Source organism: Klebsiella sp. LY, assembly GCF_004010915.1.
In the GTDB taxonomy this organism is placed as follows: domain Bacteria; phylum Pseudomonadota; class Gammaproteobacteria; order Enterobacterales; family Enterobacteriaceae; genus Klebsiella; species Klebsiella quasipneumoniae.
In genome coordinates this window covers 4156011-4213681 of record NZ_CP022444.1, presented here as the reverse complement: position 1 = coordinate 4213681, position 57671 = coordinate 4156011, and the positions used below count along the sequence as shown (strand labels likewise).

Below are 57671 nucleotides of genomic sequence, written 5' to 3'. Positions count from 1 at the left end.
TGGATGGCTTCCGTACCGCGCTCACTGAGCATCTGGATACCATGGCGGAGCGCGCCGTACAGCTGGGCGGCGTCGCCCTGGGCACCACTCAGGTGATCAACAGCAAAACCCCGCTGCAGAGCTATCCGCTGGATATCCATCATGTTCAGGATCACCTGAAAGCGCTGGCGGACCGTTACGCGGTAGTGGCGAACGATGTGCGCAAAGCGATCGGTGAAGCCAAAGACGAAGATACCGCAGATATCTTCACCGCCGCTTCCCGCGACCTGGATAAATTCCTGTGGTTTATTGAAGCGAACATCGAGTAAGGCTTTGCCGTCGGCCGCAGCGCGGTCGACGGCGCCTTTGCTTTCCCATCCCAACCCTTGCTGTTTTTCCCCTCCGCCTTTCCCTCACCCGCTGCCCTTGCACCATTTCAGGGCGTCAAATTGATGAAAATGCGCACAAAAGTAAAACAATTGTAATAATCACCTCACACAATCGTTACACCGAGATTGTTTTCCCATCAGGGTTTGCGCTAAAAATGGGCTCGTTATTCAGCGACCACAGGATGCACCAAAATAACGCCCCGTTATGGTGCACTCTTTGCCTGAAATGATCGATATTGTGCAGCGGCTACCGCTTCGTTTGTTTAAAAACAACAGGTTGTAAAAGTGGCACGATTTTTTCATTAGGCTAGTCGTTCTCGCAGGGGATCGTCCCGTGGATATAAAAGGAAATGCTATGAAGTCTGTATTTAAAGTTTCACTGGCTGCACTGACCCTGGCTTTTGCGGTTTCTTCCCATGCCGCCAATAAGACCCTGGTTGTCGCCACCGATACGGCGTTCGTCCCGTTCGAATTTAAGCAAGGCGATAAGTATGTGGGTTTTGACGTTGACCTGTGGGCGGCCATCGCCAAAGAGCTGAAGCTCGACTACACCCTGAAGCCGATGGACTTCAGCGGCATTATCCCGGCGCTGCAAACCAAAAATATCGATCTGGCGTTGGCGGGGATCACCATTACCGACGAGCGTAAAAAAGCCATCGACTTCTCTGACGGCTACTACAAAAGCGGCCTGCTGGTGATGGTCAACGCCAATAATAACGACATCAAAGATGTGAAAGATCTGAACGGCAAAGTGGTCGCGGTGAAGAGCGGCACCGGCTCCGTTGACTACGCGAAAGCTAATATCAAAACCAAAGATCTGCGTCAGTTCCCGAACATCGATAACGCCTATATGGAGCTGGGTACCGGCCGCGCGGATGCCGTCCTGCACGATACGCCGAACATCCTCTACTTCATCAAAACTGCGGGCAACGGCAAATTCAAAGCGGTAGGTGAATCACTGGAAGCGCAAAACTACGGTATCGCCTTCCCGAAAGGCAGCGACGAGCTGCGTGAGAAAGTGAACGGTGCGCTGAAAACGCTGCGCGAGAACGGCACCTACAACGAAATTTATAAAAAATGGTTCGGCACTGAACCAAAATAATAAAAATGTCCTTCGCCGGGCGCAGGCCCGGCGACATCACAACGGTCTTCCGGCACAGACGCTGCGGAAGACCGTATTTTGGCGGAGGCTTTCCTCTGCTCTCGACACGGTAACAGGAACGTATTATGCAGTTTGACTGGAGTGCCATCTGGCCCGCCATTCCGATTTTGCTGGAAGGCGCCAAAATGACGCTGTGGATTTCCGTCCTCGGCCTGGCCGGCGGCCTGATCATCGGTCTGGTGGCCGGTTTCGCCCGCTGCTTCGGCGGCTGGATCGCCAACCACATCGCGCTGGTGTTTATTGAAATCATTCGCGGCACCCCGATTGTGGTGCAGGTTATGTTCATCTACTTTGCGCTGCCGATGGCCTTTAGCGATCTGCGCATTGACCCCTTCTCCGCGGCGGTAGTGACCATCATGATTAACTCGGGCGCCTATATCGCGGAAATTACCCGCGGCGCGGTGCTCTCCATTCATAAAGGCTTCCGCGAAGCGGGCCTGGCGCTCGGCCTGTCGCGTCGCGAAACCATTCGCCACGTGATCCTGCCGCTGGCGCTGCGCCGCATGCTGCCGCCGCTGGGCAACCAGTGGATCATCAGCATCAAGGATACCTCGCTGTTCATCGTCATCGGCGTCGCCGAACTGACCCGTCAGGGACAGGAGATCATCGCCGGCAACTTCCGCGCGCTGGAAATCTGGAGCGCCGTTGCCGTGATCTACCTGATCATCACCCTGGTCCTGAGCTTTATTCTGCGTCGTCTTGAAAGAAGGATGAAAATCCTGTGATTGAATTTAAAAACGTCTCCAAGCACTTTGGCCCAACCCAGGTGCTGCACGATATCTCTCTGAAAATCAATCAGGGTGAAGTGGTGGTCATCATCGGCCCGTCCGGCTCCGGTAAATCGACGATGCTGCGCTGTATCAATAAACTGGAAGAGATCACCAGCGGCGATCTGATTGTCGATGGCCTGAAGGTCAACGATCCAAAGGTGGACGAACGTCTGATTCGTCAGGAAGCAGGAATGGTGTTCCAGCAGTTTTACCTGTTCCCGCACCTGACGGCGCTGGAAAACGTGATGTTTGGCCCGCTGCGGGTACGCGGCGCCAGCAAACAGGCAGCGGAGAAGCTGGCGAAAGATCTGCTGGCGAAAGTCGGTCTGGCTGAGCGCGCGCATCACTATCCGTCTGAACTCTCCGGCGGCCAGCAGCAGCGTGTGGCCATCGCCCGCGCGCTGGCGGTGAAGCCGAAGATGATGCTGTTTGATGAGCCCACCTCCGCGCTCGACCCGGAACTGCGCCATGAAGTGCTCAAGGTGATGCAGGATCTGGCGGAAGAGGGTATGACGATGGTGATTGTGACCCACGAAATCGGCTTTGCCGAAAAAGTGGCCTCGCGACTGATCTTTATCGACAAAGGACGAATTGCCGAAGACGGCAATCCACAGGAGTTGGTGAACAACCCGCCAAGCCCGCGTCTGCGCGAATTCCTGCAGCACGTCGCCTGACCCACAACGGCTCTCTCCCTCGCGGAGAGAGCCGCTTTCCAGATTCCTCTTCCCTCCCCTTCCGCCAGCGGCTTCTATACTTACCCGTTTACGTTGCAACGGAGGTGCCCATGCCGTGGATCCTGCTTTTGCTCGCTGCGCTGTTTACTGCCCCGCTTTCCGCCGCCGCCCTGCCCGGCGTGCCGACCGCTAACGCCGATAAAACCAGCGCCAGCGAACCCGATGTAGAACAGAAAAGAGCGGCCTATGCCGCGCTGGCCGACGTGCTGGCCAACGACGCCGCCCGCCAGGAGCTCATTGACCAGCTGCGTAAAGCGGCCGCCACGCCGCCGCCCGACAGCACCCCGACGCTGACGCCGCCAGCGGTGAAAGAAGAGACCACCGTGCTGGAGAACGTCACGCAGATCAGCCGGGAATATGGCGATGAGCTCTCATCGCGCTTTTCCCAGCTGTGGCGCAATATTACCGGCTCGCCGCATAAGCCCTTTAATCCACAAACCTTTACCAGCGCCGCCTGGCATTTTTTACTGCTGGCCGGGCTGGTGTTTGCCTTCTGGTGGCTGGTACGCCTCGCGGCGCTGCCGCTGTATCGTAAAATGGGCGAATGGGGACGGCATAAAAACCGCGATCGCGGAAACTGGCTCCAGCTGCCGTTGACCATCGCCGGGGCGTTTATTATCGATCTGCTGCTGCTGGCGCTGACCCTGTTTGTCGGTCAGCTGTTGAGCGATCGTCTGGATGGCAACAACCCCACTATCGCCTTTCAGCAGAGCCTTTTCCTCAACGCCTTCGCGCTGATCGAGTTCTTTAAAGCTATCCTGCGGCTCATTTTCTGCCCGCGCATTCCAGCGCTCAGGCCCTTTAACCTCAGCGACGAGGCCGCCTCCTACTGGAGTCTGCGCCTGAGCGCCCTCAGCAGCCTGATCGGCTACGGCCTGATCGTCGCGGTGCCGATTATCTCTAACCAGGTGAATGTTCAGGTCGGCGCGCTGGCTAACGTCATCATCATGCTGTGCATTACGCTGTGGGCGCTGTATCTGATTTTTCATAACAAAGCGGTGATTACGCAGGGGCTGATCCATCTGGCTGACCGCTCGCTCTCCTTTTTTAGCCTGTTTATCCGCGCCTTCGCCCTGATCTGGCACTGGCTGGCCTGCGCCTACTTTGTGGTGCTCTTCTTCTTTTCCCTGTTCGACCCAGGCAACAGCCTGAAATTTATGATGGGCGCCACCCTGCGCAGCCTGGCGATTATCGGCGGCGCGGCGCTGGTGTCCGGCATCCTGTCGCGCTGGATAGCCAAAACCATCACTCTCTCCCCTGCCACCCAGCGCAACTATCCTGAGCTGCAAAAGCGGCTGAACGGCTGGATCTCCGCCTCGCTGAAGGCAGCGCGCATTCTCACCGTCTGTGTCGCCATTATGCTGCTCCTGAGCGCCTGGGGGCTGTTTGACTTCCGCGAATGGCTGCACAACGATGCCGGGCAAAAAACGGTGGATGTGCTGATCCGTATCGCTCTTATCCTCTTCTTCTCCGCTATCGGCTGGACGGTGTTGGCCAGCCTGATCGAAAACCGTCTGGCCTCGGATATCCATGGCCGTCCGCTGCCCAGCGCGCGGGCCCGTACGCTGCTAACCCTGTTTCGCAACGCGCTGGCGGTGGTGATCAGCACCATCACGGTGATGATTTTGCTCTCGGAGATTGGGGTTAATATCGCGCCGCTGCTAGCGGGCGCCGGGGCGTTAGGGCTGGCCATCTCGTTCGGCGCGCAAACCCTGGTTAAAGACATTATCACCGGCATTTTTATCCAGTTTGAGAACGGGATGAATACCGGCGACCTGGTCACCATCGGGCCTTTGACCGGCACGGTGGAACGGATGTCGATTCGCTCAGTGGGGGTGCGCCAGGATACCGGCGCCTATCACATTATTCCCTGGTCCTCGATCACCACCTTTGCCAACTTCGTGCGCGGCATTGGCTCGGTGGTGGCTAACTATGACGTCGATCGCCATGAGGATCTGGATAAAGCCAGCCAGGCGCTGAAGGCGGCAGTGGACGATCTGCTGGCCCAGGAGGAGATCCGCGGCCTGATCATTGGCGAACCGTCGTTCGCCGGGCTGGTGGGGTTGAGCAATACCGCCTTTACGCTGCGCGTCAGCTTCACCACCTTGCCGCTGAAGCAGTGGACGGTGCGCTTTGCCCTTGATACCCAGGTGAAAAAGCACTTCGACCGCGCCGGGGTTCGCGCCCCGGTACAGACCTGGCAGCAATTGCCGATGCCGGGCGCCGACAGCCCGGCCGTGGAGTAGTTAGAACGGACGGCGGCGTTTGGCGTCGTCCATAAAGCTCCAGGCGATAAAGCGGCTCTGCTTTTGCCCCTGGGCCATCTCTTTTTTCACCACTTTCACTGCCCCGACCTCGGTCAGCAGGCGGTAGAGCGGCGGCAGATTGTCGCCGCGCGACACCAGCGAGGTAAACCATTTCACCTGGCGGGCGAAGGCCTGACTTTCGCGGATCATCTGCGAGATAAAGGCCACTTCGCCCCCCTCGCACCACAGCTCCTGCTGCTGACCGCCAAAGTTAAGCCCGCTGTCGGCGCCGAGTCCGAGATTGCGGCGCTTGCGCTCGCCGCCCGCCCGGGCGCTCTCTGCGGAGTCATGGAACGGCGGATTGCACAGGGTGGCGTCATAGGTCTCGTTTTTGTGGATCACGCCGTGGAAGATGGCCTGGCTCTCTTTTTGCCGACGCAGACGGATCTGCCGGGTCAATCCCGGGTTGCCATTAACAATCGCCTGCGCGCTGGCGAAGGCTTCCGGGCTGATTTCGCTGCCGGTAAAGCGCCAGCCATATTCGTGAACGCCGATCAGGGGATAGATGAGGTTGGCGCCGGTGCCAATATCGAGGATCGTGGCTTGCTTCGGCACTTCGCCGCTGTCCCCGGCCAGCAGATCCGCCAGATGATGAATATAATCGGCCCGCCCGGGCACCGGCGGACAGAGAAAACCGTCAGGAATGTCCCAGTGTTTGACCGCGTAGAAATGCGCCAGCAGCGCTTTATTCAACGCCTTAACCGCCTGCGGATTGGCAAAATCAATGGTCTGCTCACCCCGCGGATTGAGCGTAATGTATCCCTGCAGGTCAGGATGAGCCTGGCAGAGCGCGGGCAGGTCGTAGCGTTGATGGTGGCGGTTACGCGGGTGTAACCCCGGTTTCTGGGCTTTCATGACAATCTCCTTTGAACAGCCGCGTAAGATACCCGTTGACGGCGGCGCGGTAAATAAGGGAGTCTGGATATCTCCTTTATCCGTGACAGGTGCAGCATGTACTTTTATCAACCTTCGCAGGGCCACGGCCTGCCGCATGACCCGCTGAACGCGATAATCGGGCCTCGCCCGATAGGCTGGATCGCCTCGCAGGACGCCGAGGGCCAGCATAATCTGGCGCCATACAGCTTTTTTAACTGCTTTAACTATCGTCCGCCGATCATTGGTTTCGCCAGCAGCGGCTGGAAAGACAGCGTGCGAAATATCGTCGAAACGAAGGAGTTCGTCTGGAACCTGGCGACGCGCCCGCTGGCCGAAGCGATGAACGAAACCTCCGCCTCGATCCCGCACCATGAGGATGAATTCGTGCGCGCCGGGCTCACCGCCGCCGCCAGCCGCCTGGTCAAGGCCCCCCGGGTGGCGGAGAGCCCGGTGAACTTTGAGTGCCGCCTGTCGCAATGTATTCAGCTCGCCACCGCCGACGGCAATCTTGTCGATACATGGCTGGTGCTCGGCGAAGTGGTCGCCGTGCATATCGATGAATCACTGCTGGATAACGGCATCTATCAAACCGCCCGCGCTCAGCCGATCCTGCGCGCCGGAGGTCCGAGCGCCTATTACAGTATTGATGACAGCCTGCGTTTTGACATGATCCGCCCGGACGCCCGCTAAATAATTTACCGGCCAGAGTATCGCTACCCTGCGCCGGTAGCATGCAAAACGCCTTGTTTTTGCATAAAAAATTCCCTGCTGCGCGGTCTGGAAAGGCCTACACTTAAGCTATGTCCCATGCTGTTTATGAGGATATGCTGATGAAAATCACCTCGCTGCTGTTTGCCGCTGCGCTTGCCGCTCAGGCCAATGCGGCCTCTTCCCTGCCGCTGACACCTGAACTGCCCTATGACGGGCCACTGCGCCCTGTCGGCACCGTCTCCGCCTCCGGCGCCCCTACCCTTGACGACCTGGTTGCTGCCCTCGCGGATAAGGCCCACCGCCGTGGGGCGATAGCCTGGCGGGTCAATGCCGCCAGCAGCGGTAACCGGCTGTACGGTTCAGCTATAATTTATCAATAACCTTTTACAGGAGGCAGACGATGGCATCAGGTTGGGCAGGCGACGGCGCCGTTCAGGATCAGATCGACAGCACCATTGACGATGCGGTGGCTCGCGCCCGCCGCGAGCTTCCACGCGGCGAAAGCAACAAATTTTGTGATGAATGCGGAGAACCGATTCCGGAGGCTCGCCGACAGGCTATTCCTGGCGTCAGATACTGCGTGAAGTGCCAACAGGAGAAAGATTTACATAACAATACATTTTCAGGATATAATCGCCGTGGTTCCAAGGATAGCCAGCTACGCTGACTTTCCTTTACCGTTCATGACAGCTTTTCGCATTATCTTTTCGCGCACACTTTTTGGCGATAAATGTCGCAATATGTGCCCTTAAGCGTGCCGGTCTCCCTCGCTCCGCCATCAGACGAAAAGAATCAGAAATAATTTATTAATAATCAGTAAATTATTAGTCATTCAAAAAAATCGATGAAGACTGTGAATTTCCTTCGATTTTATCTCCCGCAAAAAAGCGTGATACTTATCACATCGACGGAACATCGTCCCCTGAACAGAACAACCTGCGAGAGATTAACTATGAAAAACATCAAATATGCTGCCGCTGCCATCGCACTGACCGCCCTTTCCTTCGGCGCCTTTGCCGCCGAGCCGGTTACCCCCGCTCAGGCTGAAAACATGAATAAGATCGGTGTGGTGTCTGCGCAAGGCGCAACCACGTTAGATGGTCTGGAAGCGAAACTGGCTGCTAAAGCCGAAGCCGCTGGCGCAACCGGCTATAGCATCACTTCCGCTAACACCAACAACAAACTGAGCGGTACCGCGGTTATCTATAAATAATCGCAACTCAACCCTGTAAGCCACTGAATTAACCCTGAAAAGACCTTTAATACCCTTGCCTTGCCCGTCCGAGCCACCGGACGGGCTTTTTTTTATCCTGCCGATCCGCTCACCAGCAGTCGTTGACGCGGCTGAGACCCTGCTCCAGGGTTGAGACCTCGCCGCAGGCCAGCAGACAGCAGGCGAGCTGGATCTTCAGCGAGTGGGGTACCGGTTCGACGCCGGCGACGCAGCGCTCGATCCAGCGCGCGGTCACTTCGGGATCTTTCGAGGCCGGCAGAATAACTTCCGCCGCCGCCTCGGTCTGGCGGTCGCACAGCACCCGCACGCCCTGGTCATCAATCAGGCTGATCTGCGGGCAGCGCTGCGGGTTGGCGTACACTTCGCCTTCGGTACCGTGCATCAGCAGCGCGCGGCCACCGGTCTCGCGAAAGAAGCCCGCCACCCGGGGAACATATTCCGGATGCGACACGCTGGAGAGGCGTAGCGCCTCCCCTTCGCCAAACGGCGTGGCCAGTTTGGCCAGCGTATGGGCGCTGTTGCGTACGCCCATCCGCCAGCGCATCGCCAGCTGTTTCTCCAGCGGCGGGCAGAAGGCGCCCACCGGGATATACACCGGTTCATGCCCCTCCAGCTGCGCCTGCGCCTGACCGGCATGCCGGGTAGCCGGAATGTCCAGCAGGGTAAAAATGGTCTCGGTCAGCACCCGGGTCGGATCGTGACTGACGCCGTGAACCACGACCGGAAACCCCAGCTTATGCAGGAGCATCGCCAGCAGCGGCGTCAGGTTCGCCTGCTTGCGCGCGCCATTGTAGCTGGGGATAACGATCGGCATCGGCTTGCCTGCCGGCGGGGTCAGGCGCAGCGTATGCTGCTGCATCGCGGCGTAAAAGCCTTTCATCTCCGCTTCGCCTTCGCCTTTGATGCGCAGGGCGATTAATATTCCTCCCAGCTCCAGCTCCGGCACCTCGCCGTTCAGCATCCGCGCGTAGAGCGCACGGGCGGTCTCTTCATCCAGGTCGCGGGCATGATTCTTACCGCGGCCCACCTCTTTTATAATTTTGCTGTACTCCATGGCTCCCCCTGGTGCAACGCGCCGTCGTCAGCGACGTTTGCGGCCTGTCTGTTTTGCTGTCTGTTTTGCTTTCCGTTTTACTATAACCTCCGGAACGCCCGGCTGCTCAATGGGAAAAACAGGTAACGCGTTCAGTAGACGCGCGCCGTAGTTTTTGGTCAACAGACGCTTATCGTAAATCACCACCTCTCCCCAGCAGTGATGGCTACGGATCAAACGCCCCACCTGCTGAATAAGATTAAAGGAGGCGCTGGGCAAACTCTGTACCTCGAAGGGATAACGATTGAGGCTTTTCAGCCATTCGCCTTCGGTGATCACTACCGGGCTGTCGATGGGCGGAAAGGCGATTTTATGGATATGTACCTGGCTTAACAGATCGCCTTTTAAATCGAGACCTTCGGCAAAGGACTGCAGGCCCACCAGCACGCTGCGCTCGCCGCTTTCCACCCGTTTGCGATGCAGCTCCACCAGCCGGTAGCGCGGCTGGTCGCCCTGCACCAGCAGCATCAGACGCAGGTCGGTCACATGCTCCAGGAAGCGATTCATCGCTCGCCCACTGGCAAACAGCACCAGCATCCCGAGATGCTTCTTGCTCTCCACCTGCTGGCGAAAATAGGCCGCCATCTCGGCAATGTGCTGCTCTTCGTTATCTATCAACGGTTCATAGCGCATTTGAGGAATAATAATTTTCCCCTGCTCCACGTGGTTGAACGGCGAATCCAGCGCCACGAAGCGGTCACCCGCTTTTTCCTTCAGGCCGCTCATCTCCTGCAGGCGCGAGAAGCTGTTAAGAGAGCGCAGCGTCGCTGACGTCACCACGATATGCGGCACGCTGCGCCACAGCAGCCGCTCAAGCTGATCGCTGACGCGGATGCCGACGCAGTGGAACCAGACGTGGATCTGGCCGTCTCGCACTACCCGCGTCGCCCATTTGGTCACCGGCGCGCCAGAGGACTGCGCCAGCGACGCCAGACGCCACAGCTTGCTTTGGCTTTCAAACATGCCGAGGGCGCGGTTCATCTGCAGCAGTACCCGATGCAGACGCACCACGTCATGGCTGCCGGTCTTTTCGCTGAGATCGTTAAGAAACAGCTCCGCCAGCCCGCGCAGCGTCTCGGTGAGCTTCGCCAGCCGCTGGCAGATCTCCATCACCTCCTGCGGCAGTTCGCCCATCGGGAAGCGATGCTCCGCTTCCTGACCGGCGGGCATGTAGAGATTGAGAATATTATTCAACGACGCAATCAGCTCGAACAGCTCTTCGCAATGGCCGGCGAGCCGCTCCGGATTGGCCAGCGGCGGCGTGGTTTTCGGGCGGAACTGCTCCATGCAGGTAGCCACCAGCTTGCAAAACAGATCCAGCTGCAGGCGAAACCAGGGGGCGGTGATCTCGGCGCTCATCTCCAACGCGTCGCGGGCGACGTCCGGCAGATGATGGCCTTCATCAAGGACCAGCAGCAGGTTTTTCGGCTCCGGCAGCACCGCCTCGCTCTCCATCGCCGCCATCACCAGCGCATGGTTGGCTACCACCACTTCCGCCTCCTGAATTTCCCGCCGCGCCACAAAGAACGGACACTCGCGATAATAGTGGCAGTTGCGGTTCAGGCAGCTGGCCTTATCGGTGCTCAGCCGGCTCCATAGTCCATCGTCGATGGGTTTGTCGGTATGGTCGCGCAGGCCGTCCCAGCGATAGCTGTCAAGGTCCTGCTTCAGCGTCGCGCACAGTTTCTGCTCCGCCTGGTTGTTCGGGGTGAGATCGTCGTCGAGGAAAGCCAGCAGATCCTGCTGCGTCGGCTCGGTGCTGGCCAGCGCCGCCAGGTTGCGCGGGCAGACGTAGCGTCCGCGACCAAAGGCGGCGGTGAAGCGCAGGTCGGGGATAATCTTGCGCAGCAGCGGCAGGTCTTTACTGTAGATTTGATCCTGCAGGGCGACGTTGGCGGTGCTGACCACCAGCGTTTTTTGTTCCTCACGGGCGATGGCAATGCCAGGGATAAGGTATGACAGCGTTTTACCGACGCCGGTCGGCGCTTCGATAGCCAGATGCCTGCCCTCATCCCCGGCGAGGGTTTTCGCCACATCAGCGATCATCTGCCGCTGCGGGGGGCGGGGAATAAAGTCTGGGATCTGTTCCTGAAGCGCCTTATACCAGGCGGCGATTTGCGCTTTCAGCGCAGCGGTCAAAGCCATGAGAAAACCTGAATACTGTATAAACAGCCACTATTGTGCCATTTTTACCCGTCCGGAGGTATTGCTTTCTGCTGTGTGTGGAAGCGTGCTCGACAAATAGTGTAATGGAAAGAAAAAGGCCCGCCGCCGCGTAGCGGACAGACGGGCCTGAGCCGTGCTTAACCGCGTTATCGCGGCCCGGGCATCAGCCTGTTATTCGCCAGCCGGCTTACGCGGGCGACGGCGGCGCGGCGGTTTGCCGTCCTGAGTGCGCGCTTTCGGCGCCTCGCCGTCCTGGCGACGCGGGGCGCTGCTCTGGCTGCGCGGCTGTCCGCTGCGCCCCTGCCCCTGGCCGCCGCGTCCCTGCCCCTGACCACGACCGCCGCCGCGCTGCTGGCGACCGTTCTGGATAGGTTCGGCTTTAATCGACGGGTCCGGCTCATAGCCGGCAATCGCGATGCGCGGAATCTCTTTTTTCAGCAGGCGCTCGATATCGCGCAGCAGCTTGTGCTCATCGACGCACACCAGCGACAAGGCTTCGCCGGTGGCCGCCGCGCGACCGGTACGCCCAATACGGTGGACATAATCTTCCGGCACGTTCGGCAGCTCGTAGTTCACCACGTGCGGCAGCTCTTCGATATCCAGTCCGCGGGCGGCGATATCGGTCGCCACCAGCACGCGAATGCCGCCGGATTTAAAGTCGGCCAGCGCGCGGGTACGCGCCCCCTGGCTCTTGTTGCCATGGATCGCCGCGCTGCGGATGCCGTCTTTGTTGAGCTGCTCCGCGAGGTGGTTGGCGCCATGCTTGGTGCGGGTAAAGACCAGCACCTGCTGCCAGTTGCCTTCGCCGATAAGCTGCGACAGCAGTTCGCGCTTGCGGTTCTTATCAACAAAATGGACGTGCTGGGTGATCTGCTCGGAGGCGGTGTTGCGACGCGCCACTTCCACTTCCAGCGGGTTGTGCAGCAGTTTCTCCGCCAGGCCTTTGATCTCGTCGGAGAAGGTCGCCGAGAACAGCAGGTTCTGCCGACGCGGCGGCAGTTTAGCCAGTACGCGGCGGATGTCATGGATAAAGCCCATATCCAGCATGCGGTCCGCCTCATCCAGTACGAGGATTTCCACTTTATCGAGGCTGACGGCGTTCTGATGTTCGAGGTCCAGCAGACGGCCCGGGGTGGCGACGAGGATATCGACGCCGCCGCGCAGCTTCATCATCTGCGGGTTGATACTCACGCCGCCGAACACCACCAGCGAGCGAATATTCAGATATTTGCTGTAATCCCGCACGTTCTCGCCCACCTGCGCCGCCAGCTCGCGGGTCGGGGTCAGGATCAGCGCGCGCACCGGACGACGGCCCTTCGCGTGCGGCTCGTTCTGGATCAGGCGCTGCAGCAGCGGCAGAGTAAAGCCCGCCGTTTTACCGGTGCCGGTCTGGGCGCTGGCCATCAGGTCGCGGCCCTGCAGTACCGCCGGGATCGCCTGCTGCTGGATAGGGGTCGGATCAACGTAGCCCTGCTCAGCGACAGCGCGCAGGATATCGGGATTCAGGCCAAGGGAATCAAAAGACATAACAACTCCGAACCGCCCCGGCCCGGTGAAGGGCGTAGTTTTCAGGGAGATTATTGCGATAAGAGATGGCAAAAACCACAATGCCATGAAGGGGCGCAGTCTAGCAGATTTTGTGACAGGCCGCATAAAATCTGTAAAAGAATGCCGCGCCTGGCTGGCGGGAGGAAGAAGGCCGCTGAGAGCGCTCAGCGGCCAGGCGCGTCGCCGCAGCGCGGTTAACGCAGACGATACTTAATCTTTTCGACGATCTTCGCGGTGGAGATGCCGTAGCGATCGTGGAGGGTCGGCAGCGCGCCGGCCAACAGAAACGCGTCAGGCAGACCAACGGTATCCATCTCGCAGCGAACCCCCTTGCGCATCAGCAGGGCGGCCACAGCCTCCCCTAACCCGCCGACAGCGGTGTGGTTTTCGGCGGTGACCACCAGCCGACCCGGCTTCGACGCCTGTTCAATAATCGCTTTTTCATCCAGCGGTTTGATGGTCGGCACGTGCAGGACCGCCACGCTGATATTATCGGCCCGCAGCTTTTCAACCGCCTCCAGGGCGCGCATGGTCATCAGCCCGGAGGAGATAATCAGCACGTCGTTGCCGTCCTCCAGCAGCTTCGCTTTGCCCAGTTCGAACTGATAGTCGTATTTATCCAGCACCAGCGGCACCTTCCCGCGCAGCAGACGCATATACACCGGCCCCTGGTGATCGGCAATGGCCGGTACCGCCTGCTCAATCTCCAGCGCATCGCAGGGATCGACGATGACCATGCCGGGGATACCGCGCATGATCGCCAGATCTTCGGTGGCCTGATGGCTGGGGCCATAGCCGGTCGTCAGGCCCGGCAGCGCCGCGCAGATCTTGACGTTCAGATGTTCTTCAGCGATCACCTGATGAATAAAATCATAGGCGCGACGGGTCGCAAAGGCGGCATAGGTGGTGGCGAAGGGAATAAATCCCTCCTTCGCCATGCCTCCCGCCGCCGCCATCAGCAGCTGCTCCGCCATTCCCATCTGGAAAAAACGATCCGGGAAGGCCTGGGCGAAAATATGCAGGTCAGTATATTTTGACAGGTCCGCGGTCATACCGACGATTTCAGGGCGCTGCGCCGCCAGTTTCGACAGCGCGACGCCAAAGGGCGCAGAGACGGTCGCCTGGCCTTCATCGGCAATCGAAGCAATCATCGCCGACGTTTTTAAACGGGGTTTACTCTGGCTCATTACAGCACTCCTTCCGGTTTGTTAGCGTCCAGCACCGCAATCGCTTTTTGCCATTCGTCGGCATCGACGCGAATAAAATGGTTCTTATCGCGGGTTTCGAGGAACGGCACCCCTTTGCCCATCAGCGTGTCGCATAAAATGACCCGCGGCTGGTTGCCGGAATAACTTTTCGCGTTGTCAAAGGCGGCCATCACCGCCGGCAGATCGTTACCGTCTACGCGCTGTACGTACCAGCCGAAGGCGGCCCATTTATCCTGCAGCGGCTCAAAGCCGAGGATCTTGCGTGAATCGCCGTCGGCCTGCTGTTTGTTGACGTCGACAAGGTTAATCAGATTGGTCAGGCCATAGTGAGCCGCCGACATCGCCGCTTCCCAGGTCGAACCTTCGTCCAGCTCCCCATCGGACATCGAGTTGTAGACCCAGGCTGTGCTCTGTTTCTGCCGCAGCCCGAGCGCCATGCCGACGGCGATAGACAGCCCCTGCCCCAGCGAGCCGCCGGACATCTCCATCCCCGGCGTGTAGGTCGCCATGCCGGACATCGGCAGGCGGCTGTCGTCGGAGCCGTAGGTTTCCAGTTCCGCTTCCGGAATAATGCCCGCCTCCAACAGCGCGGCATAATAAGCGATAGCGTAATGGCCATGAGAAAGCAGGAACCGATCGCGCCCCTCCCACTCAGGATCTTCCGGGCGATAGGTCATGGCGTGGCTGAAGGCGGTAGCCAGCACATCGGCATACCCCAGCGCCTGGCCAATATAGCCCTGCCCCTGCACTTCCCCCATTTGCAGGGCGTAGCGGCGGATACGCCACGCCGCCGCAGCGACTTTTTGTGATTCGGTGATCTTCATCTCTGTGCCTCGCTTAGTGAATTAACATGCCGCCGTTAACATCCAGGGTGATACCGGTGGAGTAGGAAGAGAGGTCGCTGCCGAGGAACAGCGCGGCGCGGGCGATGTCCACCGCGTCGCCGAGGCGGTTCATCGGAATGCCGGCAAGAATATTGGCCGTCATCTCGTCCGTCAGCTTGCCGGCGGTGATGTCGGTCTGAATCAGCCCTGGGGTAATGCAGTTAACGCGGACGTTATCCGGGCCAAGTTCGCGCGCCATCGCTCGCGCCAGGCCGAGCACGCCGGCTTTTGCCGCGCTATAGTGCGGACCGCCGAAGATACCGCCGCCGCGCTGGGCGGAAACGGACGAGATGCAGACGATGCTGCCGGATTTTTGCGCCCGCATCGTGGGGATCACCGCCTGCGACATCAGCAGCGTGCCGCGCAGGCTGACATCGAGCACCGCGTCATAGTTGGCGCGCTTGATGTCCATCAGCTTCAGCGGCTGGGTGATCCCGGCGTTATTGACCAGCACATCGACCCGGCCGTATTTCGCCAAAATCTGTTCGATGGCCGCCTGCACCTGCACTTCGTCGGCGACGTTCGCCGCCAGGCCGAGATGGCCTTCGCCCAGTGCCGCCGCGGCGGTTTTACTGGCTTCGCCATTGAGGTCGATAATGACCACTTTCGCGCCGTTTTCGGCGAATAATTTCGCAGTCGCAAAACCCAAACCGCGTGCGGAGGCCGCGCCAGTAATAATGGCGACTTTATCTTTTAATAACATAGTTTTACTCCATGACATTACGTCATATTAATTAACAGGATCTATTTTCGTTATTGTGGCTCATCGAGGAAAAGAATCACCACCAAACCCAATGCGGCGCAGATACCAAAATAGGTAAATACAGAATTAAAGCTCCCCGTCTTATCCAGTAAGAAACCGGCCACCATCGGCGCTACAAATCCGCCGAGGTTACCGCCGCTATTTATAATAGAAGAGGCAATGGGATAAGTTTTCGTATCCGAAACCGCCATACCGTAGGCGGTAAAAGCCGGCCAGCCGATATTCAAACAGAAACCGACAAAGAATAAACCAATACAGACCGCCAGGGTGCTTGCCGGTATATTTAGCATAATTAACATCATGACTACGGTTGATACCGCTGTGAATATCATGGTTGGTTTACGCCGGCGGCCTAATAATTTATCCGAAATCCATCCGCCGCCAATCGCGCCAATAAAGCCGCCAATGCACGGCATACTGGCCACGAAGCCCATACTCATCACATCGAAACCGCGCTCTTTCACTAAATACAGCGGAATCCAGGTTAATAACCCATATAACACGCTGACCATCATAAAATAGGCCAGGCAGTCTCCGAGAATATTTTTTGAGGTAAATAAGCCCTTCGCCGTATTCACAGGCGCCATTTTTTTCACCCGAATAATTTTATCCAGCCAGGTGAAGCGATCGGCGATTAATATATTTTCGCGTACACCGTCGTTATGATGGCTGTCGCGCCCGGCGTTGATCTCTGCCAGTTCGCTTTGAGATACAAATCCGCTCTCCGCGGGCTTTGACTTGACCAACAGGTACCACGCTATCGCCGCCACGATCCCGGGAATGGCAAAGGAGAAAAAGACCCACCGCCAGCCCCAGGTCACCGCAATCCACACCGCCAGCGGCGGCACGATAATCGGCGCAAACATGGTCGCCGCGATGTAAACGCCGGTTGCTGTGGCTTTCTCTTTCGGCGGAAACCAGTTATTTATCGTCGACGCCAGCCCCACCGGGCAGGGACCTTCGCTCAGCCCCAAGCCCAGCCGCACCAGCTTCAGGCCAAACACGGAGCTCACCGTGCCCATCAGCCAGGTAAAGGCGGAGAAGCCGAAAATGGATAGTGAAACCAGCCCCCGGGTGCCGCGTCTGGCGATGAAAAAGCCGGCCGGGATCTGGCTGACCGCATAGCCGAGGAAAAACATACTGGCAATCGCTCCGGCCTCAAAATTATTGATATGAAATTCATCAATGATGAAAGGCAGTACCGCGCCGATATTCGTTCTGTCGGCGTAATTGATGGCATACACCAGGAAAATCATCGTCAAAACCACAAAACGATATTTTGTTTTCCTGGCGTCAGTACAGACCAGCGTATCTATACGTGACATAGGGTTTCCTCATCTTATACCTCATCCACTTCGCCGTAGGTTGCCGTCTGGGTCGCCGCGTTTCACGCGCCCCGGCGCAACAAGAGAGACATGTCTTTTTGCACAGCGAAACAGGTGGTTAGGTGTTTTATTATTGCGATCCAAGCGCATCGCAGTTTGTGATCAGGCCTGTGAGGGGAATATAACAACCCAAAAATGAAACGGTATTCAAAAAAGCTCAATTATGATTGAGAAAAATTGAGTTAGTGACTCCCCGCAAATTTTTAGCGTTTACTGAGAGGCGTGCTTTTAACGAGATAAATTGTTAAGCCCATCACAAATTAAAATGGTTTTTTCGCTTTTCCCTGGGCTGTTCATCACGGCTGCGCCACGCTGTTCGCCATTTTCTTTTATTCGCGCCCCGCGCAGGATGCCGCCATGAGTCAACCACTGCCCAATAAAAATCTGCCGATGCCCTCTTTACGCAATATCCAGGCTTTTATTGAAGTCGCCGCGACCGGCAGCCTCAACCTGGCGGCAGAGAATCTCAACATTACCGCCTCGGCGGTCAGCCATCAGATAGCCAGTCTGGAGCACTTGCTGGGAAAAAAACTGTTCTCCCGCAGCAGCAAAGGCGTGATGTTAACCGCGGTGGGAGAAAAATATCTCAAAGAGGTCTCCGGAGCGCTGAATATGATTGGCCAGGCCACCAGCCAGGTGATCAACGATATTCATCAGGATTATTTACGCATTCACTCGGCGCCGAGCTTCGGCCTGCTGTGGCTAATGCCGCGGCTGGATAAATTCCGTCAGGCCTGGCCGGAGCTGAAAATCAGCCTCACCTGCTCTTACGAAAGCATTCAGTTTTCCCGGGATAATATTGATATCGATATTCGCCACGGGCTGTCGCAGTGGCCGACGCTGCTGGTCAGAACCATTAAAAATGAGTGCGTCCTGCCCTACAGCGCCGCCTCTTATTTAACCCGCCATGCGGTTCGCGCCCCGGAAGATCTGCTGGCCTGCGATCTGATCCATTCCGACAGCACCTTAATTAACTGGAGCAACTGGCTGTCGTGGCACAAGGTCCGCGGCTGGCACAAAAACTTTATCTTTAATTTCGACCGGTCGTACATGAGCATCGAGGCGGCCCGGATGGGGATGGGGGTGATCCTGGAAAGCAATCTGCTGGCCGGCGGCCATGTGCGCCAGGGGCAGCTGACGCCGGTGTTTGCCGACAAGCGGAGCATGCCGGTCGGCGCGCACCACTTCGTCCTTCCCCACGCTAATGAACAGAAGGAGAAGGTCCAGCGCTTCTTCGCCTGGGTCGCCGGGGAGCTAGAGGAAGACGGCTTTCATATTTAGCCCTGGCGGGTGGACAAAGCGCCAGTCGACGCCTAAAGTTAATCAATCGATTGATTAATTTTTAAGAGCGCGATGACCAGTAAAGGCGAACAGGCAAAAAGTCAGCTTATCGCGGCCGCTATCGCCCAGTTTGGCGAGTACGGCCAGCACGCCACCACCCGCGACATCGCCGCCCAGGCCGGGCAGAATATCGCCGCTATCACCTACTATTTTGGCTCGAAAGACGACCTGTATCTCGCCTGCGGCCAGTGGATCGCCGATTTTATCGGTGACAATTTTCGCCCGCACGCCGAAGCGGCGGAGGCCCTGCTCGCCGGAGAGTCGCCGGATCGCCAGGCGATCCGCGCCCTTATCCTCAGCGCCTGCCATAACATGATCCTGCTGCTGACCCAGGAGGATACGGTCAACTTGAGCAAATTTATTTCCCGGGAACAGTTGGCGCCCACCGCCGCGTACCATCTGATCCACCAGCAGGTGATCGCCCCCCTGCACCACTATCTCACCCGGCTAATCGCCGCCTGGACCGGCCGCGATGCCGGTGATACGCAAATGATCCTTCATACCCACGCCCTGCTGGGCGAGGTGCTCGCTTTCCGTCTCGGGCGTGAAACTATCCTGCTGCGCACCGGCTGGACGCAGTTTGACGCGCAAAAAACCGCACAGATTTTTGAGGTCATTACCTGTCATATCGATTTCATCCTGCATGGGTTATCGCAAAGGAGTTTGGGCTGATGAAAAAACCCGTCGTCGTCATTCTGCTGATCGTGATTCTTCTCGCCGCGCTGGGCGGCGGCTGGTGGTGGTACCAGAGCAGCCGGCAGCAGCCGCTGACCCTGTATGGCAATGTCGATATCCGCACCGTCAATATGAGCTTCCGCGTCGGCGGCAGGCTGGCCTCGCTGACCGTCGACGAAGGCGACAGCATCCGCGCCGGGCAAACCCTCGGCGCGCTTGACCGAGCTCCCTATGAAAACGCCCTGCTGCAGGCGCAGGCCAACGTCTCCACCGCCCAGGCGCAGTATGACCTGATGATGGCCGGCTACCGCTCGGAAGAGATTGCCCAGGCCGCGGCGGCGGTAAATCAGGCGCAGGCCGCTTACGACTACGCGCAAAACTTTTATCAGCGCCAGCTGGGTTTACGCGCCAGCAGCGCCATTTCCGCCAACGATCTGGAGAACGCCCGCTCCTCGCGCGACCAAGCGCAGGCAACGCTGAAGTCAGCGCAGGATAAACTGCGTCAATACCGCGCCGGCAACCGTCCGCAGGAGATAGCCCAGGCCAAAGCCAGCCTCGAACAGGCGCAGGCGGCGCTGGCGCAGGCCAAACTGGACCTGCACGATACGGTGCTGACCGCCCCTTCCGACGGCACGCTGATGACCCGCGCCGTCGAGCCCGGCACCATGCTCAACGCCGGCAGCACGGTGCTGACGCTGTCATTAACTCATCCGGTATGGGTCCGGGCCTACGTTGATGAGAAAAACCTCGGCCAGGCGCAGCCGGGACAAGAGGTGCTGCTCTATACCGACAGCCGGCCGGATAAGCCCTATCACGGCAAAATCGGCTTTGTCTCGCCAAGCGCTGAGTTCACGCCGAAGACCGTTGAAACGCCGGATCTGCGTACCGACCTCGTTTATCGTCTGCGTATTGTGGTGACCGATGCCGACGGCGCCCTGCGCCAGGGGATGCCGGTGACCGTCTCCTTTAACCACGGGAACGGACATGAGTGAGGCCGTCATCGCCTTAAACGGCCTGAGCCGCCGTTTCTCCGGGATGGACAGGCCAGCGGTGGCGCCGCTGACCTGTACGATCCGCGCCGGCTACGTCACCGGGCTGGTAGGCCCCGACGGCGCAGGGAAAACCACCCTGATGCGGATGCTCGCCGGGTTGCTCAAGCCTGATGAGGGCAGCGCCAGGGTGATCGGCTTTGATCCGCTAAAAGACGACAGCGCTCTGCACGCGGTGCTCGGCTATATGCCGCAGAAGTTCGGCCTGTATGAAGATCTGACGGTGATGGAAAACCTGACCCTGTACGCCGACCTGCGCAGCGTCACCGGCGAGGCACGGAAGAAAATTTTCGACCGCCTGCTGGATTTTACCGCCCTTGGCCCGTTCACCGAACGGCTGGCGGGCAAGCTCTCCGGCGGTATGAAGCAAAAACTGGGGCTCGCCTGTACCCTTGTGGGTGACCCGAAGGTGCTGCTGCTGGATGAACCCGGCGTCGGCGTCGACCCGATCTCCCGCCGCGAGCTATGGCAGATGGTGCACGAGCTGGCCGGCGACGGCATGTTGATCCTGTGGAGCACCTCTTATCTCGATGAAGCCGAGCAGTGTCGCGATGTGCTGCTGATGAACGAAGGCAAATTGCTTTATCAAGGAGAGCCGACGGCCCTGACGCAAACCATGGCCGGGCGCAGCTTTCTGGTCTCCAGCCCGCAGGAGAACAACCGCCGCCTGCTGCAGCGGGCGCTGAAGCTGCCGCAGGTTAGCGACGGCGTGATTCAGGGCAAATCGGTGCGTCTGATCCTGAAAAAGGAGGCCCGCATCGATGAGGTTCAGGAACATGACGATATGCCGCCGCTGCAGGTGGCCGACACCGCGCCGCGCTTTGAAGACGCCTTTATCGACCTGCTTGGCGGCGCCGGCACCGCCGAATCGCCGCTGGGGGCGATTATCCATCGCGTTGACGGCAGTAAAGACGAAACGGTGATTGAGGCGCAGTCGCTGACGAAAAAATTTGGCGATTTCGCCGCCACCGACCACGTCGATTTCCAGGTCAAGCGCGGCGAGATCTTCGGCCTGCTCGGCCCCAACGGCGCCGGTAAATCCACCACCTTCAAAATGATGTGCGGCCTGCTGGTGCCCACCTCCGGCAAAGCGCTGGTGCTGGGGATGGATCTTAAGGTCAGCTCCGGCAAGGCGCGTCAGCATCTGGGCTATATGGCGCAAAAATTTTCGCTGTACGGCAACCTCAGCGTCGAGCAGAACCTGCGCTTTTTCTCCGGCGTCTACGGCCTGCGCGGTCGGGCGCAAAATGACAAAATCGCCCGCATGAGCGATGCCTTCGGTCTGAACAGCATTGCCCGCCACGCCGCCGACGAGCTGCCGCTCGGCTATAAGCAGCGGCTGGCGTTGGCCTGCTCGCTGATGCATGAGCCAGACATTCTGTTTCTCGACGAACCCACCTCCGGGGTCGATCCCCTCACTCGTCGCGAATTCTGGTTGCATATCAACAGCATGGTGGATAAAGGGGTGACGGTGATGGTCACCACTCACTTTATGGATGAGGCGGAGTATTGCGACCGCATTGGGCTGGTCTATCACGGCAAGCTTATCGCCAGCGGCACCCCGGACGCGCTGAAGGCCCAGGCGGCGGATGACAACCAGACGGACCCGACCATGGAGCAGGCGTTTATTACCCTGATTAACCGTTGGGATAAGGAGAATGGCCATGAGCAGTAACCTTCTCTCCTGGCGACGGGTCCGCGCCCTGTGCATGAAAGAGACCCGGCAGATCGTCCGCGATCCCAGCAGCTGGCTGATTGCGGTGGTGATCCCGCTATTGCTGCTGTTTATCTTCGGCTACGGCATTAACCTCGACTCCAGCAAGCTGCGGGTGGGGGTTCTGCTGGAGCAGCAGAGCGAAGAGGCGCTGGATTTCGTCCATACCATGACCGGCTCACCCTACATCGACGCCACCGTCAGCGATAATCGCCAGCAGTTAATTCAGCTGATGCAGGCCGGTCGCATCCGCGCCATGGTGGTCATTCCGGTGGACTTCGACCGCCAGATGGCCCGCCCCGGCGCCAGCGCGCCGCTCCAGCTCATCACCGACGGCAGCGAGCCCAATACCGCTAACTTCGCCCAGGGCTACGTGGAGGGGATCTGGCAGATCTGGCAGCAGCAGCGGGCGGAAGATCGCGGCGAGACCTTTGAACCGCTGATCGACGTGCAGATGCGCTACTGGTTTAACCCGGCGGCTATCAGCCAGCACTTTATTATCCCCGGGGCGATCACCATTATCATGACCGTAGTCGGCGCGATACTGACCTCGCTGGTGGTGGCGCGGGAATGGGAGCGCGGCACCATGGAGGCGCTACTGTCGACGGAGATCACCCGCGCCGAACTGCTGCTGTGCAAGCTCATTCCCTACTACTTCCTCGGCATGCTGGCGATGCTGCTGTGTATGCTGGTGTCAGTATTTATTCTCGGCGTGCCCTATCGCGGTTCGCTGCCGATCCTGTTTGTCATCACCAGTCTGTTTTTGCTCAGCACCCTGGGGATGGGGCTGCTTATCTCAACCATTACCCGCAACCAGTTTAACGCCGCGCAGGTGGCGCTGAACGCCGCGTTTTTACCGTCGATTATGCTGTCCGGGTTTATTTTCCAGATAGATAGTATGCCGGCGGTGATCCGCGCCGTGACCTACGTGATCCCGGCGCGCTATTTCGTCAACACCCTGCAAAGCCTGTTTCTGGCGGGCAATATTCCGGTGGTACTGCTGGTGAATGTGCTGTTTTTGATTGCTTCGGCGGTGATGTTTATCGGTCTGACATGGTTGAAAACCAAGCGGCGTCTGGATTAGGTTTTGCCCGGTGGCGCTGTGCTGACCGGGCCTACGGTTTAACCAACATCGATTATACGGTTCGCCGATCCTCCCAGGCCGGGCAAACGCAGTGCCGCCCGGCGTTGTTGAATGGGCCAAAGGAGCTATTATGTTTCACCGTTTATGGACATTGATTCGCAAAGAGCTGCAGTCGCTGCTGCGCGAACCACAGACGCGGGCAATTTTAATCATGCCGGTGCTGATTCAGGTGCTGCTGTTTCCCTTTGCCGCGACGCTGGAGGTGACCAACGCCACCATCGCCATCTACAACGAAGACAGCGGTCGCCACGCGGTGGAACTCACTCAGCGCTTCGCCCGCGCCAAAGCCTTTACCCACGTTCTGCTGCTGAAAAGCCCGCAGGCGATCCAGCCGACCATCGATGAACAAAAAGCCCTGCTGGTGGTGCGCTTCCCGGCGGATTTCTCTCGCAACCTCGACAACTATCAAACCGCCCCGCTGCAGCTCCTGCTCGACGGGCGCAACTCCAACAGCGCGCAAATCGCCGCCAACTATCTGCAACAGGTCGTGAAAAATTATCAGCAGGAACTGCTGGAGGACAAAGCGAAGCCGAACAACAGCGAACTGGTGGTGCGCAACTGGTATAACCCGAATCTCGACTACAAATGGTTCGTGGTGCCGTCGCTCATCGCCATGATCACCACCATCGGAGTGATGATCGTCACCTCGCTGTCGGTGGCCCGCGAGCGCGAGCAGGGCACCCTCGATCAGCTGCTGGTCTCGCCCCTCGCCACCTGGCAAATCTTTGTCGGTAAAGCGGTACCGGCGCTGATCGTCGCCACCCTGCAGGCGACTATCGTGCTGGCGATTGGTATCTGGGCCTATCAGATCCCTTTTGCCGGCTCGCTGCTGCTGTTCTATTTCACCATGGTGATTTACGGTCTGTCGCTGGTGGGATTTGGCTTATTGATCTCATCGCTATGTTCAACGCAACAGCAGGCGTTTATTGGCGTGTTCGTCTTTATGATGCCGGCGATTCTTCTCTCCGGCTATGTTTCACCGGTGGAAAACATGCCGCAGTGGCTGCAGGATCTGACGTGGATAAACCCGATCCGCCACTTTACCGATATCACCAAGCAAATTTATTTGAAGGATGCGAGTCTGGAGATTGTGTGGGGAAGTTTGTGGCCGCTACTGGTCATAGCGGCCACCACCGGCTCAGCGGCGTATGCGATGTTCCGAAGAAAGATTGCGTAATTTTTTATCTTTCGCCAGCAGCGAGACCACCGCCGGGCCTGCCAGTATCACCAGCCCGGCGAGGGCCAGCAGCAGGTTGTTGTGCAGCACGCGCGACAGCAACCACAGCGCTATCATGGCGGCGCCGAAGTACCAGGTGGTGGTGAGCTCCTCAAGGAAGTCTCCCACATCGCGCCAGCGCGCCTCATGGTGACGCTGCAGAAACAGCATCGCCAGCAGCGTGACGCTGTAGAGGACGCACAGCCCTAATCCGACGCGCACCAGCGCGCCGCTCATCCATCCCATCACCAGCACTGCCACGACCAGTAGATGCAACATAATCTGCCAGCAACTAAGACCTGTTGCGACGCGTACACGTTGTTGCCACTTCATGGCTTCTCTCCTGAAGGATTTTTCTCTGCTACTCAGAGTACCGCACTTTACGGAAAATTCCGTATCACCGCATCTTTTTGTGACGTCTACTACACTATTTTATTCAGGAAAGTGACATTTACTGGAGAATTATGGCTGAGCCAACGTCGGGATTTTCGTTGAACGTGCTGACAATTAACACCCATAAAGGCTTTACGGCGTTTAATCGGCGTTTTATTTTGCCCGAGCTGCGCGAAGCCGTTCGCAGCGTCAGCGCTGACATAGTTTGCCTGCAGGAAGTGATGGGCGCTCACGAAGTTCACCCGCTGCATATCGAAAACTGGCCAGATAAGACCCATTACGAATTTCTTGCCGACACTATGTGGAGCGACTACGCCTATGGGCGCAACGCGGTCTATCCGGAAGGTCACCACGGGAATGCCGTGCTGTCGCGCTTCCCGATTGAATACTATGAAAATCGCGATATCTCGGTCGGCAACGGGGAGAAACGCGGCCTGCTGTACTGCCGCATCGTACCGCCGCAGAGCGGCGTTACGATTCACGTCATTTGCGTCCATCTCGGACTGCGTGCCGACCAGCGGCAGGCGCAGCTGGCGATGCTGGCGGAGTGGGTCAATACCCTGCCCGCCGGCGAGCCGGTGGTGGTGGCCGGAGATTTTAACGACTGGCGTCAGCAGGCTAACCAGCCGTTAAAGGTCCAGGCAGGGCTGGAAGAGATCTTTACCCGCGCCCGCGGACGGCCGGCGCGCACCTTTCCGGTCAGTTTTCCGCTGCTGCGCCTCGATCGCATTTACGTCAAGAACGCCCACGCCAGCCGCCCGAAGGCGCTGGCCCTCAAACAGTGGCGGCATCTGTCCGATCATGCACCCCTTAGCGTGGAGATTCATTTGTGAAATGTCGTTGGCAGGAAGGCAACCGCATTACGCTACTGGAGAACGGCGACCAGTATTACCCGGCGCTGTTTGCGGCCATCGGTCGCGCCAGCCGGCGGGTGATCCTCGAATCCTTTATCTGGTTTGAAGATGAGGTCGGCTGGCGGCTGCACGCGGTTCTGCTGAAGGCAGCCCGCCGCGGCATCCAGGTGGAAGTGCTGCTTGACGGCTACGGCTCGCCGGATCTTAGCGATGAGTTTGTCGGTGAACTGACCGCCGCGGGGGTGATTTTCCGCTATTACGACCCGCGCCCTAAGCTGATGGGAATGCGTACCAACCTGTTCCGTCGCATGCACCGTAAAATCGTGGTGATCGACGACACCACCGCCTTTGTCGGCGGCATCAACTACTCCGCCGAACATATGAGCGACTATGGCCCGGAGGCCAAACAGGATTACACGGTGCAGGTCGAAGGGCCGGTGGTGCTCGATATTCTGCAGTTCGAACTGGAGAATCTGCCCAACAGCGAAACCGCCCGCCGCTGGTGGCGCCGTCGTCGCCATCAGCCGGAGATCAACCAGACCCCCGGCGAGGCGCAGGCGCTGTTCGTCTGGCGCGATAACCAGGATCACCGCGACGATATCGAACGCCACTACCTGAAGATGCTGACCAGCGCCCGCCGGGAGGTGATAATCGCGAACGCCTATTTTTTCCCCGGCTACCGTCTGTTGCATGCGATGCGCAATGCCGCGCGGCGCGGGGTGCGGGTGAAGCTGATCGTCCAGGGCGAACCGGATATTCCGATTGTGAAGTTCGGCGCCCACCTGCTCTACCACTACCTCGTCAAAGGCGGCGTGCAGATCTACGAATATCGCCGCCGTCCGCTGCATGGCAAAGTCGCCCTCGCGGACGACCACTGGGCCACCGTCGGGTCGAGCAACCTCGATCCGCTCAGCCTGTCGTTGAATCTGGAAGCCAATCTGATCATCCACGACCGGGTGTTTAACCAGACGCTGCGCGATAATCTTAACGGGCTTATCGCCCGGGATTGTCAGCGGATCGATAAAACGATGCTGCCGAAACGCAACTGGTGGCGGCTGGGGGTGAGCGTGATGGCCTTCCACTTTCTGCGCCACTTTCCGGCGTGGGTCGGCTGGCTGCCGGCCCATACTCCGCGGCTGGCCAGGGTCAGCCCGCCGGTGCAGCCGGAGATTGAAACTCAGGATCGCGTCGAGTCACCTACCAGGGATAATCCACTATGAGCAAATCGCACCCTCGCTGGCGGATGGCAAAAAGAGTGCTGACCGTACTCTTTTTTATCGCCGTGATCGTCCTGCTGGTGATTTACGCGCAGAAGGTCGACTGGCAGGAAGTATGGAAGGTGATCCGCGGCTATGATCGGCTGGCCTTGTTCAGCGCCATTGCGCTGGTCATCGTCAGCTATCTGATCTACGGCTGCTACGATCTGCTTGGCCGGGCCTATTGTGGGCATAAGCTGGCGAAACGCCAGGTGATGCTGGTGTCGTTTATCTGCTATGCCTTCAACCTGACCCTCAGCACCTGGGTCGGCGGCATCGGCATGCGCTACCGGTTGTACTCGCGGCTGGGGCTCAACGGCGGCACCATCACCCGTATTTTTTCATTAAGCATCACCACCAACTGGCTGGGCTATATCCTGCTCGGTGGGGTGATATTTACAGCGGATCTGGTGAAGCTGCCGCCGCACTGGTACATCAGTCAGACCACTCTGCGCATTATCGGCGGAGTGATGCTGTTTCTCACGCTGTGCTATCTGTTTGGCTGCGCCTTCGCCAAACGCCGTCATCTGACGATCAAAGGTCAGCGGCTGGTGCTGCCCTCCTGGCGATTCGCGCTGCTGCAGATGGGGGTCTCGGCGGCGAACTGGATGGCGATGGGGGCGATCATCTGGCTGCTGTTGGGCAGCGAGATTAACTATTTCCTTGTATTGGGGGTACTGCTGGTGAGCAGTATCGCCGGGGTGATTATCCACATTCCGGCCGGGATTGGCGTGCTGGAGGCGGTGTTCATCGCCATGCTCTCCGGGGAAGAGATTTCGAAGGGAGCGATCATCGCCGCTCTCCTCGCCTGGCGCGCGCTCTATTATTTCCTGCCGCTGCTGCTAGCGACGGTGGCCTATTTGCTGCTGGAGAGTCGGGCGAAAAAGTTGCGGCAAAAGAACCAGCGCAAGCTGGCCCGCGAATGAAATCGCCCGGCGGCGCTGCGCTTGCGCGGACCTACTGGGTCTGAGCCTGTGAAAGGATCCTGTAGGCCGGGTAAGGCGCAGCCGCCACCCGGCAATATCACGGGTACCGTGCCTGACGTCTCGCCCGGCGGCGCTGCGCTTGCGCGGACCAACGGGGTCTGAGCCTGCGAGAGGAGCCTGTAGGCCGGGTAAGGCGCAGCCGCCACCCGGCAATACCACGGGTACCGCGCCTGACGTCTCGCCCGGCGGCGCTGCGCTTGCCGGGCGGTAGGGGATGCAACCTTTTGATATAAAGAGGTTAGCGGCGGTTGCCCATAATACGCAACAGCATCAGGAACAGGTTGATGAAATCCAGATACAGCGTTAAGGCGCCGAGGATCGAGTATTTACGCAGATTGGCACTGTCGCGGGTATCAATCTGCTCGCCGATGTTTTTCAGCTTCTGGGTGTCGTAGGCGGTCAGGCCGACAAACAGCACCACCCCGATGTAGGTCACGGCCCACATCAGCGCCTCGCTCTTCAGCCACAGGTTAACCAGCGACGCCAACACGATGCCAATCAGCCCCATAAACAGCATGCTGCCGAAGCCGCTCAGATCGCGCTTGGTGGTGTAGCCGTACAGACTCATCGCCCCGAACATCCCGCCGGTGACCACAAAGGTGCTGGCAATGGAGGAGTAGGTGTAGGCGATAAAAATGCTCGACAGCGTCAATCCGGTGAGCGCCGAATAGAGCATAAACAGGGTGGTCGCCATCCCGGCGCTCAGCCGCTGCACCATCCCCGACAGCACAAACACCAGCGCCAGCTGGGCGATGATCAGCCCGAAAAAGGTGATTTTGCTCGAAAAGACGAACATCATCACCGCCGGAGTATTCGCCGCAAACCACGCGATAAACGCCGTCAGCAGCAGGCCGACCGTCATCCAGCCGTACACCTGCGCCATATAAGTCTGCAGGCCGCTGCGGCCCTGCACTATTGAATCGGAACGCGGATATCTGTCCATGACTCTCTCCTGATTAACAAAGTTTCACTCTGTAAGCGTATCACACTACCAGCGCTCTGCCGCCTGACGATCGCTGTCGCGGGCATCGACCCAGCGCTCGCCCTCCGGTGTCGCCTCGCGTTTCCAGAACGGCGCGCGGGTTTTCAGGTAGTCCATCATAAACTCGCCGGCGGCGAAGGCGCTGCCGCGGTGGGCGCTGGTGACGCCGACAAACACAATCTCTTCCCCCGGCCACATTTCGCCGATGCGATGGATAATGGTCACCCGGCCCAGCGGCCAGCGCTCGCGCGCCTGGTCGACAATCTCCGCCAGCGATTTCTCGGTCATCCCCGGATAGTGCTCGAGAGTCAGCGCTTTCACGCTGTCGCCGAGGTTGTGATTACGCACTTTGCCGGTGAAGGTAACCACCGCGCCGTCTTCGTCGCGTTCGGCCAGCCAGAGATACTCCTCGCCAACGCTAAAGCGCGCCGGGCTAACGACGATACGAGTTTGCGTCATGTCAGCCTCCGGTGACCGGTGGGAAGAACGCCACTTCATCCCCGCTGGCGACAGAATGGTCAAAGGCGGTCAGCGTCTGGTTAACCGCCGCCAGCAGCTTGCCCTCCTCCAGGGCCAGCGCCCAGCGATCGCCGCGAGCGGCAAGCTGCTGACGCACAGCCTCAACGGTGGCCAGCTCGCTGGCGTCGAGAGTCAGCGAATCAGTCCCCACCAGCTCGCGCACCTGGGCAAAAAACAGAACCTTAATCATGGCGTTCGTCCACCTTAAAATCGCCGGACTTGCCGCCGCTTTTCGCCAGCAGGCGCACCGGGCCTATCACCATATCCTTCTGCACCGCCTTGCACATATCGTAAATGGTCAGCGCGGCAACCGAGGCGGCGGTAAGGGCTTCCATCTCGACGCCGGTTTTGCCGGTCAGGCGGCAGAGCGATTCGATGCGCACCCGGTTATGTTCCGGCTGCGCCTGCAAATTGACTTCCACTTTGCTGAGCATCAGCGGATGGCACAGCGGGATCAGCTCCCAGGTGCGCTTGGCCGCCTGGATCCCGGCGATCCTCGCCGTGGCGAAAACGTCGCCTTTATGATGGCTGCCGTCGATAATCATCGCCAGGGTTGTCGCCTGCATCTCGACATAAGCCTCGGCGCGCGCTTCGCGTACCGTTTCCGCTTTGCCGGAGACATCCACCATATGGGCTTCGCCCGCGGCGTTAATATGGGTCAGTTGTGACATACATTATTTCTTCAGGTGAGGAATAAAATTACAAGGACGGGTGCGGGCATCCAGCTGCGGGGCAATGATGTTGTCCCACGCCGTGCGGCAGGCTTTCGTCGAGCCCGGCATAGCGAAGATCAGCGTGTGGTTAGCGACGCCGGCCACGGCCCGGGACTGCAGCGTCGAGGTGCCGATCTCTTCGAACGACAGCATGCGGAACACTTCGCCAAAACCTTCCACCTCACGGTCAAACAGCGGCAGCAGCGCTTCCGGCGCCTGGTCCCCTTCGGTGAACCCGGTCCCGCCGGTGATCAGCACCACCTGTACCTCATCGCTGGCGATCCACACCGATACCTGGGCGCGGATGGCGTAGCGGTTCTCTTTGACTATCGCCTTATCGACGACATGGTGCCCCGCCTCCTGCGCCGCCTCACGCAGCAAGTGGCCGGAAGTGTCGTCCGCTTCGCCGCGACGACTGGAAACGGTAAGAATAGCAATACGGGTCGGAATAAACTCAGCGCTAGCCTGGCTCATCTGAATGCTCCTTTCGAAAACGATTATCCGCCAATATAGGACAGGTTCTGCGTAATACCGGTGTTGCCCTGATGCAGGAAATGGGTCTGCTTTTTATGGGTTAAGGCTTCGGCGATCCGCGCTTCCAGCGCGGCCTGCTGCCGATCATCGGCCATCAGGTCGCGCAGGTCGACGCCGCCTTCGCCAAACAGGCACAGGTGCAATTTGCCGACGGAGGAGACGCGCAGACGGTTGCAGGTGGCGCAGAAGTCTTTTTCGTACGGCATGATGAGGCCGATCTCGCCGGCGTAGTCCGGATGACAAAAGACCTGCGCCGGACCATCGCTGCGCTGGCGGATCTGGTGGATCCAGCCGCGACGCAGCAGCTCGTCGCGCAACACCATGCCGGAGAGATGGTGACGGCGGAACAGGTCGCTGCCCTCGCCGGTTTCCATCAGCTCAATAAAACGCAGCTGAATACGACGCGGCTGGATCCAGGCGAGGAAGGTATCAAGCTGGTGATGATTAACATCGCGCATCAGTACGGTATTCACCTTCACCTTGTCAAAGCCCGCGGCGAAGGCGGCGTCAATCCCGTCCATCACCTGGTGGAATTTATCCTGGCCGGTGATGGCATGGAACTGGCGGGCGTCGAGGCTATCGACGCTGACGTTGATCGCCGTCAGCCCGGCATCGCGCCAGCGTTCGACATCGCGCGCCAGGCGATAACCGTTAGTGGTGACGGCAATCTGACGGATCGCCGGGTTTTCACGCACGGCGGCGATGATCTCGGTGAAGTCACGGCGCAGGGAGGGTTCCCCACCGGTGAGGCGAACTTTTTCAGTGCCCAGCGCGGAGAAAGCGCGCGTGACCCGGCGCACTTCGTCTACGCTAAGAAAGCCGTTGTTATTGACGGCGCCGGGCTTGTAGCCATCCGGCAGGCAGTAGGTGCAACGGAAATTGCACACATCGGTAATCGACAGACGTAGGTAATAAAACTTACGCGCGAATGCATCGGTAAGCTGTGAGGCCATATACACCTTTCCAAATACGGGAGACGCGGTCATTTCTTCCCACGCCCTGGCGACAACCGGCGGCGTCGCGGCCAAACCGCCATATCTTTTGACACAGGCGAAGAGGCTAGAGTGTTAACAGGTTATGCCGATAGTAGCGCGTTCCAGACGGTTTCGCCATTTGCGATTTCGCTATATATTCTTGTATATATCGCTACCTTCGTGCATTTTCGCTACAGAATAGCCATAAATCATCTTTTTGCCTTGATATCGGTCAGTTTGTCGGGCTCCTCCCATCGTCTTTTAGGGGTAGATCGGGTAGTGTGTGGCCGTTTATGTGAAATAAGGAATTTCTATGCGCAATCGTACATTCGCTGACCTGGATCGGGTGGTGGCGCTCGGCGGCGGGCATGGTCTGGGTCGGGTAATGTCCTCCCTCTCCTCGCTGGGCTCACGGCTGACTGGCATTGTGACCACCACCGACAACGGGGGATCCACCGGGCGGATCCGCCGCTCGGAAGGCGGCATTGCCTGGGGCGATATGCGCAACTGCATCAATCAGTTAATCGCCGAGCCGAGCGTGGCGTCGGCGATGTTTGAGTACCGTTTTAGCGGCAATGGCGAGCTTTCCGGCCATAACCTGGGAAATCTGATGTTAAAGGCGCTGGATCACCTCAGCGTGCGGCCGTTGGAAGCGATCAATTTGATCAGAAACCTGCTCAAAGTGGACGCTTTTCTTATTCCGATGTCGGAACAACCGGTGGATTTGATGGCGCTCGATCATGAAGGCCATGAAGTTTACGGTGAAGTCAATATCGATCAGCTCGAAAGCGTGCCGCAGGAGCTGATGCTCACCCCGCCGGTACCGGCCACCCGTGAGGCGGTGGAGGCCATCGCCGAAGCCGATCTGATCCTTATCGGCCCGGGCAGTTTCTATACCAGCCTGCTGCCAATCCTGCTGCTTGACGAGATGGCCCAGGCGCTGCGTCGCACTCCGGCGCCGATGGTGTTTATCGATAACCTCGGCAAAGAGCACAGCCCGGCCGCGAGGCTGTCGCTGGCGGAGCGCATCGCGATTATGGAGCGCTATGTGGGCAAGCGGGTGGTGGATGCGGTCATCGCCGGCCCAAAAGCCGATATCAGCGGCATCGACAACCGGCTGGTAATTCAGACGCCGCTGGAAGCCAGCGACGTTCCCTATCGCCATGACCGGGCGCTGCTGCGAGGGGCGCTGGAGAAAGCGCTCCAGCTGCCGGGCTGATCCTGCGCGCCGGAGGATCGGCTTTCGGCGCACCTTAAAATCTTAAGGTTGTCTTAAAACAGAGCTGGCATTATACCCATATCTCTTTCTGTAGGTAGGTGTTATGTCTTTATTGCCTCTGCGTCGGCCCGTTCTCAGCCGCACAACGTATCTGATTCTCTTTGCTTGCTATATCGGTATCTTTCTCAACCTGGCTTTTTATCGCCAGGTTTTCCCGCTACTGCCGGTAAATAGCCTGCATAACTGGCTGGTATTCCTCAGTATGCCAATCGTGGCCATTTGCGTGATGAATATCCTCACCACCCTCGCCTCGTTCCTGAAGCTGGACCGGCTGGTGATTAGCCTTTTTATTCTACTCAGCGCTTCGGCTCAGTACTTTATCTGGTCCTTCGGCGTGGTGATTGACCGTTCGATGATCGCCAATATCTTCGATACCACCCCGGCGGAAAGCTTCGCTCTGTTGTCGACGAAAATGGTCATCGTGCTTGGAGTTTCCGGCCTGTTGATGGTTCTGGTGGCCTGGTGGATTAAAGTTCGTAAACCTGCCTCTTTCTGGCGCGGCGCGGCGATGCGTCTGCTCAATATCGCCGTTTCGGCACTACTGATAATTCTGGTGGCCGCGCTGTTCTACAAAGATTACGCCTCGGTGTTCCGTAACAACAAAGAGCTGGTGAAATCCCTGAGCCCCTCCAACAGCATTGTGGCGCTGAACTCCTGGTATGCGCACCATCGCATGGACAACCTGCCGCTGGTGAAGATTGGCGAAGATGCCACGCAGAAACCGGTGATGCATAACGGTCCCCGTAAGAACCTGACGATTGTGGTGCTCGGCGAGACTTCGCGAGCGGATAACTTCTCACTGGGCGGCTACGATCGGGAGACTAACCCGCGCCTGCAACAGGACAACGTGGTGTACTTCCCGAAAACCACCTCCTGCGGCACAGCAACTGCGGTTTCCGTGCCCTGCATGTTCTCCAATATGCCGCGCGCGCGCTATGACGAAGAGCTGGCCCATCACCAGGAAGGCGTCCTGGATATTCTGCAGCGCGCCGGCATCCAGGTGCTGTGGAACGACAACGATGGCGGCTGCAAGGGGGCCTGCGATCGGGTACCGCATCAGAACGTGACCGATCTGAAGCTAACCGGACAGTGCATCGACGGCGAGTGCTACGACGACGTGCTGTTCCATAATCTCGACAGCTATATCGATAACCTGCAACAGGATGGCATTATCGTACTGCATACCATCGGCAGCCACGGCCCAACCTATTACAATCGCTATCCGGCTGAATTCAAAAAATTCACCCCAACCTGCGATACCAATGAAATCCAAAGTTGTACGCAACAACAGTTGACCAATACCTACGATAACACCATTCTGTATGTCGACTATGTCGTTGATAAAGCGATAAAACTACTGCAATCTAAACAGGACAAATTCACCACTAGCCTGGTTTATTTGTCCGACCACGGCGAATCGCTGGGCGAAAATGGCGTCTATTTGCATGGTCTGCCGTACTCCATTGCGCCGGATACGCAAAAGCACGTGCCCATGCTGCTGTGGCTGTCGCCGGATTACCAGCAACGTTACGGTGTTTCCAGCCAGTGTTTGCAACAACAGGCTAAGACGAAGGATTATTCACAAGATAATCTGTTCTCCACCCTGCTCGGCCTGCTCGGCGTCAGCACCCACGAGTACCAGGCGGCAGATGATATTTTAACGCCATGTAGAGAGGCTGGTTGATGAAAATCTTAGTCATTGAAGACGATGCGCTGCTGTTGCAGGGGTTGATACTGGCGATGCAAAGTGAAGGATACGTGTGCGACGGCGTCTCCACGGCGCACGAAGCAGCGCTGTCGCTGGCCAGCAATCACTACAGCCTGATCGTACTCGACCTCGGCCTGCCGGACGAAGACGGCCTACATTTTCTCGCCCGTATGCGGCGGGAGAAAATGACCCAGCCGGTGCTGATCCTCACCGCCCGCGATACCCTTGAGGATCGCATTAGCGGTCTCGACACCGGCGCGGATGACTATCTTGTGAAACCCTTTGCCCTGGAAGAGCTAAACGCGCGCATTCGCGCCCTGCTCCGTCGGCATAATAATCAGGGCGATAACGAAATCAGCGTCGGCGATCTGCGCCTCAACGTCACCCGCCGCCAGGTGTGGCTCGGTGAGACGGCGCTGGATCTGACGCCGAAGGAGTATGCCCTGCTGTCGCGGCTGATGATGAAAGCCGGCAGCCCGGTACATCGCGAGATCCTCTACAACGATATCTACAGCTGGGACAATGAGCCAGCGACCAATACCCTGGAAGTGCATATCCATAACCTGCGCGATAAGATTGGCAAATCGCGGATCCGCACCGTCAGGGGCTTCGGCTATATGCTGGCTAACCACATCGATACGGAATAGACCATGGCTCTGTTTGCAACCGAAAACTGGACCATGCGTCACCGGCTGCTGTTGACCATCGGCGCCATTCTGGTGGTCTGCCAGCTGATCAGCGTCTTCTGGCTATGGCATGAGAGCAAAGAGCAGATCCAGCTGCTGGTGGCCAGCGCCATCGAAGGGCACAACAACCAAAAGCATGTGGAGCATGAGGTTCGGGAAGCGGTCGCCAGCCTGCTGGTGCCGAGCCTGCTGATCGTAGGTCTGGCGCTGTATATCAGCATGCTGGCGGTACGCAAAATCACCCGCCCGCTGTCACGTCTGCAAAGCGAGCTGGAGAGTCGTACCCCGGACAACCTCACCCCCATCGTGCTCAGCGAATCGGTGCCCGAGGTGACGGCGGTGACCACCGCCCTGAATCAGCTGGTTTCCCGCCTCAATCTGACTCTCGATCGCGAACGGCTGTTTACCGCCGACGTGGCGCACGAGCTGCGCACCCCGCTGGCCGGGCTGCGGCTGCACCTTGAGCTGCTGGCGAAAGTGCACGGCATGGGCGTCGACCCGCTGATCCAGCGGCTCGACCAGATGACCACCAGCATTTCGCAGCTGCTGCAGCTGGCGCGCGTCGGTCAGTCCTTTTCCGCCGGCAGCTATCAGCAGGTGCTGCTGCTGGATGACGTGGTCAAACCGCTGCAGGATGAGCTGGAGACCATGCTGGCCGAGCGCCAACAACGGCTGCTGCTGACGGATGTCGAAAGCGAGGCCGTCGTCTCTGGCGACGCGACGCTCATCCGCGTCATTCTGCGCAATCTGGTGGAGAATGCCCATCGCTACAGCCCGCAAGGGTCGACGATCCGCGTGTCGGTGAAAGCGGGTCTGATGCCGGTGATGGCAGTGGAAGATGAAGGACCGGGGATTGATGAGGCGAAAAGCGGCGAACTCAGTAAGGCCTTCGTGCGCATGGACAGTCGCTACGGCGGTATAGGGCTAGGACTGAGCATCGTCACGCGCATCGCTCAGCTGCATGACGCCCAGTTCTTTTTACATAACCGCCAGCCGGGGCCAGGGGTCCGCGCGTGGGTGTTATTCCCGCGGCGCGGGGGTCAGAACGTCAGCACCCACTGATGGAAGAAGGCAACAATAATGACCAGGGCGGTGGCGACCGCCAGATATTCACGGAAGTTGATTTTTTGCATGGGCGCTATCCTCATCAGGTTGAGGATAGTGTCGCCTGGCGAGATTAAGCAAACATTAAGAAGGCCGCTTTGCGGCCTTTTTTCTTCACCGCGAATGGTTATCTGGCTGCGGAACAGGGCGATAAGGGCCACGCCTTGTCTGCTTCCCGCACGTCCACCTCCCGGCAGTACACGCCGGGACTCAGGAGGCGGCGATAAACAGTTCGCGCAGCTGATGCAGCTGGTCGCGAATTTGCGCCGCCTCTTCGAACTCGAGGTTTTGCGCGTGCTGCATCATCTGCCCTTCCAGCTCGTGGATTTTCTGCTGCAGCGCTTTTGGCGTCATATCCACGCCGCTGAGCCCGGCAGGCTCGACGGCCTTCGCTTTACCGCGCCCTTTGGCTTTGGTTTTCGCCAGGCTCTGGCCCAGCTGCAGGATATCCACCACTTTCTTGTTGAGCCCCTGCGGCACAATGCCGTGCTCTTCGTTATAGCGCTGCTGTTTCTCCCGTCGACGCTCTGTCTCGCCGATGGCTTTCGCCATCGAGGGGGTGATCTTATCGCCGTACAGGATAGCCTTGCCGTTGACGTTGCGCGCCGCGCGGCCGATGGTCTGGATCAGCGAGCGTTCGGAGCGCAGGAAGCCCTCTTTGTCCGCATCCAGGATCGCCACCAGCGACACCTCCGGCATATCCAGCCCCTCACGCAGCAGGTTGATCCCCACCAGCACGTCAAACTCGCCAAGACGCAGGTCGCGGATAATCTCCATACGTTCGACGGTGTCGATATCCGAGTGCAGATAGCGCACCCGCTCGCCGTGCTCCTCAAGGTACTCGGTTAAGTCTTCCGCCATCCGCTTGGTGAGGGTGGTGACCAGCACGCGCTCGTTGATGGCCGTGCGCAGGCGGATCTCCGACAGCAGATCGTCGACCTGGGTCGCCACCGGCCGCACTTCGATGATCGGATCCAGCAGACCGGTCGGCCGCACCACCTGATCCACCACCTCGCCGCCGGATTTATCCAGCTCGTAGGCGCCGGGGGTGGCCGACACGTAGATGGTTTGCGGCGCTAGCGCTTCGAATTCTTCAAACTTCATCGGCCGGTTATCCAGCGCCGACGGCAGGCGGAAGCCGTACTCCACCAGCGTCTCTTTGCGCGCCCGGTCGCCGCGGTACATACCGCCGATCTGCGGCACCGTGACGTGAGATTCGTCAATCACCAGCAGGCCGTCTGCCGGCAGGTAGTCGAACAGGGTGGGCGGCGGCTCGCCGGGGCCGCGCCCGGAGAGGAAGCGCGAGTAGTTTTCAATGCCCGAGCAGTAGCCCAGCTCGTTCATCATTTCGAGGTCGAACTGGGTGCGCTGGGTTAAGCGCTGCTCTTCCAGCAGCTTGTTGTTGGCCAGCAGCACCTTGCGCCGCTCCGCCAGTTCCAGCTTAATCTCTTCCATCGCCTGGACAATGCGCTCCCGCGGCGTCACGTAGTGGGTCTTGGGATAAATGGTGTAGCGCGGCACCGTCGATTCCACATGGCCGGTGAGCGGGTCGAACAGCGACAGGCGCTCAACTTCTTCGTCAAACAGCTCAATGCGCAGGGCGATATCGTCCGATTCCGCCGGGAAGACGTCGATCACCTCGCCGCGCACCCGGAAGGTGCCGCGCTGGAAGGCCTGATCGTTGCGGGTATACTGCAGTTCCGCCAGGCGGCGCAGGATCGCCCGCTGGTCAATCAGCATCCCCACCGTCAGATGCAACATCATTTTCAGATACAGGTCCGGGTCGCCGAGGCCGTAAATAGCCGAGACCGAGGCCACCACCACCACATCGCGCCGCTCAAGCAGCGCTTTGGTGGCCGACAGGCGCATCTGCTCGATATGTTCGTTTACCGAGGCATCTTTCTCAATGAAGGTATCTGAGCTGGGGACATAGGCTTCCGGCTGATAGTAATCGTAGTAGGAGACGAAATACTCGACGGCATTCTCCGGGAAAAACTCTTTCATCTCGCCGTAGAGCTGGGCCGCCAGAGTTTTGTTTGGCGCCAGCACCATCGTCGGCCGCTGCAGATCGGCAATCACGTTGGCGATGGTAAAGGTCTTACCGGAGCCGGTGACCCCCAGCAGCGTTTGATGCGCGAGCCCATCCTCCAGCCCCTCTTCCAGGCGGCGGATGGCTTCCGGTTGGTCTCCGGAGGGGCGAAAGGCGGAATGCAGAACAAACGATTTACTCATCAATCAGAACCTGAAAAAGATTTAGCGGCCGGTGTTTAATTCTACCCCCCGGGCCGTTTTTTGCCAATAAATTATACTGGATATTTAAACAGTGCGTGCTTATGATAGCGCCACAATATGGTCTTTTTTGCCGGTAAGCAGGGTATAAAACGCGCGCCGGGCGGAATAATCCTCCGGCCGTCAGGGTTATCCCCAGAAATTTTTACCTTTTAACATTTGTCAAGCGGACGGGTGAAAGTTTTATGGCAGCAGATGACGCTTTTCTTACACCCATTGATTTTATCTAACAAGCTGATATTTAATGCTTTTAAAGAAAAGACGCCTTTCGCGCCAATTCAGCCGCAAGCCGCGTACGCTCTAGCTTACCGCAGGTTTTCTAACTCTAATACACAAGGTTATCCACAGGAATAGTGGATAACTGTCTGCAGCCCAAGACCGCCGCCGCCCGGCGCAAATCGTCTGGCGGCCTTAATCACGTGGCGAAAAATTTTTATCGAACTATTTTTGATAACTATCCGCTTAAAGCCGCTCGATTTTTGCTGCTTTTTGCACCACCCTTTAGCGTCGGGCACCGGAAAAGTGCACCCCAGGCGCTGGCTGTGCCTGATGGTATCGGCATTTAGCGTTTTTTTCCGAGCGTTCTTTTTCCTGGCAAGAGTTTTGCAGCATCTTTCTGTCGCCCTGACGCCAGGATAAGGAGAAAACGTCCATGTTGAATTTACAGGCAGTAAATCACTTTTACGGCAACCAGCATTCGCTGTGGAATGTCGATCTTGAACTACGCCCGGGGGAGTGCATTGGCGTACTGGGACGCGAGGGCATGGGAAAAACCACCCTGGTTAACTGCATTGCCGGGCACCTGCCGGTGGCCAGCGGCCGGATGACCTGGCATGACATTGGCGCCCCGCCGCAGGATCTCACCCCCCTGTCGGCCCAGTCGCGCAGCGCCATCGGTATCGGCTATGTGCCGCAGGATAAACGCATCTTTTCGCAGCTCAGCGTGGAAGAGAATCTGCATATTGCCCTCGCGGCCGGGAAACCCGGGGCTAACGCCAGCGGCGGCGAAATCTATGAGCATTTTCCCGAACTCTATGCCCTACGGCAGCGCAAAGGCGCCTCGCTGAGCGACGACGATCAGTACCAACTGGCGCTGGCCAGGGCGCTGATTGTCCAGCCTCGGCTGCTGATCCTTGATGAACCCTCGCGCGGCAGAGGGCCGCGCTGTCTGCAAAAGCTGGCGGATCTGCTGCTGCGGTTGAATCGCGATATCGGCCTGACGGTGCTGCTCGCCGAGCAGCACCTGCCCTTTATCCGCCGGGTGGCGGATCGTTTCTGTGTTTTGCACCGGGGCCGTAACGTCGCCGAAGGAGATATTATGGCGCTGGATGAACCGCTGCTGGCGCAGTGGATGACGCCGGATCCAGCGCCCTGAGATCCAGATGCTGGCCGAGATCGTCGCGCTGCGCGATATCGGCAAGCCACGGTATTTCGCCGAGGAACGGCGCGGCCAGCCGGTTTTTCAGCGTCGCCAGATACTCGGCGTGGCGCTTGCCCGGCGGCTGCACGTCATTGGCGATCCACCCCGCGAGCGGCAGCCCTGCCTGGCGTACCGCCTGGGCGGTAAGCATCGCGTGATTGATGCAGCCGAGCTTGACGCCCACCACCAGAATCACCGGCAGCTGCTCCGCCTGCGCCCAGTCGGCAAAGGTCAGGGTTTCCGACAGCGGCGTAAACCAGCCGCCGGCCCCTTCCACCAGCACCCAGTCGGCGAGGCGTTCTAACTCGCGCAGCCCGCTGGAGAGCCTCGCCGCGGCGATCGGCCGCCCTTCGTCGGCGCTGATGATGTGCGGTGAGGTCGGCTCGGCGAAGGTATACGGGTTAACCTGTTCATAGCGCAGCGCGACCCGGCTATGACGCTGCAGCGCCAGCGCGTCTTCATTACGCAGCCCTGCGGCGGTAAGCTCGCTGCCGGAAGCCACCGGCTTGTAGCCAGCGGTGTGAAAACCCAGCTGATTCGCCGCCTGCAGCAGGGCGCTGCTGGCGATGGTTTTCCCGACTTCAGTATCGGTCCCGGTGACAAAAAAACGTTTAGTCACGCTCAATGACTCCTGTAAAAAGAGAATACGTCAGCGGGCAGACGCCCTGCCGCTGCGGCCAGGCCAGCTGTAGCTCGCGCAGTTTGCCGCGACCAAGCGGGGCCGATGCCCGCCCCTGGTGCAAATGGGTGGCGCCGATGCCCTTCAGCGATCGCATGGCGCTCAGCGCGTCGGCGAACGGCAGGCTAATCTGATGCACCTCGCCGGACGCCCGCAGGCCGCTCAGCGCCGCGCGCACCGCCGCTTCGCTGAGAAAACGGTTGGCATGCGGCCGGTCGTCGATGGCCTGCCACGCCTGATTGAGCTCCGGCAGCGAGTCGGCCAGCAGCGTGCTAAACGCCACCCTGCCGCCGGGGCGCACCACCCGGTACAGCTCGCCAAGGGCGGCGCGCAGATCGTCGCACCACTGCACCGCCAGATTGCTCCACGCCAGATCGACGCAGGCGTCCGGCAGCGGCAGCGCCTCAATGTCGCCCAGCAGGTAATACTGGGCGGCGTCGTTACGCTGCGCCTCTGCCAGCATCCCGGGGGAGAGATCCAGCGCGGTCACCACGCTGCCCGCCTCACGCCAGCGGCGGCTCATGCCGCCGGGGCCGCAGCCAGCATCCAGCACCCGGGGAAAATCGCGACGCGCCAGCTGGCGCAGCAGCAATTCCGCGCTGCGCCGCTGCAGTTCATCATGTTGCGAATAGCCGCCGGCCGCCCGGCCAAACGCCGCGGCCACCGCCTGCTTATTCACCGTGGCCATGCAGCACCTCCAGTAAACGGTTAATGTCCTCAGCCTGATGGGCGGCGGTCAGGGTCAGGCGCAGACGAGCGCTGCCGACCGGCACCGTCGGTGGACGGATCGCCGTCGTCCAGCAGCCCGCGTCGCGCAGACGTGCGGCCAGGCTCAGCGCCCGGCCGTTATCGCCGACGATCAGCGGCTGGATCGCGCTGACGGAGTCGGTCAACCCCAGCGACACCTCGCCCATCCCCTCACGGAACTGACGGATGCGGGCGGCCAGGATGTCGCGACGCTGCTGTCCTTCATTGCTGCGAATGATCCGCAGGGCGGCGCTCAGCGCCACCGCCTGGGCGGGCGGCATCGCGGTGCTGTAGATCAAATGACGGGCAAACTGCAGCAGATAATCGGCCATTGCTTCGTCGCACAGCACCGCCGCGCCGCTGACGCCGAAGGCCTTGCCGAAGGTAACCACCAGCAGCTCAGGGCGCACCGCCTGTGCGGCGCAGCTCCCGCGTCCTTCGTCGCCGACCACGCCGACGCCGTGGGCGTCATCCACCAGCAACAATGCCCCTGCTGCCTGCGCCGCGGCGTGAATGGCCGCCAGCGGCGCGCTGTCGCCATCCATGCTGAAAATGCCTTCAGTGACCGCCAATTGTTCGCCCGCCAGCGGCTTAGCCAGCAGTTGCGCGAGCTGCTGCGGATCGTTGTGAGCGAAACGGCGTAGCTGCGCCGGGCTGAGGCTTGCCGCCTCCAGCAGGGAGGCGTGGCTCAGGCGGTCGGCCACGATCCGATCCTCTTTATCCGCCAGGGCGGCGATCAGCGCCTGATTGGCGGCAAAGCCGGAGATAAACAGCAATGCGCGCGGATAGCCCAGCCAGTCGGCAAGTTCCTCTTCCAGCGCGCGGTGGGCCTCGTTATAGCCGCTTACGTGTCCCGAACCGCCGGAACCGACGCCATAACGTTCCGCCCCCTGCTGCCAGGCGGCGATAATCGCCGGATGCTGGCTCAGGCCAAGATAGTCATTACTGGAGAAGTTAAGCCAGCGCTCCCCTTCCCGCGCCAGCCAGCGCCCGGCGCCGTGCGTCACCGGCAGGCGGCGGCGAAGAGCATCCGCCGCCCGTCGCTCGTCCAGCGCCCGATCGATTCGCTGCCGCCAGGTCATAGCACCGCCGCGTTGTAGTATTCCTCAGTGTCCGGGGTGAGTAAGGCCTGCTCCAGACGCTGCTGCTGCTCATTATCACCTTCCAGCACCGCCGTCTGCTGCGGGTTGATCCCCAGCTTGCGGAACAGTTGCAGGTCTTTATCTTCTTCCGGATTAGGCGTCGTCAGCAGTTTGCAGCCATAGAAAATCGAGTTCGCCCCGGCCATAAAGCACATCGCCTGGGTCTGCTCGTTCATCTGCTCGCGGCCGGCGGAGAGACGCACGTAAGAGGTGGGCATCATGATGCGCGCGATGGCGATAGTGCGAATAAAATCGAAAGCGTCGACATCGTCGTTATCCGCCAGCGGCGTACCTTTGACCTTCACCAACATGTTGATCGGTACGCTTTCCGGCGGCGTGGGCAGGTTAGCCAACTGCAGCAGCAGGCCGGCGCGGTCTTTCACGGTCTCCCCCAGCCCGACGATACCGCCGGAGCAGACTTTGATCCCGGCGTCACGCACTTTGTCCAGGGTATCCAGGCGCTCCTGGTAGGTGCGGGTGGTGATGATGTTGCCGTAAAATTCCGGCGAGGTATCGAGGTTGTGGTTGTAGTAATCGAGGCCCGCCTCGGCCAGGCGCTGCGCCTGGCTGTCTGTCAGAGTGCCAAGCGTCATGCACGACTCCAGCCCCAGGGCCTTCACCCCTTTCACCATCTGCTCCAGATACGGCATATCGCGGTCATTGGGGTTTTTCCACGCCGCGCCCATGCAGAAGCGGGTCGAGCCGGCGTTTTTCGCCTGACGCGCTGATTCCAGCACCTGCTCGACTTCCATCAGGCGCTCGGTTTCGAGCCCGGTTTTATAGCGCGCGCTCTGCGGACAATATTTACAATCTTCCGGGCAGGCGCCGGTTTTGATCGACAGCAGGGTGCTGACCTGCACCTGGCGCGGATCAAAGTGTTGCCGGTGGATTTGCTGCGCTTCGAATAACAGATCGATGAGCGGTTTATTAAATAATTCAGTTACTTGCGACATTGTCCAACGTACGTGGTGAGCCATTGGCTTCTCCAAAGGGTTTTGTTAATTTACGGTTCGGTTTATACTCGTAAACCTAAATGTTTTCAAAATGGTTTACAAGTCGCTTATGACCCTGGACGATCTCGCCTTCGATCGGCGCCACATCTGGCACCCCTACACCTCTATGACTTCCCCCCTGCCGGTCTACCCGGTGGTTTCCGCCCACGGTTGCGAGCTGTCCCTCGCCGGCGGCGAACAACTGGTTGACGGTATGTCCTCCTGGTGGGCGGCAATCCACGGCTACAATCACCCGCGTCTTAATGCGGCGATGAAAGCGCAAATCGACCAGATGTCGCACGTCATGTTCGGCGGGATCACTCACCCCTCGGCGGTGGCCCTGTGCCGCCAGCTGGTGACAATGACTCCGGAATCGCTGGAGTGCGTTTTCCTCGCTGATTCCGGTTCGGTGGCGGTTGAGGTGGCGATGAAAATGGCCCTGCAGTACTGGCAGGCGAAAGGCCAATCGCGTCGACGTTTCCTGACCTTCCGCAATGGCTATCACGGCGATACCTTCGGCGCGATGTCGGTCTGCGATCCGCAGAACTCGATGCACAGCCTGTGGCAGGGCTATCTGCCGGATAACCTGTTCGCCCCCGCGCCGCAGAGCCGCTTTGACGGCGAGTGGGATGAAATGGATATAGTGCCCTTTGCCCGCCTGATGGCCGCGCACCGTCACGACATCGCCGCGGTGATCCTCGAACCGATCGTACAGGGCGCGGGCGGGATGCGGATGTACCATCCGGAGTGGCTGAAGCGGGTGCGTAAAATGTGCGACCGGGAAGGGATACTGCTGATCGCCGATGAGATTGCCACCGGCTTTGGCCGCACCGGCAAGCTGTTCGCCTGTGAACACGCCGGGATTACCGCCGACATATTGTGTCTGGGCAAGGCGCTGACCGGCGGCACCATGACCCTCTCCGCCGCGCTGACCACCCGCGAGGTGGCGGAAACCATCAGCAACGGTGAAGCTGGCTGCTTTATGCACGGCCCGACCTTTATGGGCAACCCGCTGGCCTGCGCGGTGGCCAGCGAAAGCCTGCGCCTGCTGGAGAGCGGCGAATGGCAGCGGCAGGTGGCGGCGATTGAAGCCCAGCTGCTGGCCGAGCTGGCGCCGGCGCGGGGATCCGCCCTGGTCGCCGATGTCCGCGTGCTGGGCGCTATTGGCGTGGTTGAAAGCCGTCGCCCGGTCAATATGGCTGCCCTGCAGCGCTTTTTCGTCGAGCAGGGGGTGTGGATCCGCCCGTTTGGCCGCCTGATCTATTTGATGCCGCCGTACATCATCGCGCCTGAACAGCTGTCCCGCCTGACCCGCGCCGTTAACCTGGCGGTGCAGGACGAAACATTTTTTAGCGAATAAATAGCGGAATTGCGTCGTGGTGCAGGCTACACTTCCAGGTTAATCAGCGCATTATCAATGAGGATGAAGCATGAAACTGATCAGTCACGATCTCCAGGACGGCGGTAAGCTGCCTAATCGTCACGTCTTCAACGGCATGGGCTACGATGGCGACAATATTTCGCCGCATCTGATGTGGGATGATGTGCCCGCGGGAACCAAAAGCTTTGTGGTGACCTGCTACGATCCGGATGCGCCGACCGGCTCCGGCTGGTGGCACTGGGTGGTGGCTAACCTGCCTGCGGATACCCGCGTCCTGCCCCAGGGGGCCGGTTCCGGTCAGGCGGAGCTGCCGGAAGAGGCCGTTCAGACCCGCACCGATTTTGGCAAGGCGGGATACGGCGGCGCAGCCCCGCCGAAGGGCGAAACCCACCGCTATATCTTTACCGTCCACGCCCTGGACGTCGAGAAAATTGAAGTGGATGCCGAGGCCAGCGGCGCAATGGTCGGCTTTAACGTCCATTTCCATTCCCTCGCCAGCGCCTCCATCACCGCCCTGTTCAGTTAATCTCCCCCCGGATAGCGGCTGTCGCCTTATCCGGGCTACTTGCGGCGCCATTTGTTTTTCGGGTGGCGCTGCGCTTACCCGACCTACAATACCCCCAGGCCCACGCAAGCGCAGCGCCGCCGGGCGATTGCCGCGGGCACGGAGCCGCTTTTATGCCGGGCGGCGGCTGACGCCTTGCCCGGCCTACGGTCCGTGCCATTTGTAGCCCCGGTAAGCGCAGCGCCACCGGGGAAATTGGCCTTACTGTTCAGTGGCTACCTGCAGCGCCGTTTTACGCACCCGCGCGTACCACACCACCGTCAGCAGCCCGAGCCAGACCAGGCCGGCAATCAGCGCCATCCGCGTCTCAGCAAACATCCCCAGCACCGCGATAACCAGCCCCATAAACAGCAGCGTCAACAGCGGCGCAACTGGCCAGAACGGGACGGGGAAGGCAATCTGGCTGCGCTCTTCGGCAGACAAACTACGGCGCATGGCGAAATGGGACAGCAGGATCATCAGCCACACCCACACCGTGGCGAATGCCGCCAGCGAAGCAATCAGCACAAAGACCTGCTCGGGGATCAGATAGTTCAGCACCACCGCCGCCAGCAGCGCGCCGCCCATGACCACCACCGTCATCCAGGGGACGCCGTTGCTGGCGATGCGCTGGAAGCTTTTCGGCGCCAGCCCCTCTTTCGACATGCCGTACATCATGCGCCCGGCGCCGAAGATATCGCTGTTAATTGCCGAAATGCTGGCGCTGATCACGATGATGTTAAGGATTGTCGCCGCCGCCGGGATCCCCAGACCGTCGAAAATCAGCACAAACGGACTCCCCTGCTCGCCAAAGCTGTTCCACGGGAAAATCGCCATCAGCACCGCCAGGGTGCAGACGTAGAACAGGATAATACGCAGCGGAATGGTATTGATGGCCTGCGGGATGACCTTTTTCGGATCTTTCGCTTCCGCGGCGGTGACGCCGATAATCTCCACCCCGCCGAAAGCGAACATCACGATGCCAAGCGAAGCGATAACGCCCTGCCAGCCGTTAGGAGCAAAGCCGCCGTGGCTCCACAGATTTTCCAGACCGGTAGCCGGGAAGCTATGGCCGAAGCCAAAGAAGATGATCCCGGCGCCCGCCAGCATCATGGCGATAATCGCCACCACCTTCACCAGCGACAGCCAGAACTCCATCTCGCCGAACACCCGCACGTTGCACAGGTTCATGGCGCCGATAAAGAAGATGATGCTGAGGATCCAGATCCAGCGCGGGACATCGGGATACCACAATCCCATATAGATGCCGAAGGCGGTGACGTCGGCCAGGGCGACGATCACCATTTCAAAAGTATAGGTCCAGCCGGTAATAAACCCGGCCAGCGGCCCGAGATACTGGCGGGCGTAGCTGCCGAAGGAGCCGGAAACCGGGTTGCGCACCGCCATCTCGCCCAGCGCGCGCATGACGATAAACACCGCCGCGCCGCCAATCAGATAGGCCAGCAGCACCGCCGGGCCCGCCGCCTTGATGGCGGAGGCCGAGCCATAGAACAGCCCGGTGCCGATAGCGGAGCCGAGCGCAATAAATCGAATGTGTCGGGCATTGAGCCCGCGCAGCAGATGTGGCTTGTGTTGTTGTTGCATATACAGGTGTCCTGGTTTTTTTATATGACGACAAATATGCGATGTAGGGCGGTCGGGGGAATGACTTCCCCCGACGCGGGTACAGAGAACAACGGTGATTAGTGCAGGCCTGGCAGTACGGCAGGCAGCAGACGCGTCAGGTGACGGGCCGCCAGAAGTGCAATGGCATTATCGATATCCGGGGCGAAGTAGCGATCCTGCGTATAATGAGGGACACGTTCGCGCAGCAGATGACGCGCTTCTTCCAGCAGTGGGCTGGTGGTCAGCCCTTCGCGCATATCCAGCCCCTGCGCCGCCGCCAGCCACTCAACGGCCAATACGCCGCGGGTGTTCTCGGCCATCGCCCACAGGCGGCGACCGGCCGCCGGCGCCATCGAGACGTGGTCTTCCTGGTTGGCGGAGGTCGGCAGGCTGTCGACGCTGTGCGGGTGCGATAGCGCTTTGTTTTCACTGGCCAGCGCCGCCGCCGTGACCTGGGCAATCATAAACCCGGAGTTCACCCCGCCGTTTTTCACGAGGAACGGCGGCAGCTGCGACATATGGCTGTCCATCATCAGCGCGATGCGGCGCTCGGAGAGCGAGCCGATTTCGGCGATCGCCAGCGCGATATTATCCGCGGCCATCGCCACCGGCTCGGCGTGGAAGTTACCGCCGGAGATGACGTCATTTTCAGCGGCAAAGACCAGCGGGTTATCAGAGACCGCGTTGGCTTCGGCCAGCAGCACTTCCGCCGCCTGGCGGATCTGGGTCAGGCAGGCGCCCATCACCTGCGGCTGACAGCGCAGGGAGTACGGGTCCTGCACCTTGCTGCAGTTATGGTGCGACTGCGAGATCGCGCTATCGTCGGTCAGCAGATGGCGATACAGCGCCGCCGCATCAATCTGCCCGCGCTGGCCGCGTACCTCATGAATACGCGCATCGAACGGACGACGAGAACCCAGCGCCGCTTCGGTGGTTAACGCCCCGCAAACGACCGCGGAGGCGAACAGATCTTCGGCTTCGAACAAACCGCGCAGGGCAAAAGCGGTCGAGGCCTGGGTGCCGTTGAGTAGCGCCAGCCCCTCTTTCGCCGCCAGGGTAATCGGCTCCAGCCCAACCTGACGCAGCGCTTCGGTGGCCGGCAGCCATTCGCCGCCGCGTACCCGCGCTTTGCCTTCGCCAAGCAGGGTCAGCGACATATGCGCCAGCGGCGCGAGGTCGCCGGAGGCGCCGACGGAACCTTTCGCCGGGATCCACGGCGTCACGCCGGCATTCACCAGGCCAATCAGCGCCTGGATCACGCTCAGGCGGATCCCGGAGAAACCGCGGGACAGGCTGTTAATCTTCAGCACCATAATCAGGCGCGCCAGGTCATCGTCCAGCGGCTCGCCAACGCCCGCCGCATGGGACAGCACCAGCGAACGCTGCAGGTTCTCCAGATCTTCCGTCGAGATCCGGGTCTGCGCCAGCAGGCCAAAACCAGTGTTAATGCCGTAGGCGGTCCGCCCTTCGGCAAGGATGGCGTTGACGCAGGCCACGCTCTCATCGATGGCGGCAAACGCGCCGCTGTCGAGGGTAATATTCACCGGGTGGCTGTAGATGTCGCGGAGCTGCGACAGGCTGAGTTGACCCGGGATCAGAGTTAAAGATTTCATTTCGCGTTCCCCTGCGTTGCCGCGACCATCGGAAGATTGAGACCCTGTTCTGCTGCGCATTCAATGGCAATCTCGTACCCCGCGTCGGCATGACGCATCACACCGGTGGCCGGGTCGTTGTGCAGGACGCGGGCGATACGCGCCGCCGCTTCATCGGTGCCATCGCAGACGATAACCATCCCGGAGTGTTGCGAGAAGCCCATGCCTACCCCGCCGCCGTGGTGCAGCGACACCCAGGTCGCGCCGCTGGCGGTGTTGAGCAGGGCGTTGAGCAGCGGCCAGTCGGAGACCGCGTCAGAGCCGTCGCGCATCGCTTCGGTTTCGCGGTTTGGGCTGGCGACGGAGCCGGAGTCAAGGTGATCGCGGCCAATGACGATCGGCGCGGAGACTTCGCCGCTGCGCACCATTTCGTTAAACGCCAGGCCCAGCTTCTGCCGCCATTCCAGACCGACCCAGCAGATACGCGCCGGCAGCCCCTGGAAGCTGATGCGCTCGCGCGCCATATCCAGCCAGTGGTGCAGATGCTTATCATCCTTAATGATCTCTTTCACTTTGGCGTCGGTTTTGTAGATATCCTGCGGATCGCCGGAGAGCGCTACCCAGCGGAACGGTCCGATACCCCGACAGAACAGGGGGCGGATATAGGCCGGCACGAAGCCCGGGAAATCAAAGGCGTTGCTGACGCCCACTTCCTGAGCCATCTGGCGAATGTTGTTACCGTAGTCGAAGGTCGGGACCCCCATCTCATGGAAGGCCAGCATCGCCTGCACGTGGTCGGCCATCGAGCGTTTCGCCGCCAGAATGGTGCCCTGCGGATCGGATTCGGCTTTCTGCTGATACTCTTCCCAGCTCCAGCCTTTCGGCAGATAGCCGTGCAGCGGGTCGTGGGCGCTGGTCTGGTCGGTGACCATATCCGGGCGCACGCCGCGTTTCACCAGCTCCGGCACGATCTCCGCGGCGTTGCCGCACAGGGCGATGGAGATAGCGCGACCTTCGGCAGTGTATTTCTTGATGCGCGCCAGGGCGTCATCCAGAGAAGTAGCTTGTTCGTCCACATAGCGGGTGCGCAGACGGAAATCGATGCGGCTCTGCTGGCATTCAATGTTCAGCGAGCAGGCCCCGGCCAGCGTCGCGGCCAGCGGCTGCGCGCCGCCCATGCCGCCCAGCCCGGCGGTTAGCACCCAGCGGCCTTTCAGGCTGCCCTGATAGTGCTGACGACCGGCTTCGACGAAGGTTTCGTAGGTGCCCTGCACGATGCCCTGGCTGCCAATGTAGATCCAGCTGCCAGCGGTCATCTGGCCGTACATCGCCAGCCCTTTGGCATCCAGCTCGTTGAAGTGTTCCCAGGTCGCCCAGTGCGGGACCAGGTTGGAGTTAGCGATCAGCACGCGCGGCGAGTTTTCATGGGTTTTGAAAACGCCCACCGGCTTGCCGGACTGGACCAGCAGGGTTTCGTCGCTTTCCAGGTTCTTCAGCGCCTTCACGATAGCGTCATAGCATTCCCAGTTGCGCGCTGCGCGACCAATACCGCCATAGACCACCAGCTCGTGCGGGTTTTCGGCGACATCGGGATCGAGGTTATTCATTAACATACGCAGCGGGGCTTCGGTCAACCAGCTCTTCGCGGTCAGCGTCGTGCCTCTTGGCGCACGGACGTCCAGCTGGCGATATTTGCTTTGCGACATCGGGGTTTCTCCTGACAATGAACGTTGTTTACGTAGATACATATACTTGTCTATACAAGCATGCGCAAGCCAGGATTTAACAGAAATGATACAATTTTGTTATATTGCGTCAGCAATCACGTTTTGCTGACGCCAGAGTGGATCAGGAGCCAAAGCGGCCCTGCAGACGATAACGGCTGCCGGGGAACAGCAGGCGCGCGTGGGAAACGATGTGGGTTGTCGACCAGGTGCGGCGACGGATCAGCAGGCAGGGATCGTGGGCGTGAATATGCAGCAGCGCGCACTCTTCCGCCGTGGCCTGCACCGCTTCAACAATATGTTCACCTTCGGTTAACGGGGCGATCAGCGACAGATAATCATGGGGCGTGGTGGCGGTATAATCCTGCTGGAGATAGTTCGGCACCACCGCGGCATTGACGCAGCGATCTTCGATTTGTACCGGCACCTCGTTTTCGTAATGCACCATCAGCGAGTGAAAGATGCGGGTGCCTTCCGCTACGCTGAGCGCCGTCGCCTGAATATGATCCGCCCGGGTCTCCTCCAGCAGCAGCACCTCGCAGCGGTGCTGATGGTGACGGGCAAGAATTTCTTCGGCAATGCTGCGCACCTCAAACAGCGCCGACTGCCCTTTCGGTTCGGCGACAAAGGTCCCCACCCCTTGCAACCTGACCAGCAGGCCTTCATCCGTTAGCTCGCGCAGCGCGCGGTTGATGGTCATCCGGCTGAAGCCGAACTGGGCCACCAGCTCCGCTTCCGAAGGGATACGGTCATGCGGTCGCCAGACGCCGCTGTGAATTTTTTCACCGATAGCCTGCTTCACCTTCTCATAAAAAGGCGCGGGCGCGGAACGGGGTTGCTGTGAAAACATAGCCTGGCTTTCCTTTTGCAAAATGGGCGGCGAAACACCCAGAATATACCGGAATGGCTACTGCCACCAATGGGCGATTTGCCATGCCAGACGGGCCGCCGCGCGGGCGCCCTGACCGTCAATGTCAAACTGCGGGTTGAACTCCACCAGATCCACCGCCTGCAGCTTACCGCTGCGGCACAACGGCTCTACGATACGCAGCAGGGTCGCCAGCGGCACGCCCAGCGCCGCCGGCGCGGATACCGCCGGCATTTCGCGCGCCGGCAGCACGTCGAGATCGATAGTCAGATACAGACGGTCGAATTGCGCGATATTGCGCTCAAGCTCCGCCTGCACCCGGGTTTCGAAGGCCTCTAATACCTGTAGATCCTCCACAATAGCCACCTCGCGCCGCGCCGCTTCCTCCCAGAGCGCCTGGGTGTTGGCCGCCCGACTGACCCCGATGCAGGTATAGTGAAAACCGCGCTGCTGCGCGTCACACTCCAGCGCCAGCTGGCGGAACGGCGTCCCGGAGCTGGCGCACTCGGCAAAGCGCAGATCCAGATGCGCATCGAGGTTAATAATGCCCACTTTTTCGCCGGGGAAGGCATCCAGTATCCCGGCGCCGTGACCGAAGGCGGTCTCGTGGCCGCCGCCCAGTACCAGCGTGCGTTTGCCGGCGCGCTGGCAGGCGGTCACCGCCTCGCGCAGCGCCTGATGCGCGGCTTCCAGCTGGTCGCCTTCGACGCTAATCGTGCCCATATCCACGCAGCGGTCGTGGCCCTGATGGCTGGCCATATTGGCCAGCGCCCGGCGTAGGGTCGCCGGGCCGTCAGCCGCTCCGGTACGCCCTTTGTTGCGCCGGACGCCTTCGTCACAGGCGAAGCCGAGCAGCGCGATATCGCCGGGCATCTCCTGCGGCGCGAAGCGTTCGGCGCGGGGAATGGTCTGGAACAGACGCAGCGCATTCGGCGCTTCCGCGCTGTCGTCGCGACCTTGCCAAAGGTTAGCGGGGGTAGCTTGCCACAGCATCATTGTCGTTCTCCTCGTACCACACGCTGCCAGAGCGGACTGCGCCCCGGCTCATACACCATCTCGACCGGATGCTCGGCATCCCAGATGGCAAAGTTCGCCACAAAGCCCGCCGCCAGCTGGCCGTGGCTGTTCTGCCGCCCCAGCGCCCGCGCGGCATGGCGCGTCACGCCGGCCCACGCCTCTTCCGGCGTCAGGCCAAATTTGACGCAGGCCATGTTCATCGCCAGATGCAGGCTGGCGAAGGGGCTGGTGCCGGGGTTGAAATCCGTCGCCACCGCCATCGGCACCTGGAACTTGCGCAACAGTTCCACCGGCGGTTTGCGGGTTTCATTGAGGAAGTAGAACGCGCCGGGCAGCAGGGCCGCCACGGTGCCGCTCTCGCGCATCGCCGCCACCCCCTCTTCCGTCAGATATTCGATATGGTCGGCGGACAGTCCGTGATAACGGCTCACCAGCTGCGCGCCGCCCAGCGAGGAGAGCTGCTCAACGTGACCTTTAACCGGAATGCCTAGCGCCTGCGCCGCCTGAAACACCCGCTCGGTTTGCTGCGGGCTGAAACCGACGTTTTCGCAGAAGACGTCGACGCTTTCAAACAGCCCCTCCCGCCACAGCGTCGGCAGGATCGTCTCGCAGACCAGCGTAATATAGCCGTCGGCGTCGCCTTGATATTCCGGCGGCGTGGCGTGGGCAGAGAGCAGCGTCGCCGAAAGCTCGACGCCATTGTCGTCGGCCAGCTGGCGGGCGACCCGCAGCATTTTGCGCTCGTTTTGCAGATCGAGACCGTAGCCGGATTTGATCTCCAGAGTGGTCACCCCTTCACGCAGCAGGCGGGCCAGCCGCGGCTGGGCCAGCGCCAGCAGCTCGGCTTCGCTGCTGTCGCGGGTGGCGCGCACGGTGGCATTAATCCCCCCGCCGCTGGCGCTGATGGTCTGATAGGAGACGCCGTTCAGACGCTGCTCCCACTCCTGGGCCCGGCTGCCGCCGAAGACGAGATGGGTGTGGCAGTCGATTAATCCCGGCGTGACCAGCCGGCCTTCGAGATCGATCCTGCGCCCGCTGGGAAGGTCATCTTCGGCGACGATCGCCGCAATGCGACCGTCGCGGACCAGCAGCGCGTGGCGCTCCAGCAGACCGTATGGTTGAGCGTGGTCGGGGTTCAAGGTGGCGAGACGGGCGTTTCGCCAGATAACGAATTCGGAGGTAGCTTCAGTCATAGCGCTTAACTTGTCATGGGTTGTATAGACATTTATTTTCATAACGCCGGGAATGTCAACAAAAGCGCGACTAAATGTTATTTATTTGTGACTAGGGACCGTCCCGGAACAGCGTTCATTGCGTAAAGAAGGTAAGTTTTTCAGCCCGCATCTTCCCGTTTCGTTCAAGTTAGTATAAAACAGCAGGTTTTAAAGGACTTATACCCTGGCGTCTCAGCCGGGGTATTTCACTACGCTTAATTTTGCCCGGAGCAACATGAACACATATTCCGTTTCCCGTCTGGCGCTGGCGCTGGCCTTCGGCGTGACGCTGTCCGCCTGTAGCTCGACGCCTGCCGATCAACAGCCCTCAACGCAGACTGCACCGGGCACCACCGCGCGTCCCATTCTGAACGCCGATGAAGCGAAAAACTTTACCCCGGCGGCCTATTTCCAGTCGCTGAACCCCAATGCCGCGGCCTGGACGCCGTCCGCCATCAGCCTGCCGGCGCAACCTGACTTTATCGTCGGCCCGGCGGGAACCCAGGGCGTGACCCATACCACCGTCCAGGCAGCGGTGGATGCGGCAATTGCCCGCCACTCTAACCGTCGCCTGTTTATCGCCATCATGCCGGGCGAATACCCGGGCACCGTCTACGTTCCGGCGGCGCCGGGCGCCCTGACTCTGTATGGTACCGGCGATAAACCGATTGACGTAAAAATCAGCGAAGCCATTGATTCTGAAATGGATCGCAACACCTGGCGTCGTCTGGTCAATCCGGGTGGCAAATACATGCCGGGCAAACCGGCGTGGTATATGTTCGACAGCTGCCAGAGCAAATCCACTGCCACCGTCGGCGTGATGTGCTCCGCGGTCTTCTGGTCGCAGAATAACGGCCTGCAGCTGCAGAACCTGACCATCGCCAACAACCTTGGCGACAGCGTCGATGCCGGTACCCACCAGGCCGTTGCCCTGCGCAGCGATGGCGACCAGGTGCAGATCGATAAGGTGAACATTCTTGGCCGCCAGAACACCTTCTTCGTGACCAACAGCGGCGTGCAGAACCGTCTGCAGGACAACCGTCAGACTCGCACCCTGGTAACCAACAGCTATATTGAAGGCGACGTGGATATCGTTTCTGGCCGTGGCGCCGTGGTGTTTGATAACACCGACTTCCGCGTGGTGAACTCCCGTACGCAGAAAGAAGCCTACGTTTTCGCCCCGGCAACGCTGAAAAGCGTAACCTACGGCTTCCTGGCGACTAACAGCCGCTTCACCGCCTCCGGGGATAACGTCGCGCAGCTCGGCCGCGCGCTGGATGTTGACGGCAACAGCAACGGTCAGGTCGTGATCCGCGACAGCGCCATCAATGAAGGCTTTAACATCGCCCAGCCGTGGGCGGCAGCGGTAGGCTCCGGCCGTCCGTTCAGCGGCAACACCGGCAGCGCGGATGACAAAGGCAATCTGCAGCGCAACCTCAACGACAACAGCTTCAACCGCATGTGGGAATATAACAACCGCGGCGTGGGAAGCAGCGTGGTCGCCGAGCCGAAACAGTAAAGCGCAACAAGCGTGAAGCATAATAAAAGAGGGGGCGATGCCCCCTCTTTCCTTTTTCGTTCAGCGCTTCACGCCGTCAGGCGGTTCGCCATTTGCGGGTCAGCGGTTTTTCCAGTTCCACGATCAGGAACATGGCGAAGCCGATGATAAAGGTGATCACCCAGTAGCGGAACGGCAGCCCGGTGGTGCCAAACAGCATCTGCATAAACGGCGCATAGATAATCAGCAGCTGCAGCACCAGCAGCACGCCGCTGACGATCCAGATCCCCTTGTTAGCCAGCAGACCTTTGGTTAACGAGAAACCATCCGAGACGCGGCAGTTCAGCATATAGAACCACTGGGCGGTGACCAGGGTCTGCAACAGCACGGTACGGATAAACTCCGGCGAATAGCCGCGCGGCTGCAGCCAGGCTTCGAGAATAAAGGCGCTGACCGCAATCATCGACCCCACAAACGCCACGCGCCAGATGGCAAACCCGTCCATGACGTGAATTTTCGGGTCGCGCGGCGGCCGCCGCATAATATTTTTCTCACCGGCTTCAAACGCCAGACCAAACGACAGCGTGGCGGAGGTGGCCATGTTCATCCACAGGATCAGCACCGGCGTCAGCGGCAGCACGTTGCCTGCCAGCAGCGCGATCACGATCAGTAAACCCTGCGCAAGGTTGGTCGGCATGACAAAAAGAATGGTTTTCTTGAGATTGTCATACACCCGGCGCCCCTCGCGGACCGCGCTGGCGATGGTGGCGAAGTTGTCGTCGGTCAACACCATATCGGCGGCTTCCTTGGTGACTTCGGTTCCCTTGATCCCCATCGCCACGCCGACGTCAGCCTGCTTCAGCGCCGGGGCATCGTTCACCCCGTCTCCGGTCATGCCGACAATCTCTTTCTTGCTCTGCAGAGCCTGCACCAGACGGAACTTATCTTCCGGGCTGGTGCGGGCGAAGATATCGAACTGCTGCGCGGCGACGCTCAGCTGCGCGTCGTCCATTACCTCCAGCTCGCGCCCGGTGATGGCGTTACCCGCATTGCCAATCCCCAACATTTTGCCGATGCTCATCGCCGTTTGCGGATGGTCGCCGGTGATCATCTTCACGCGGATCCCGGCCTGCAGGCAGTCGGCAATCGCCGTAATCGCTTCCGGACGTGGCGGATCCATCATCCCGGCAACCCCTAATAAAATGACCCCCTGCTGCAGATCCTGATGGGTCAGCTCGGTCTGGCCTGCGGCAGCCGGCTTCCAGGCCGCGGCCACCATGCGCAGCCCCTCCCGGGCGTACTCTTCAATTTTGCTTTCCCAGTACGGGAGATCCAGCGGCTGCAGTCCGTTGTCGCTCTGCTGATACTGGCACAGGCGGAACAGAACGTCAGGCGCGCCGGTGACCAGCACCACCTCCTCTTCGCCCAGCCGGTAAAGCGTCGACATGTATTTATATTGCGAATCAAAAGGAATTTTACTACGCAGCTCGCTGGGCTGCGGCGCCAGGGTTATCTTCGCCGCCAGCACCTTCAATGCCCCCTCGGTGGGGCCGCCGGTAATTTTCCACAGCCCGCCTTCCTCTTTGATAAGCTGGCTGTCGTTACACAGATCGATGGTGCGCAGATAGCGCTCAAGAAGCGATCCTGGCGCCACGGCGATCGGCGTCGGGTCGTCGATGGCATGGATTTTACCGACCGGCTCATAGCTGTCCCCTTCCACCCGATAGACGCTGTCCGCGGTGATCACCGCCTTCACCGTCATTTCGTTCATGGTCAGGGTCCCGGTTTTATCCGAGCAGATAACGGTCATCGCACCGAGGGTTTCCACCGTCGGCAGCTTGCGGATAATCGCTTTCTGACGGGCCATCGCCTGCACGCCAAGCGACAGAATAATGGAGATAATCGCCGGCAACCCTTCCGGGACCGACGCCACCGCGAGGCTAATTAACGACAGCATCAGTTCGGAGACCGGCATATCGCGGAACAGCAGGCTAAAGACGAACAGCGCCGCCATCATCACCAGAATGAGGATAAAAATGGCTTTGCCCAGCTTATCCATCTGCACCAGCAGCGGCGTGCGATGTTTCTCAATGCCCGCCATCATCTGGTTGATGTGGCCCAGCTCGGTATCGCCGCCGGTGGCCACCACGATCCCTTTCCCCGCCCCTGAGCTGACGGTGGTCCCGGAAAACACCAGGTTGCTGCGATCGCCGAGCGGCAAATCACCGCTTAGCGGCTCGGTGGTTTTTTCCACCACCGTCGACTCGCCGGTGAGGATCGCCTCTTCCACCCGCAGGTTGTGCGCCTCAATCACCCGTAAATCGGCGGGGATTCGGTCGCCGGCGCGGATCACCACGATATCGCCGGGCACCAGCGAGGTGGTGGGGATGGTTTCATGGTTGCCCTGGCGGATCACCACCGCCTCGCTGGAGAGCATATTACGGATACTTTGCAGCGATTTTTCCGCATTACTCTCCTGAATGAAGCCGATCAGCGCATTGACCACCGCCACCGCGAGGATCACTGACATGTCGATCCAGTGGCCCATTACCGCCTTGAGCAGCGCCGCCGCCAGCAGGACGTAGATCAGCACATCGTTAAAA

Annotated in this window: 55 protein-coding genes and 1 riboswitch (2 of these 56 cut by a window edge); of the genes, 27 read left to right on the top strand and 28 right to left on the bottom strand. The window is 59.7% G+C overall.

Annotated elements, in window-relative coordinates:
- The 5 genes from dps to ybiO form a co-directional block, all read left to right on the top strand.
- A protein-coding gene (gene dps / locus CE636_RS23645) for a DNA starvation/stationary phase protection protein Dps (RefSeq protein WP_004886200.1) crosses the window boundary here: on the top strand, positions 1–308 show its 3' portion. The gene continues 196 nt to the left of window position 1, outside the view; the window shows 308 of its 504 coding nt (coding positions 197–504); the start codon falls outside the window, past its left edge; it ends in the stop codon at positions 306–308.
- 415 nt (positions 309–723) lie between these two features.
- On the top strand, positions 724–1470 hold the full coding sequence (gene glnH, locus CE636_RS23640) for a glutamine ABC transporter substrate-binding protein GlnH (protein ID WP_004886198.1): 747 nt from the start codon (positions 724–726) through the stop codon (positions 1468–1470).
- A 125-nt stretch (positions 1471–1595) separates the two neighbouring features.
- Entirely contained in the window at positions 1596–2255 is a 660-nt protein-coding gene (gene glnP, locus CE636_RS23635) for a glutamine ABC transporter permease GlnP (protein WP_002895837.1), read from the top strand.
- The gene (gene glnQ, locus CE636_RS23630; RefSeq protein WP_004212183.1) at positions 2252–2974 is read left to right on the top strand and encodes a glutamine ABC transporter ATP-binding protein GlnQ; all 723 of its coding nucleotides are present in this window, start codon (positions 2252–2254) and stop codon (positions 2972–2974) included. Before glnP ends, glnQ begins: the two co-directional genes overlap by 4 nt.
- Positions 2975–3084: 110 nt before the next feature.
- Complete coding sequence (gene ybiO / locus CE636_RS23625) at positions 3085–5280, top strand: mechanosensitive channel protein (protein ID WP_004886194.1); 2196 nt, start codon at positions 3085–3087, stop codon at positions 5278–5280.
- On the opposite strand, the gene rlmF is transcribed toward ybiO, so the two are convergent.
- Positions 5281–6195, bottom strand: a complete 915-nt coding sequence (rlmF, locus tag CE636_RS23620) for a 23S rRNA (adenine(1618)-N(6))-methyltransferase RlmF (protein WP_017900155.1) — start codon at positions 6193–6195, stop codon at positions 5281–5283.
- Positions 6196–6291: 96 nt separating this feature from the next.
- On the opposite strand from rlmF, the gene CE636_RS23615 reads away from it, so the two are divergent.
- The 4 genes from CE636_RS23615 to ybiJ all read left to right on the top strand — a co-directional run bounded on the left by CE636_RS23615 (position 6292) and on the right by ybiJ (position 8140).
- Positions 6292–6906, top strand: a complete 615-nt coding sequence (locus CE636_RS23615; protein WP_004886190.1) for a flavin reductase family protein — start codon at positions 6292–6294, stop codon at positions 6904–6906.
- A 140-nt stretch (positions 6907–7046) separates the two neighbouring features.
- A complete protein-coding gene (locus CE636_RS23610) occupies positions 7047–7307 on the top strand; it encodes a DUF1471 domain-containing protein (protein WP_025999233.1) in 261 nt (86 codons plus the stop codon).
- A 20-nt stretch (positions 7308–7327) separates the two neighbouring features.
- Positions 7328–7594, top strand: a complete 267-nt coding sequence (locus CE636_RS23605; protein ID WP_002895824.1) for a DksA/TraR family C4-type zinc finger protein — start codon at positions 7328–7330, stop codon at positions 7592–7594.
- 285 nt (positions 7595–7879) lie between these two features.
- Positions 7880–8140: a DUF1471 family protein YbiJ gene (ybiJ, locus tag CE636_RS23600; RefSeq protein ID WP_017900157.1), complete on the top strand. Its 261-nt coding sequence runs from the start codon at positions 7880–7882 to the stop codon at positions 8138–8140.
- Positions 8141–8249: 109 nt separating this feature from the next.
- Here ybiJ and ybiB read toward each other — a convergent pair whose 3' ends face one another.
- From ybiB to CE636_RS28990, 8 genes are all read right to left on the bottom strand, one after another.
- On the bottom strand, positions 8250–9215 hold the full coding sequence (gene ybiB / locus CE636_RS23595; RefSeq protein WP_004886183.1) for a DNA-binding protein YbiB: 966 nt from the start codon (positions 9213–9215) through the stop codon (positions 8250–8252).
- Between the two features lie 27 nt (positions 9216–9242).
- Complete coding sequence (dinG, locus tag CE636_RS23590; RefSeq protein ID WP_017900158.1) at positions 9243–11399, bottom strand: ATP-dependent DNA helicase DinG; 2157 nt, start codon at positions 11397–11399, stop codon at positions 9243–9245.
- Between the two features lie 192 nt (positions 11400–11591).
- Entirely contained in the window at positions 11592–12947 is a 1356-nt protein-coding gene (rhlE, locus tag CE636_RS23585; protein WP_017900159.1) for an ATP-dependent RNA helicase RhlE, read from the bottom strand.
- A gap of 215 nt (positions 12948–13162) precedes the next feature.
- On the bottom strand, positions 13163–14155 hold the full coding sequence (locus CE636_RS23580; RefSeq protein ID WP_017900160.1) for a transketolase family protein: 993 nt from the start codon (positions 14153–14155) through the stop codon (positions 13163–13165).
- Positions 14155–15000: a transketolase gene (locus CE636_RS23575; protein WP_017900161.1), complete on the bottom strand. Its 846-nt coding sequence runs from the start codon at positions 14998–15000 to the stop codon at positions 14155–14157. The genes CE636_RS23580 and CE636_RS23575 overlap by 1 nt, the downstream gene beginning before the upstream one ends.
- A 13-nt stretch (positions 15001–15013) precedes the next feature.
- The gene (locus CE636_RS23570) at positions 15014–15763 is read right to left on the bottom strand and encodes an SDR family NAD(P)-dependent oxidoreductase (RefSeq protein WP_017900162.1); all 750 of its coding nucleotides are present in this window, start codon (positions 15761–15763) and stop codon (positions 15014–15016) included.
- Positions 15764–15813: 50 nt separating this feature from the next.
- Positions 15814–17148 carry an MFS transporter gene (locus CE636_RS23565; RefSeq protein ID WP_017900163.1) on the bottom strand — a complete coding sequence of 445 codons (1335 nt, stop codon included), beginning with the start codon at positions 17146–17148 and terminating at the stop codon, positions 15814–15816.
- A gap of 288 nt (positions 17149–17436) precedes the next feature.
- Positions 17437–17574 (bottom strand): hypothetical protein, encoded by a 138-nt coding sequence (locus CE636_RS28990; RefSeq protein ID WP_032431308.1) that lies wholly within the window; start codon positions 17572–17574, stop codon positions 17437–17439.
- Here CE636_RS28990 and CE636_RS23560 point away from each other — a divergent pair.
- The 6 genes from CE636_RS23560 (at position 17566) to CE636_RS23535 (ending at position 24308) form a co-directional block, all read left to right on the top strand.
- Positions 17566–18489 (top strand): LysR substrate-binding domain-containing protein, encoded by a 924-nt coding sequence (locus CE636_RS23560; protein WP_017900164.1) that lies wholly within the window; start codon positions 17566–17568, stop codon positions 18487–18489. The two genes, CE636_RS28990 and CE636_RS23560, sit on opposite strands and share 9 nt — an antisense overlap.
- Positions 18490–18546: 57 nt before the next feature.
- Positions 18547–19221 (top strand): transcriptional regulator CecR, encoded by a 675-nt coding sequence (gene cecR / locus CE636_RS23555; protein ID WP_085955492.1) that lies wholly within the window; start codon positions 18547–18549, stop codon positions 19219–19221.
- Positions 19221–20216 carry a secretion protein HlyD gene (gene hlyD / locus CE636_RS23550; protein ID WP_017900166.1) on the top strand — a complete coding sequence of 332 codons (996 nt, stop codon included), beginning with the start codon at positions 19221–19223 and terminating at the stop codon, positions 20214–20216. The genes cecR and hlyD overlap by 1 nt, the downstream gene beginning before the upstream one ends.
- A complete protein-coding gene (locus tag CE636_RS23545) occupies positions 20209–21948 on the top strand; it encodes an ATP-binding cassette domain-containing protein (RefSeq protein ID WP_004886165.1) in 1740 nt (579 codons plus the stop codon). Before hlyD ends, CE636_RS23545 begins: the two co-directional genes overlap by 8 nt.
- A complete protein-coding gene (locus CE636_RS23540) occupies positions 21938–23071 on the top strand; it encodes an ABC transporter permease (protein WP_017900167.1) in 1134 nt (377 codons plus the stop codon). Before CE636_RS23545 ends, CE636_RS23540 begins: the two co-directional genes overlap by 11 nt.
- 130 nt (positions 23072–23201) lie before the next feature.
- On the top strand, positions 23202–24308 hold the full coding sequence (locus CE636_RS23535; RefSeq protein WP_004886162.1) for an ABC transporter permease: 1107 nt from the start codon (positions 23202–23204) through the stop codon (positions 24306–24308).
- Here CE636_RS23535 and CE636_RS23530 read toward each other — a convergent pair.
- The gene (locus CE636_RS23530; RefSeq protein ID WP_012542390.1) at positions 24270–24680 is read right to left on the bottom strand and encodes a YbhQ family protein; all 411 of its coding nucleotides are present in this window, start codon (positions 24678–24680) and stop codon (positions 24270–24272) included. The two genes, CE636_RS23535 and CE636_RS23530, sit on opposite strands and share 39 nt — an antisense overlap.
- Positions 24681–24811: 131 nt before the next feature.
- On the opposite strand from CE636_RS23530, the gene CE636_RS23525 reads away from it, so the two are divergent.
- The 3 genes from CE636_RS23525 to CE636_RS23515 are packed head-to-tail and all read left to right on the top strand — an operon-like array spanning position 24812 to position 27776.
- Entirely contained in the window at positions 24812–25573 is a 762-nt protein-coding gene (locus CE636_RS23525; protein ID WP_017900168.1) for an endonuclease/exonuclease/phosphatase family protein, read from the top strand.
- Entirely contained in the window at positions 25570–26814 is a 1245-nt protein-coding gene (clsB, locus tag CE636_RS23520) for a cardiolipin synthase ClsB (RefSeq protein ID WP_004886156.1), read from the top strand. The genes CE636_RS23525 and clsB overlap by 4 nt, the downstream gene beginning before the upstream one ends.
- Entirely contained in the window at positions 26811–27776 is a 966-nt protein-coding gene (locus CE636_RS23515; RefSeq protein ID WP_017900169.1) for a lysylphosphatidylglycerol synthase transmembrane domain-containing protein, read from the top strand. Before clsB ends, CE636_RS23515 begins: the two co-directional genes overlap by 4 nt.
- A gap of 298 nt (positions 27777–28074) precedes the next feature.
- On the opposite strand, the gene CE636_RS23510 is transcribed toward CE636_RS23515, so the two are convergent.
- From CE636_RS23510 to moaA, 6 genes are all read right to left on the bottom strand, one after another.
- Complete coding sequence (locus CE636_RS23510) at positions 28075–28779, bottom strand: Bax inhibitor-1 family protein (protein ID WP_017900170.1); 705 nt, start codon at positions 28777–28779, stop codon at positions 28075–28077.
- A gap of 45 nt (positions 28780–28824) precedes the next feature.
- Positions 28825–29277, bottom strand: coding sequence for a molybdopterin synthase catalytic subunit MoaE (gene moaE / locus CE636_RS23505; RefSeq protein ID WP_004886150.1), 453 nt, complete (start codon positions 29275–29277; stop codon positions 28825–28827).
- Position 29278: 1 nt separating this feature from the next.
- Positions 29279–29527, bottom strand: coding sequence for a molybdopterin synthase sulfur carrier subunit (gene moaD, locus CE636_RS23500; protein WP_017900171.1), 249 nt, complete (start codon positions 29525–29527; stop codon positions 29279–29281).
- Positions 29520–30008: a cyclic pyranopterin monophosphate synthase MoaC gene (gene moaC, locus CE636_RS23495; RefSeq protein ID WP_004886142.1), complete on the bottom strand. Its 489-nt coding sequence runs from the start codon at positions 30006–30008 to the stop codon at positions 29520–29522. Before moaC ends, moaD begins: the two co-directional genes overlap by 8 nt.
- Positions 30009–30011: 3 nt before the next feature.
- Positions 30012–30524 carry a molybdenum cofactor biosynthesis protein B gene (moaB, locus tag CE636_RS23490; RefSeq protein ID WP_017900172.1) on the bottom strand — a complete coding sequence of 171 codons (513 nt, stop codon included), beginning with the start codon at positions 30522–30524 and terminating at the stop codon, positions 30012–30014.
- A gap of 23 nt (positions 30525–30547) precedes the next feature.
- Positions 30548–31537, bottom strand: a complete 990-nt coding sequence (gene moaA / locus CE636_RS23485) for a GTP 3',8-cyclase MoaA (protein WP_017900173.1) — start codon at positions 31535–31537, stop codon at positions 30548–30550.
- A riboswitch (molybdenum cofactor riboswitch) is annotated at positions 31525–31663 on the bottom strand. (Overlaps the previous gene by 13 nt.)
- A gap of 208 nt (positions 31664–31871) precedes the next feature.
- Between moaA and yvcK the strand changes: the two genes are divergently transcribed.
- The 4 genes from yvcK (at position 31872) to pmrB (ending at position 36293) form a co-directional block, all read left to right on the top strand.
- Complete coding sequence (gene yvcK, locus CE636_RS23475; RefSeq protein ID WP_017900174.1) at positions 31872–32777, top strand: uridine diphosphate-N-acetylglucosamine-binding protein YvcK; 906 nt, start codon at positions 31872–31874, stop codon at positions 32775–32777.
- Positions 32778–32880: 103 nt separating this feature from the next.
- On the top strand, positions 32881–34521 hold the full coding sequence (gene eptA / locus CE636_RS23470; RefSeq protein ID WP_004886132.1) for a phosphoethanolamine transferase EptA: 1641 nt from the start codon (positions 32881–32883) through the stop codon (positions 34519–34521).
- Entirely contained in the window at positions 34521–35192 is a 672-nt protein-coding gene (gene pmrA / locus CE636_RS23465; RefSeq protein WP_004886130.1) for a two-component system response regulator PmrA, read from the top strand. Before eptA ends, pmrA begins: the two co-directional genes overlap by 1 nt.
- A 3-nt stretch (positions 35193–35195) precedes the next feature.
- Positions 35196–36293, top strand: coding sequence for a two-component system sensor histidine kinase PmrB (pmrB, locus tag CE636_RS23460; RefSeq protein WP_004886129.1), 1098 nt, complete (start codon positions 35196–35198; stop codon positions 36291–36293).
- Positions 36294–36545: 252 nt separating this feature from the next.
- On the opposite strand, the gene uvrB is transcribed toward pmrB, so the two are convergent.
- Entirely contained in the window at positions 36546–38567 is a 2022-nt protein-coding gene (uvrB, locus tag CE636_RS23450) for an excinuclease ABC subunit UvrB (RefSeq protein ID WP_004886127.1), read from the bottom strand.
- Positions 38568–38977: 410 nt separating this feature from the next.
- Here uvrB and CE636_RS23440 point away from each other — a divergent pair, with 410 nt between their 5' ends.
- Positions 38978–39190 (top strand): hypothetical protein, encoded by a 213-nt coding sequence (locus CE636_RS23440; RefSeq protein ID WP_004886124.1) that lies wholly within the window; start codon positions 38978–38980, stop codon positions 39188–39190.
- 86 nt (positions 39191–39276) lie between these two features.
- Entirely contained in the window at positions 39277–39999 is a 723-nt protein-coding gene (locus tag CE636_RS23435) for an ABC transporter ATP-binding protein (RefSeq protein ID WP_017900923.1), read from the top strand.
- On the opposite strand, the gene bioD is transcribed toward CE636_RS23435, so the two are convergent.
- The 4 genes from bioD to bioB are packed head-to-tail and all read right to left on the bottom strand — an operon-like array spanning position 39941 to position 43589.
- Positions 39941–40663 carry a dethiobiotin synthase gene (gene bioD, locus CE636_RS23430; RefSeq protein ID WP_004886117.1) on the bottom strand — a complete coding sequence of 241 codons (723 nt, stop codon included), beginning with the start codon at positions 40661–40663 and terminating at the stop codon, positions 39941–39943. The two genes, CE636_RS23435 and bioD, sit on opposite strands and share 59 nt — an antisense overlap.
- Complete coding sequence (gene bioC, locus CE636_RS23425; RefSeq protein ID WP_004886115.1) at positions 40656–41411, bottom strand: malonyl-ACP O-methyltransferase BioC; 756 nt, start codon at positions 41409–41411, stop codon at positions 40656–40658. Before bioC ends, bioD begins: the two co-directional genes overlap by 8 nt.
- Entirely contained in the window at positions 41395–42552 is a 1158-nt protein-coding gene (gene bioF / locus CE636_RS23420) for an 8-amino-7-oxononanoate synthase (RefSeq protein WP_017900924.1), read from the bottom strand. Before bioF ends, bioC begins: the two co-directional genes overlap by 17 nt.
- Positions 42549–43589, bottom strand: coding sequence for a biotin synthase BioB (gene bioB / locus CE636_RS23415; RefSeq protein WP_004886109.1), 1041 nt, complete (start codon positions 43587–43589; stop codon positions 42549–42551). Before bioB ends, bioF begins: the two co-directional genes overlap by 4 nt.
- 85 nt (positions 43590–43674) lie before the next feature.
- On the opposite strand from bioB, the gene bioA reads away from it, so the two are divergent.
- Entirely contained in the window at positions 43675–44964 is a 1290-nt protein-coding gene (bioA, locus tag CE636_RS23410) for an adenosylmethionine--8-amino-7-oxononanoate transaminase (RefSeq protein ID WP_025999311.1), read from the top strand.
- 70 nt (positions 44965–45034) lie between these two features.
- Entirely contained in the window at positions 45035–45511 is a 477-nt protein-coding gene (locus CE636_RS23405) for a kinase inhibitor (protein ID WP_002895575.1), read from the top strand.
- Between the two features lie 240 nt (positions 45512–45751).
- On the opposite strand, the gene CE636_RS23400 is transcribed toward CE636_RS23405, so the two are convergent.
- The 6 genes from CE636_RS23400 to hutI form a co-directional block, all read right to left on the bottom strand.
- Entirely contained in the window at positions 45752–47134 is a 1383-nt protein-coding gene (locus CE636_RS23400) for an amino acid permease (RefSeq protein ID WP_004886104.1), read from the bottom strand.
- Between the two features lie 98 nt (positions 47135–47232).
- Complete coding sequence (gene hutH, locus CE636_RS23395; protein ID WP_023320006.1) at positions 47233–48768, bottom strand: histidine ammonia-lyase; 1536 nt, start codon at positions 48766–48768, stop codon at positions 47233–47235.
- Positions 48765–50453, bottom strand: coding sequence for a urocanate hydratase (gene hutU / locus CE636_RS29440; RefSeq protein ID WP_004886099.1), 1689 nt, complete (start codon positions 50451–50453; stop codon positions 48765–48767). The genes hutH and hutU overlap by 4 nt, the downstream gene beginning before the upstream one ends.
- Positions 50454–50595: 142 nt before the next feature.
- The gene (locus CE636_RS23385; protein ID WP_017899626.1) at positions 50596–51321 is read right to left on the bottom strand and encodes a histidine utilization repressor; all 726 of its coding nucleotides are present in this window, start codon (positions 51319–51321) and stop codon (positions 50596–50598) included.
- Positions 51322–51378: 57 nt separating this feature from the next.
- Positions 51379–52335, bottom strand: coding sequence for a formimidoylglutamase (gene hutG / locus CE636_RS23380; protein WP_017899625.1), 957 nt, complete (start codon positions 52333–52335; stop codon positions 51379–51381).
- Complete coding sequence (gene hutI / locus CE636_RS23375; protein ID WP_075205480.1) at positions 52332–53591, bottom strand: imidazolonepropionase; 1260 nt, start codon at positions 53589–53591, stop codon at positions 52332–52334. The genes hutG and hutI overlap by 4 nt, the downstream gene beginning before the upstream one ends.
- 214 nt (positions 53592–53805) lie before the next feature.
- On the opposite strand from hutI, the gene CE636_RS23370 reads away from it, so the two are divergent.
- Positions 53806–55089 carry a putative acyl-CoA thioester hydrolase gene (locus CE636_RS23370; protein ID WP_004886081.1) on the top strand — a complete coding sequence of 428 codons (1284 nt, stop codon included), beginning with the start codon at positions 53806–53808 and terminating at the stop codon, positions 55087–55089.
- A gap of 76 nt (positions 55090–55165) precedes the next feature.
- Here the strand turns inward: CE636_RS23370 and CE636_RS23365 are convergent, their stop codons facing one another.
- Positions 55166–57671 carry the 3' portion of a cation-transporting P-type ATPase gene (locus tag CE636_RS23365; protein WP_004886078.1) on the bottom strand. Its footprint extends 182 nt past the window's final position, so only the last 2506 of its 2688 coding nucleotides appear in the window; the start codon falls outside the window, past its right edge; it ends in the stop codon at positions 55166–55168.

Coding starts and splice junctions, on each gene's coding strand:
- glnH (WP_004886198.1), top strand. CDS start 724: ATGAAGTCTGTATTTAAAGTTTCACTGGCTGCACTGACCCTGGCTTTT.
- glnP (WP_002895837.1), top strand. CDS start 1,596: ATGCAGTTTGACTGGAGTGCCATCTGGCCCGCCATTCCGATTTTGCTG.
- ybiO (WP_004886194.1), top strand. CDS start 3,085: ATGCCGTGGATCCTGCTTTTGCTCGCTGCGCTGTTTACTGCCCCGCTT.
- rlmF (WP_017900155.1), bottom strand. CDS start 6,195: ATGAAAGCCCAGAAACCGGGGTTACACCCGCGTAACCGCCACCATCAA.
- CE636_RS23615 (WP_004886190.1), top strand. CDS start 6,292: ATGTACTTTTATCAACCTTCGCAGGGCCACGGCCTGCCGCATGACCCG.
- CE636_RS23610 (WP_025999233.1), top strand. CDS start 7,047: ATGAAAATCACCTCGCTGCTGTTTGCCGCTGCGCTTGCCGCTCAGGCC.
- CE636_RS23605 (WP_002895824.1), top strand. CDS start 7,328: ATGGCATCAGGTTGGGCAGGCGACGGCGCCGTTCAGGATCAGATCGAC.
- ybiJ (WP_017900157.1), top strand. CDS start 7,880: ATGAAAAACATCAAATATGCTGCCGCTGCCATCGCACTGACCGCCCTT.
- ybiB (WP_004886183.1), bottom strand. CDS start 9,215: ATGGAGTACAGCAAAATTATAAAAGAGGTGGGCCGCGGTAAGAATCAT.
- dinG (WP_017900158.1), bottom strand. CDS start 11,399: ATGGCTTTGACCGCTGCGCTGAAAGCGCAAATCGCCGCCTGGTATAAG.
- rhlE (WP_017900159.1), bottom strand. CDS start 12,947: ATGTCTTTTGATTCCCTTGGCCTGAATCCCGATATCCTGCGCGCTGTC.
- CE636_RS23580 (WP_017900160.1), bottom strand. CDS start 14,155: ATGAGCCAGAGTAAACCCCGTTTAAAAACGTCGGCGATGATTGCTTCG.
- CE636_RS23575 (WP_017900161.1), bottom strand. CDS start 15,000: ATGAAGATCACCGAATCACAAAAAGTCGCTGCGGCGGCGTGGCGTATC.
- CE636_RS23570 (WP_017900162.1), bottom strand. CDS start 15,763: ATGTTATTAAAAGATAAAGTCGCCATTATTACTGGCGCGGCCTCCGCA.
- CE636_RS23565 (WP_017900163.1), bottom strand. CDS start 17,148: ATGTCACGTATAGATACGCTGGTCTGTACTGACGCCAGGAAAACAAAA.
- CE636_RS23560 (WP_017900164.1), top strand. CDS start 17,566: ATGAGTCAACCACTGCCCAATAAAAATCTGCCGATGCCCTCTTTACGC.
- hlyD (WP_017900166.1), top strand. CDS start 19,221: ATGAAAAAACCCGTCGTCGTCATTCTGCTGATCGTGATTCTTCTCGCC.
- CE636_RS23545 (WP_004886165.1), top strand. CDS start 20,209: ATGAGTGAGGCCGTCATCGCCTTAAACGGCCTGAGCCGCCGTTTCTCC.
- CE636_RS23540 (WP_017900167.1), top strand. CDS start 21,938: ATGAGCAGTAACCTTCTCTCCTGGCGACGGGTCCGCGCCCTGTGCATG.
- CE636_RS23535 (WP_004886162.1), top strand. CDS start 23,202: ATGTTTCACCGTTTATGGACATTGATTCGCAAAGAGCTGCAGTCGCTG.
- CE636_RS23530 (WP_012542390.1), bottom strand. CDS start 24,680: ATGAAGTGGCAACAACGTGTACGCGTCGCAACAGGTCTTAGTTGCTGG.
- CE636_RS23525 (WP_017900168.1), top strand. CDS start 24,812: ATGGCTGAGCCAACGTCGGGATTTTCGTTGAACGTGCTGACAATTAAC.
- CE636_RS23515 (WP_017900169.1), top strand. CDS start 26,811: ATGAGCAAATCGCACCCTCGCTGGCGGATGGCAAAAAGAGTGCTGACC.
- CE636_RS23510 (WP_017900170.1), bottom strand. CDS start 28,779: ATGGACAGATATCCGCGTTCCGATTCAATAGTGCAGGGCCGCAGCGGC.
- moaE (WP_004886150.1), bottom strand. CDS start 29,277: ATGACGCAAACTCGTATCGTCGTTAGCCCGGCGCGCTTTAGCGTTGGC.
- moaD (WP_017900171.1), bottom strand. CDS start 29,527: ATGATTAAGGTTCTGTTTTTTGCCCAGGTGCGCGAGCTGGTGGGGACT.
- moaC (WP_004886142.1), bottom strand. CDS start 30,008: ATGTCACAACTGACCCATATTAACGCCGCGGGCGAAGCCCATATGGTG.
- moaB (WP_017900172.1), bottom strand. CDS start 30,524: ATGAGCCAGGCTAGCGCTGAGTTTATTCCGACCCGTATTGCTATTCTT.
- moaA (WP_017900173.1), bottom strand. CDS start 31,537: ATGGCCTCACAGCTTACCGATGCATTCGCGCGTAAGTTTTATTACCTA.
- yvcK (WP_017900174.1), top strand. CDS start 31,872: ATGCGCAATCGTACATTCGCTGACCTGGATCGGGTGGTGGCGCTCGGC.
- eptA (WP_004886132.1), top strand. CDS start 32,881: ATGTCTTTATTGCCTCTGCGTCGGCCCGTTCTCAGCCGCACAACGTAT.
- pmrA (WP_004886130.1), top strand. CDS start 34,521: ATGAAAATCTTAGTCATTGAAGACGATGCGCTGCTGTTGCAGGGGTTG.
- pmrB (WP_004886129.1), top strand. CDS start 35,196: ATGGCTCTGTTTGCAACCGAAAACTGGACCATGCGTCACCGGCTGCTG.
- uvrB (WP_004886127.1), bottom strand. CDS start 38,567: ATGAGTAAATCGTTTGTTCTGCATTCCGCCTTTCGCCCCTCCGGAGAC.
- CE636_RS23435 (WP_017900923.1), top strand. CDS start 39,277: ATGTTGAATTTACAGGCAGTAAATCACTTTTACGGCAACCAGCATTCG.
- bioC (WP_004886115.1), bottom strand. CDS start 41,411: ATGGCCACGGTGAATAAGCAGGCGGTGGCCGCGGCGTTTGGCCGGGCG.
- bioF (WP_017900924.1), bottom strand. CDS start 42,552: ATGACCTGGCGGCAGCGAATCGATCGGGCGCTGGACGAGCGACGGGCG.
- bioB (WP_004886109.1), bottom strand. CDS start 43,589: ATGGCTCACCACGTACGTTGGACAATGTCGCAAGTAACTGAATTATTT.
- bioA (WP_025999311.1), top strand. CDS start 43,675: ATGACCCTGGACGATCTCGCCTTCGATCGGCGCCACATCTGGCACCCC.
- CE636_RS23405 (WP_002895575.1), top strand. CDS start 45,035: ATGAAACTGATCAGTCACGATCTCCAGGACGGCGGTAAGCTGCCTAAT.
- CE636_RS23400 (WP_004886104.1), bottom strand. CDS start 47,134: ATGCAACAACAACACAAGCCACATCTGCTGCGCGGGCTCAATGCCCGA.
- hutH (WP_023320006.1), bottom strand. CDS start 48,768: ATGAAATCTTTAACTCTGATCCCGGGTCAACTCAGCCTGTCGCAGCTC.
- hutU (WP_004886099.1), bottom strand. CDS start 50,453: ATGTCGCAAAGCAAATATCGCCAGCTGGACGTCCGTGCGCCAAGAGGC.
- CE636_RS23385 (WP_017899626.1), bottom strand. CDS start 51,321: ATGTTTTCACAGCAACCCCGTTCCGCGCCCGCGCCTTTTTATGAGAAG.
- hutG (WP_017899625.1), bottom strand. CDS start 52,335: ATGATGCTGTGGCAAGCTACCCCCGCTAACCTTTGGCAAGGTCGCGAC.
- hutI (WP_075205480.1), bottom strand. CDS start 53,591: ATGAAAATAAATGTCTATACAACCCATGACAAGTTAAGCGCTATGACT.
- CE636_RS23370 (WP_004886081.1), top strand. CDS start 53,806: ATGAACACATATTCCGTTTCCCGTCTGGCGCTGGCGCTGGCCTTCGGC.